At 54.6% G+C, this 56,117-nt stretch carries 59 protein-coding genes (2 of these 59 only partly in view); 22 read left to right on the forward strand and 37 right to left on the reverse strand.

Annotated features, from left to right (window positions below; genetic code table 11):
• The 4 genes from SIB88_RS09840 to dctP form a co-directional block, all read right to left on the reverse strand.
• Positions 1-3 carry the 5' portion of a malonyl-CoA decarboxylase gene (locus SIB88_RS09840; protein WP_114112649.1) on the reverse strand. It extends 1,314 nt beyond the left edge of the window, so 3 of the gene's 1,317 nt are visible here — the first part of the coding sequence; its start codon is at positions 1-3; its stop codon lies beyond the left edge, outside the window.
• Positions 3-1,319 carry a TRAP transporter large permease gene (locus SIB88_RS09845; protein ID WP_068518190.1) on the reverse strand — a complete coding sequence of 439 codons (1,317 nt, stop codon included), beginning with the start codon at positions 1,317-1,319 and terminating at the stop codon, positions 3-5. The genes SIB88_RS09840 and SIB88_RS09845 overlap by 1 nt, the downstream gene beginning before the upstream one ends.
• Before the next feature lie 12 nt (positions 1,320-1,331).
• Positions 1,332-2,021 (reverse strand): TRAP transporter small permease, encoded by a 690-nt coding sequence (locus tag SIB88_RS09850; RefSeq protein WP_101248011.1) that lies wholly within the window; start codon positions 2,019-2,021, stop codon positions 1,332-1,334.
• A gap of 103 nt (positions 2,022-2,124) precedes the next feature.
• The gene (dctP, locus tag SIB88_RS09855; protein WP_068518292.1) at positions 2,125-3,132 is read right to left on the reverse strand and encodes a TRAP transporter substrate-binding protein DctP; all 1,008 of its coding nucleotides are present in this window, start codon (positions 3,130-3,132) and stop codon (positions 2,125-2,127) included.
• A 39-nt stretch (positions 3,133-3,171) separates the two neighbouring features.
• Between dctP and SIB88_RS09860 the strand changes: the two genes are divergently transcribed.
• The 4 genes from SIB88_RS09860 (at position 3,172) to SIB88_RS09875 (ending at position 6,248) form a co-directional block, all read left to right on the forward strand.
• Positions 3,172-3,396: a hypothetical protein gene (locus SIB88_RS09860; RefSeq protein ID WP_147250602.1), complete on the forward strand. Its 225-nt coding sequence runs from the start codon at positions 3,172-3,174 to the stop codon at positions 3,394-3,396.
• 54 nt (positions 3,397-3,450) lie between these two features.
• Positions 3,451-4,128, forward strand: coding sequence for a GntR family transcriptional regulator (locus SIB88_RS09865; RefSeq protein WP_068518189.1), 678 nt, complete (start codon positions 3,451-3,453; stop codon positions 4,126-4,128).
• A 96-nt stretch (positions 4,129-4,224) separates the two neighbouring features.
• Positions 4,225-4,965 (forward strand): TlyA family RNA methyltransferase, encoded by a 741-nt coding sequence (locus SIB88_RS09870; protein ID WP_412557960.1) that lies wholly within the window; start codon positions 4,225-4,227, stop codon positions 4,963-4,965.
• Positions 4,965-6,248: a hypothetical protein gene (locus SIB88_RS09875; RefSeq protein WP_412557961.1), complete on the forward strand. Its 1,284-nt coding sequence runs from the start codon at positions 4,965-4,967 to the stop codon at positions 6,246-6,248. The genes SIB88_RS09870 and SIB88_RS09875 overlap by 1 nt, the downstream gene beginning before the upstream one ends.
• 256 nt (positions 6,249-6,504) lie before the next feature.
• Here SIB88_RS09875 and SIB88_RS09880 read toward each other — a convergent pair whose 3' ends face one another.
• From SIB88_RS09880 to fabI, 7 genes are all read right to left on the reverse strand, one after another.
• Positions 6,505-6,933 carry a GlcG/HbpS family heme-binding protein gene (locus tag SIB88_RS09880; protein ID WP_008891292.1) on the reverse strand — a complete coding sequence of 143 codons (429 nt, stop codon included), beginning with the start codon at positions 6,931-6,933 and terminating at the stop codon, positions 6,505-6,507.
• Positions 6,934-7,041: 108 nt separating this feature from the next.
• A complete protein-coding gene (locus SIB88_RS09885; RefSeq protein ID WP_412557962.1) occupies positions 7,042-7,218 on the reverse strand; it encodes a hypothetical protein in 177 nt (58 codons plus the stop codon).
• A 124-nt stretch (positions 7,219-7,342) separates the two neighbouring features.
• The gene (locus SIB88_RS09890) at positions 7,343-7,810 is read right to left on the reverse strand and encodes a DUF2269 family protein (RefSeq protein WP_412557963.1); all 468 of its coding nucleotides are present in this window, start codon (positions 7,808-7,810) and stop codon (positions 7,343-7,345) included.
• A 38-nt stretch (positions 7,811-7,848) separates the two neighbouring features.
• Entirely contained in the window at positions 7,849-8,454 is a 606-nt protein-coding gene (locus SIB88_RS09895) for a TetR/AcrR family transcriptional regulator (protein WP_101248015.1), read from the reverse strand.
• Positions 8,455-8,644: 190 nt separating this feature from the next.
• The gene (locus SIB88_RS09900; protein ID WP_412557964.1) at positions 8,645-9,937 is read right to left on the reverse strand and encodes a hypothetical protein; all 1,293 of its coding nucleotides are present in this window, start codon (positions 9,935-9,937) and stop codon (positions 8,645-8,647) included.
• Between the two features lie 43 nt (positions 9,938-9,980).
• On the reverse strand, positions 9,981-11,084 hold the full coding sequence (gene aroC / locus SIB88_RS09905; RefSeq protein ID WP_068518184.1) for a chorismate synthase: 1,104 nt from the start codon (positions 11,082-11,084) through the stop codon (positions 9,981-9,983).
• A 92-nt stretch (positions 11,085-11,176) separates the two neighbouring features.
• Positions 11,177-12,007, reverse strand: coding sequence for an enoyl-ACP reductase FabI (gene fabI, locus SIB88_RS09910; RefSeq protein WP_068518183.1), 831 nt, complete (start codon positions 12,005-12,007; stop codon positions 11,177-11,179).
• A 202-nt stretch (positions 12,008-12,209) separates the two neighbouring features.
• Between fabI and SIB88_RS09915 the strand changes: the two genes are divergently transcribed.
• On the forward strand, positions 12,210-13,568 hold the full coding sequence (locus SIB88_RS09915; RefSeq protein ID WP_068518182.1) for a YihY family inner membrane protein: 1,359 nt from the start codon (positions 12,210-12,212) through the stop codon (positions 13,566-13,568).
• A 31-nt stretch (positions 13,569-13,599) separates the two neighbouring features.
• On the opposite strand, the gene SIB88_RS09920 is transcribed toward SIB88_RS09915, so the two are convergent.
• Positions 13,600-14,397, reverse strand: coding sequence for an SDR family NAD(P)-dependent oxidoreductase (locus tag SIB88_RS09920; protein ID WP_412557965.1), 798 nt, complete (start codon positions 14,395-14,397; stop codon positions 13,600-13,602).
• 49 nt (positions 14,398-14,446) lie between these two features.
• On the opposite strand from SIB88_RS09920, the gene SIB88_RS09925 reads away from it, so the two are divergent.
• Positions 14,447-14,572, forward strand: a complete 126-nt coding sequence (locus tag SIB88_RS09925) for a hypothetical protein (protein WP_277988235.1) — start codon at positions 14,447-14,449, stop codon at positions 14,570-14,572.
• A gap of 9 nt (positions 14,573-14,581) precedes the next feature.
• Here SIB88_RS09925 and SIB88_RS09930 read toward each other — a convergent pair whose 3' ends face one another.
• The 3 genes from SIB88_RS09930 to SIB88_RS09940 all read right to left on the reverse strand — a co-directional run bounded on the left by SIB88_RS09930 (position 14,582) and on the right by SIB88_RS09940 (position 17,725).
• Positions 14,582-15,955, reverse strand: coding sequence for a mechanosensitive ion channel family protein (locus SIB88_RS09930; RefSeq protein ID WP_412557966.1), 1,374 nt, complete (start codon positions 15,953-15,955; stop codon positions 14,582-14,584).
• Between the two features lie 166 nt (positions 15,956-16,121).
• Positions 16,122-17,054 carry a DnaJ C-terminal domain-containing protein gene (locus SIB88_RS09935; protein WP_412557967.1) on the reverse strand — a complete coding sequence of 311 codons (933 nt, stop codon included), beginning with the start codon at positions 17,052-17,054 and terminating at the stop codon, positions 16,122-16,124.
• Positions 17,055-17,248: 194 nt separating this feature from the next.
• Positions 17,249-17,725, reverse strand: a complete 477-nt coding sequence (locus SIB88_RS09940) for an RT0821/Lpp0805 family surface protein (RefSeq protein ID WP_101248070.1) — start codon at positions 17,723-17,725, stop codon at positions 17,249-17,251.
• Positions 17,726-17,871: 146 nt separating this feature from the next.
• Here SIB88_RS09940 and pdxH point away from each other — a divergent pair, with 146 nt between their 5' ends.
• A complete protein-coding gene (gene pdxH, locus SIB88_RS09945; protein WP_068518180.1) occupies positions 17,872-18,492 on the forward strand; it encodes a pyridoxamine 5'-phosphate oxidase in 621 nt (206 codons plus the stop codon).
• Positions 18,493-18,581: 89 nt separating this feature from the next.
• Here pdxH and SIB88_RS09950 read toward each other — a convergent pair whose 3' ends face one another.
• Positions 18,582-18,890, reverse strand: a complete 309-nt coding sequence (locus SIB88_RS09950) for an ArsR/SmtB family transcription factor (protein ID WP_068518179.1) — start codon at positions 18,888-18,890, stop codon at positions 18,582-18,584.
• A 327-nt stretch (positions 18,891-19,217) separates the two neighbouring features.
• Between SIB88_RS09950 and SIB88_RS09955 the strand changes: the two genes are divergently transcribed.
• Both SIB88_RS09955 and SIB88_RS09960 read left to right on the forward strand, forming a co-directional pair.
• The gene (locus SIB88_RS09955) at positions 19,218-20,075 is read left to right on the forward strand and encodes a universal stress protein (protein WP_101248020.1); all 858 of its coding nucleotides are present in this window, start codon (positions 19,218-19,220) and stop codon (positions 20,073-20,075) included.
• Between the two features lie 206 nt (positions 20,076-20,281).
• A complete protein-coding gene (locus SIB88_RS09960; protein WP_101248021.1) occupies positions 20,282-20,467 on the forward strand; it encodes a hypothetical protein in 186 nt (61 codons plus the stop codon).
• A gap of 45 nt (positions 20,468-20,512) precedes the next feature.
• On the opposite strand, the gene SIB88_RS09965 is transcribed toward SIB88_RS09960, so the two are convergent.
• A complete protein-coding gene (locus tag SIB88_RS09965; protein WP_412557968.1) occupies positions 20,513-21,211 on the reverse strand; it encodes an SOS response-associated peptidase in 699 nt (232 codons plus the stop codon).
• A gap of 220 nt (positions 21,212-21,431) precedes the next feature.
• Here SIB88_RS09965 and SIB88_RS09970 point away from each other — a divergent pair, with 220 nt between their 5' ends.
• On the forward strand, positions 21,432-22,175 hold the full coding sequence (locus SIB88_RS09970; protein WP_068518176.1) for an SDR family NAD(P)-dependent oxidoreductase: 744 nt from the start codon (positions 21,432-21,434) through the stop codon (positions 22,173-22,175).
• A gap of 135 nt (positions 22,176-22,310) precedes the next feature.
• On the opposite strand, the gene SIB88_RS09975 is transcribed toward SIB88_RS09970, so the two are convergent.
• From SIB88_RS09975 to SIB88_RS10005, 7 genes are all read right to left on the reverse strand, one after another.
• Positions 22,311-22,817, reverse strand: a complete 507-nt coding sequence (locus tag SIB88_RS09975; protein WP_206927310.1) for a GNAT family N-acetyltransferase — start codon at positions 22,815-22,817, stop codon at positions 22,311-22,313.
• 72 nt (positions 22,818-22,889) lie between these two features.
• Complete coding sequence (locus tag SIB88_RS09980) at positions 22,890-23,411, reverse strand: hypothetical protein (RefSeq protein WP_412557969.1); 522 nt, start codon at positions 23,409-23,411, stop codon at positions 22,890-22,892.
• Between the two features lie 254 nt (positions 23,412-23,665).
• Positions 23,666-24,883, reverse strand: a complete 1,218-nt coding sequence (hemA, locus tag SIB88_RS09985; protein WP_412557970.1) for a 5-aminolevulinate synthase — start codon at positions 24,881-24,883, stop codon at positions 23,666-23,668.
• Between the two features lie 519 nt (positions 24,884-25,402).
• Positions 25,403-26,794, reverse strand: a complete 1,392-nt coding sequence (locus tag SIB88_RS09990; protein ID WP_101248025.1) for an aspartate aminotransferase family protein — start codon at positions 26,792-26,794, stop codon at positions 25,403-25,405.
• Positions 26,795-26,993: 199 nt separating this feature from the next.
• On the reverse strand, positions 26,994-27,836 hold the full coding sequence (locus SIB88_RS09995) for a universal stress protein (RefSeq protein ID WP_068518171.1): 843 nt from the start codon (positions 27,834-27,836) through the stop codon (positions 26,994-26,996).
• A 150-nt stretch (positions 27,837-27,986) separates the two neighbouring features.
• Positions 27,987-28,562, reverse strand: coding sequence for a hypothetical protein (locus tag SIB88_RS10000; protein WP_412557971.1), 576 nt, complete (start codon positions 28,560-28,562; stop codon positions 27,987-27,989).
• Between the two features lie 178 nt (positions 28,563-28,740).
• Positions 28,741-29,670 carry a LysR family transcriptional regulator gene (locus SIB88_RS10005; RefSeq protein WP_412557972.1) on the reverse strand — a complete coding sequence of 310 codons (930 nt, stop codon included), beginning with the start codon at positions 29,668-29,670 and terminating at the stop codon, positions 28,741-28,743.
• A 62-nt stretch (positions 29,671-29,732) separates the two neighbouring features.
• Here SIB88_RS10005 and SIB88_RS10010 point away from each other — a divergent pair, with 62 nt between their 5' ends.
• Positions 29,733-30,104, forward strand: a complete 372-nt coding sequence (locus tag SIB88_RS10010; protein ID WP_101248027.1) for a VOC family protein — start codon at positions 29,733-29,735, stop codon at positions 30,102-30,104.
• On the forward strand, positions 30,031-30,846 hold the full coding sequence (locus SIB88_RS10015) for a glutathione S-transferase family protein (protein ID WP_412557973.1): 816 nt from the start codon (positions 30,031-30,033) through the stop codon (positions 30,844-30,846). The genes SIB88_RS10010 and SIB88_RS10015 overlap by 74 nt, the downstream gene beginning before the upstream one ends.
• 82 nt (positions 30,847-30,928) lie before the next feature.
• Here SIB88_RS10015 and SIB88_RS10020 read toward each other — a convergent pair whose 3' ends face one another.
• Positions 30,929-31,618: an orotate phosphoribosyltransferase gene (locus tag SIB88_RS10020; RefSeq protein ID WP_101248029.1), complete on the reverse strand. Its 690-nt coding sequence runs from the start codon at positions 31,616-31,618 to the stop codon at positions 30,929-30,931.
• A gap of 244 nt (positions 31,619-31,862) precedes the next feature.
• Here SIB88_RS10020 and SIB88_RS10025 point away from each other — a divergent pair, with 244 nt between their 5' ends.
• The 3 genes from SIB88_RS10025 to SIB88_RS10035 all read left to right on the forward strand — a co-directional run bounded on the left by SIB88_RS10025 (position 31,863) and on the right by SIB88_RS10035 (position 34,943).
• Positions 31,863-32,177, forward strand: coding sequence for a helix-turn-helix domain-containing protein (locus SIB88_RS10025; RefSeq protein ID WP_233433177.1), 315 nt, complete (start codon positions 31,863-31,865; stop codon positions 32,175-32,177).
• 108 nt (positions 32,178-32,285) lie between these two features.
• The gene (locus tag SIB88_RS10030) at positions 32,286-34,043 is read left to right on the forward strand and encodes a SulP family inorganic anion transporter (RefSeq protein WP_412557974.1); all 1,758 of its coding nucleotides are present in this window, start codon (positions 32,286-32,288) and stop codon (positions 34,041-34,043) included.
• A 114-nt stretch (positions 34,044-34,157) separates the two neighbouring features.
• A complete protein-coding gene (locus SIB88_RS10035) occupies positions 34,158-34,943 on the forward strand; it encodes an enoyl-CoA hydratase/isomerase family protein (protein WP_412557975.1) in 786 nt (261 codons plus the stop codon).
• 8 nt (positions 34,944-34,951) lie between these two features.
• On the opposite strand, the gene SIB88_RS10040 is transcribed toward SIB88_RS10035, so the two are convergent.
• The 7 genes from SIB88_RS10040 to SIB88_RS10070 form a co-directional block, all read right to left on the reverse strand.
• Complete coding sequence (locus SIB88_RS10040; protein ID WP_114112635.1) at positions 34,952-35,461, reverse strand: DinB family protein; 510 nt, start codon at positions 35,459-35,461, stop codon at positions 34,952-34,954.
• Between the two features lie 26 nt (positions 35,462-35,487).
• Positions 35,488-36,741: a multidrug effflux MFS transporter gene (locus tag SIB88_RS10045; protein ID WP_114112634.1), complete on the reverse strand. Its 1,254-nt coding sequence runs from the start codon at positions 36,739-36,741 to the stop codon at positions 35,488-35,490.
• Between the two features lie 378 nt (positions 36,742-37,119).
• Positions 37,120-38,529, reverse strand: a complete 1,410-nt coding sequence (locus SIB88_RS10050; RefSeq protein ID WP_412557976.1) for a TRAP transporter large permease — start codon at positions 38,527-38,529, stop codon at positions 37,120-37,122.
• A gap of 21 nt (positions 38,530-38,550) precedes the next feature.
• Entirely contained in the window at positions 38,551-39,126 is a 576-nt protein-coding gene (locus SIB88_RS10055) for a TRAP transporter small permease (protein WP_412557977.1), read from the reverse strand.
• Between the two features lie 42 nt (positions 39,127-39,168).
• The gene (locus tag SIB88_RS10060; RefSeq protein WP_068518161.1) at positions 39,169-40,158 is read right to left on the reverse strand and encodes a TRAP transporter substrate-binding protein; all 990 of its coding nucleotides are present in this window, start codon (positions 40,156-40,158) and stop codon (positions 39,169-39,171) included.
• Positions 40,159-40,470: 312 nt separating this feature from the next.
• On the reverse strand, positions 40,471-41,832 hold the full coding sequence (locus SIB88_RS10065) for a sigma-54-dependent transcriptional regulator (RefSeq protein ID WP_412557978.1): 1,362 nt from the start codon (positions 41,830-41,832) through the stop codon (positions 40,471-40,473).
• A 41-nt stretch (positions 41,833-41,873) separates the two neighbouring features.
• On the reverse strand, positions 41,874-43,946 hold the full coding sequence (locus tag SIB88_RS10070) for a sensor histidine kinase (protein ID WP_412557979.1): 2,073 nt from the start codon (positions 43,944-43,946) through the stop codon (positions 41,874-41,876).
• 239 nt (positions 43,947-44,185) lie between these two features.
• On the opposite strand from SIB88_RS10070, the gene SIB88_RS10075 reads away from it, so the two are divergent.
• Together SIB88_RS10075 and SIB88_RS10080 are read left to right on the forward strand one after the other, a co-directional pair.
• Entirely contained in the window at positions 44,186-45,193 is a 1,008-nt protein-coding gene (locus tag SIB88_RS10075; protein ID WP_114112631.1) for a mitochondrial fission ELM1 family protein, read from the forward strand.
• 65 nt (positions 45,194-45,258) lie between these two features.
• A complete protein-coding gene (locus SIB88_RS10080) occupies positions 45,259-46,209 on the forward strand; it encodes an EamA family transporter (protein ID WP_412557980.1) in 951 nt (316 codons plus the stop codon).
• On the opposite strand, the gene SIB88_RS10085 is transcribed toward SIB88_RS10080, so the two are convergent.
• On the reverse strand, positions 46,201-47,112 hold the full coding sequence (locus SIB88_RS10085) for a LysR family transcriptional regulator (protein ID WP_412557981.1): 912 nt from the start codon (positions 47,110-47,112) through the stop codon (positions 46,201-46,203). The two genes, SIB88_RS10080 and SIB88_RS10085, sit on opposite strands and share 9 nt — an antisense overlap.
• Positions 47,113-47,260: 148 nt before the next feature.
• Here SIB88_RS10085 and SIB88_RS10090 point away from each other — a divergent pair, with 148 nt between their 5' ends.
• Both SIB88_RS10090 and SIB88_RS10095 read left to right on the forward strand, forming a co-directional pair.
• Positions 47,261-48,445, forward strand: a complete 1,185-nt coding sequence (locus SIB88_RS10090; RefSeq protein WP_206927323.1) for an MFS transporter — start codon at positions 47,261-47,263, stop codon at positions 48,443-48,445.
• A 93-nt stretch (positions 48,446-48,538) separates the two neighbouring features.
• Positions 48,539-49,363: an aldo/keto reductase gene (locus tag SIB88_RS10095; RefSeq protein WP_412557982.1), complete on the forward strand. Its 825-nt coding sequence runs from the start codon at positions 48,539-48,541 to the stop codon at positions 49,361-49,363.
• Positions 49,364-49,425: 62 nt separating this feature from the next.
• On the opposite strand, the gene hemN is transcribed toward SIB88_RS10095, so the two are convergent.
• Positions 49,426-50,781 carry an oxygen-independent coproporphyrinogen III oxidase gene (hemN, locus tag SIB88_RS10100; RefSeq protein ID WP_412557983.1) on the reverse strand — a complete coding sequence of 452 codons (1,356 nt, stop codon included), beginning with the start codon at positions 50,779-50,781 and terminating at the stop codon, positions 49,426-49,428.
• 91 nt (positions 50,782-50,872) lie between these two features.
• On the reverse strand, positions 50,873-51,301 hold the full coding sequence (locus tag SIB88_RS10105; protein WP_068518152.1) for an HIT family protein: 429 nt from the start codon (positions 51,299-51,301) through the stop codon (positions 50,873-50,875).
• Between the two features lie 191 nt (positions 51,302-51,492).
• On the opposite strand from SIB88_RS10105, the gene SIB88_RS10110 reads away from it, so the two are divergent.
• Positions 51,493-52,785: an NAD(P)/FAD-dependent oxidoreductase gene (locus SIB88_RS10110; protein WP_101248074.1), complete on the forward strand. Its 1,293-nt coding sequence runs from the start codon at positions 51,493-51,495 to the stop codon at positions 52,783-52,785.
• Positions 52,786-52,848: 63 nt separating this feature from the next.
• On the opposite strand, the gene SIB88_RS10115 is transcribed toward SIB88_RS10110, so the two are convergent.
• Positions 52,849-53,538 carry an FMN-dependent NADH-azoreductase gene (locus SIB88_RS10115; RefSeq protein ID WP_412557984.1) on the reverse strand — a complete coding sequence of 230 codons (690 nt, stop codon included), beginning with the start codon at positions 53,536-53,538 and terminating at the stop codon, positions 52,849-52,851.
• Between the two features lie 123 nt (positions 53,539-53,661).
• On the opposite strand from SIB88_RS10115, the gene gcvA reads away from it, so the two are divergent.
• Both gcvA and otnI read left to right on the forward strand, forming a co-directional pair.
• On the forward strand, positions 53,662-54,555 hold the full coding sequence (gene gcvA, locus SIB88_RS10120) for a transcriptional regulator GcvA (RefSeq protein WP_412557985.1): 894 nt from the start codon (positions 53,662-53,664) through the stop codon (positions 54,553-54,555).
• 81 nt (positions 54,556-54,636) lie between these two features.
• Positions 54,637-55,428: a 2-oxo-tetronate isomerase gene (gene otnI, locus SIB88_RS10125; protein ID WP_412557986.1), complete on the forward strand. Its 792-nt coding sequence runs from the start codon at positions 54,637-54,639 to the stop codon at positions 55,426-55,428.
• Between the two features lie 19 nt (positions 55,429-55,447).
• On the opposite strand, the gene SIB88_RS10130 is transcribed toward otnI, so the two are convergent.
• On the reverse strand, positions 55,448-56,117 hold the 3' portion of the coding sequence (locus SIB88_RS10130; protein WP_412557987.1) for a glycerate kinase. The gene runs 593 nt beyond the window's last position; 670 of the gene's 1,263 nt are visible here — the last part of the coding sequence; its start codon lies off the right edge, out of view; its stop codon occupies positions 55,448-55,450.

The raw sequence follows: 56,117 nt of genomic DNA on the forward strand, positions 1-56,117 counted from the left end.
CATTAGCGTCCTCCGATTATCGTTTCTGGAAGCCAGGTGGCGATTTCAGGGAAGAAGCAAAGAATGATAATGGCCACGATCATGCACATGACATAAGGGAAGGCGCCCTTAAGAATGCTTTGCAGGCGGATGTCGGGTGCAATGCCGTTGATGACATACAGGTTCAGTCCGACCGGCGGGGTGATCAGGCCGATTTCCATGTTGATCGTAAGAATGACGGCGAACCAGTACGGGTCAAAACCGGCATTGATGATCACAGGCAGCAGGATCGGGGCGCTCATCAGGATCACGGCAACCGGCGGCAGGAAGAAACCGCTGATCAGAAGGAACAGGTTGATGAAGCCCATCAGAACCCAACGGTTGACCTCAAGTGCGGAAATCCACTGTGCAATCGACTGGGTAATGAACAGGGATGACAGCATATAGCTGAACAGACCCGCCGCCCCGATGATCAGAAGGATCATGACCGATTCTTTGGTGGTGTCGCGGAAGACATTCCAAAGCTGGCCGGGTTTCCACATCTTATAAATGATCATCGCGGTGATCAGGCAGAACAATGCCCCGACACCAGCCGTCTCGGACGGGGTCGCAACACCGCCATACAGCGCAAACAGAACCGCACCGATGATCACAAGGAAGGGCAGAACACGCGGAAGGATTTCAAACTTTTCCTTCCAGCTGTATTTGACGACACCAAGTGCCGCCTGGGCATTGCCCTGACGCCAGGTCGAATAAAGCGACCATGCCATGAACAGGGCGGTGACCAGAAGACCCGGCAAAAGACCGGCAAGGAAAAGACGACCAATCGAGGTTTCGGTCGAAATACCATACACGATCATGGTGACACTTGGCGGGATCAGAATGCCAAGCGTACCACCCGCAGCAATCGATCCGGCGGCAACCGTGTCAGGAAAACCGCGTTCGCGCATTGCCGGAATGCCCATTTTGCCGATCGCAGCACAGGTTGCCGGGGAAGACCCCGACAGTGCAGAGAAAATCGCACATGCCCCCAGGTTGGAAATAACCAAACCCCCCGGCACACGCGTCAACCAGCGATCAAGAACGGAATAAAGGTCACCCCCGGCGCGTGAGGACGCAACAACCGCCCCCATCAGGATGAACATCGGGATGGCAAGAACTTCAAAGCTTTCAAGTTTGCCAAACAGGATTTCCGGCAAAAGCGGCAGCGAACCGGTGCCATCAAAGATGATGATGAAGCCGACACTGACCAGAAGCAGGCCGATACCAACCGGAATACCGGAGAAAAGAACAACTGTGGTTGCGATGCCAACGATGGCCGCAAGAAGCAACGGATCCATGATGCGGCCTCCTTAAAGGGCGTCGTCACGCAGGTCGAACGGCGTCGACCGGCGGGTGATAAGGGTCAGGAAGTCGGCCAGGAACTGCAGGAACAGAAGACCGAAACCGATCGGCAATGCCGAATAGGGTTTCCACAGCGGAACCGCCCAGATGGTTTCAGACAGCCAGCCGCCATCATAGGCTTCAAGCACGAGCTCAAGGCCATAGAAGCCAAACAGCGCACTGATCGCCATGCCACACAACAAGGTCAAAACTGCAAGCGTCATGCGCGCGCCGCTTTTAAGATAGAGCGGCAGCAAATCCACATTCACGTGCCCGCGCAGCAACTGCACATAAGGCAGGCCGATCAGGGTTGCGCCAATCATCAGGAAAATGACCGCCTCGGTCTGCCAGACAGTGGAGTCATTAAGCGCATAACGAATGAACACCAGCTGGCAAATGATCAGCATGGCAACCCCGAACATGGTTGCCGATGCGATGCCGCAGATCCGAGATGCGGTGTGAATCACGGCAACAAAGGCATCAAGCGGCCCCTTGGGCGGCATCGGGTGGCGGGCTGCCTTTGCGTGGTGGTCGTCGATTGGCTCGACATCAGGCGGGGGCGGCATATCGGACTTAACGGAATGCGACGCACTTTGGGTCTGCGCGAAATCATCGGGCAGATCAATCGGAAGTGGGTGCGGGGACATGGCGTTGGACACGCGCGTACTCCTCTGACGGAACCGTATTGTTCTGTTTATTTGTATTCTTTGGGAAATGGGGTGGTGCCGAACTTGTCGGCACCACCAGCACATCAGCTATGGATCACTTTACAGCAAGTGCCATATCCAGAAGTTCCTGACCATTCGGGGTCTCTTCGACGAACTTCTTGTAGGAAGTTTCCATGGCCAGTTTCTGCCATGCTGCGAAATCTTCATCGCTGAGTTCGGCGATTTCAACACCGGCATCCTTGAAGACCTGGATGCTGTCCGAATCCTGCTTGCGGCCTTCGGTGGTGTAGTATTCTTCTGCTTTCTTCGCAGCAGCAGCCAGGGCTGCTTTCTGCGCGTCATTCAGCTTGTCATAGCTTTTCTTCGACATCAGAACCGGCTGATACATGAACCACAGCGCATTGCCGGCAGCCGGGGTGTAGCATTTGACCTGTTCGTAGATACGATAGGAAACGAAGCTCGACGAGCTGGTGTTGGTTGCGTCAAGAACGCCGGTCTGCATGGCCGGATAGATTTCCGAGCTCGGCATTGCAGCGATCGAGGCACCAGCACCTTCAAGCATCTGCTCGAACGATTTACCGGCAGCGCGGATCTGAAGGCCTTTTACGTCTTCAGGCTTGTGAATGCAGCCCTTGGTCGATGCAAAGCCGCCAGCAAGCCAGCCCTTGGCAACGGTGACAACACCGTCCTCGTTCAGGAGCTCTTCGATTTTAGCCATGAACGGGGATTCGTTGATGCGGTTTGCATGGTCATGGTTTTTGACCAGTGCCGGCATCAGGGTAAGGTTGGTTGCCGGAACACGACCACCGGCATACGCCAGCGGGTAAACGATCATGTCAAGCTGCCCGCGGGTCATCGGGGTCCACTGTTCCTTCGCCTTGAACAGGGAGCCGGACGGGAAGATCTGGATTTCCAGATCGACATTGGCCGCTTTGACTTCGTCGGCAACAATCTGCGCAACCTTGTGACGGATGTCGCTGGTCGACCACTGGTGCGACAGTTTCAGGGTTTCCGCATCAGCAGATGCGGACATGCCAAAAGCGGCAACAGACATGGTGATGGCGGCGACAGACGCCGAAAGGGTCTTTTTAAAAATCTTCATCTTTTCCTCCCGGATGAAGCATGCGTTTTTGGATGCATTGTGACGGCTTTTGCGCGTCTTTTTATTGATGCGGTTTTCGCATTGGAGGAAAGCGTTACAGATTTCTGGCATCCTGTCTATGCAATTTTGTATACCAGAGATGCGTTTTGCAGTGCCACAAACCCGCCTGTGAGTGTTTGCTTGAAAATCGCGGAAATTTCCCATTCAACTTTTGCAATGCAATATGAAAACCCTGCGCAGCAGCACAGAAAAGGCTTTGATTAGTACCATTTTATGTGTTCTGGTATACCAGTGGCCGATTGTAGAAAAGGGCGTTTTATGGCGCAAAACGGTAAGCTTGCCACCGATCTGGTGCAGAAACTTGAACGCGATATTGTGACCGGTGTTCTTAAACCCGGTGACAAGCTTGACGAACGTTCCCTGAGCGAACGGTTCGGTGTTTCACGCACCCCGGTTCGCGAAGCGCTCCAGACTTTGGCCGGATCCGGGCTTGTTGCCACCATGCCCCGTCGCGGAACCATTGTTGCCTCGATCACGGTTGCCGAACTGATTGAAATGTTCGAAGTCATGGCAGAACTCGAAGCCATGTGTGCCCGCCTTGCCGCGCGTCGTATGCCACGTGTCGATATCGATAACCTGATCGCACTGGCCGATGAATGCAGCGCGCTTCAGGAACATGCCGATGCTGATGCCTATTACGAGGCCAATGTGCGTTTCCACGAAGCGATCTATGCCGGGTGCCGCAACAGTTTCCTGGAACGCCAGACCAAGAATGTCCGCAACCGGCTGGCGCCGTATCGCCGTTTACAGCTTCACCGCCCGGGGCGCGTTAAAAAATCCAACAACGAACATGCCGATATCCTGAGCGCCATTTCAAATGGCGAGGCCGATATTGCCGGCAAGCTGATGCAACAGCATGTTGCAGTTCAGGGCGAGGCCCTGAACGATCTTCTGGCGATCGTCCCGCGCGGATATCTTGAACCGCTGGCGAGCTGACGTCTCATTCACGACTTTCAAAAACTGCTGGTCCGGCGGGCAAACTTGCCTGTGATTGGGCGTGACCTTTTTGTCCGGTTGCGCTAAAACGCAGCCATGGCAAAGAAACGTTTAGATCAGTTGCTTGTGGAACGCGGATTGGTGGAAAGCCGGTCCAAGGCGCAGGCATTTATCATGGCAGGCAATGTCTTTAGTGGCGAGCAGCGGCTTGATAAGCCAGGCATGCAGTGCAAGGAAGACATGGCGATCACGCTGCGCGGGCAACCTCATCCGTGGGTTTCACGCGGCGGGCTCAAGCTTGAAAAAGGCTTGGCCGAATTCGGGATTGATGTGACCGGTTTTATCGGCATTGATGTCGGGGCATCAACTGGTGGCTTTACCGATGTCTTGCTGCAAAACGGTGCGGCAAAGGTTTATGCTGTCGATGTCGGGCAGGGGCAGCTTGACTGGAAACTGCGCAATGACGAACGCGTCGTGGTCATGGAAAAGACCAATGCCCGTCATCTAACCGATGAACAAATTCCCGATCTTGTTGATATCGTGGTGTGTGATGCCAGCTTCATCGGGTTGCGAACCGTGCTTCCGGCAAGTATGGAACGCCTTAAACCCGGCGGACATCTGATTGCGCTGATCAAGCCGCAATTTGAAGTCGGCAAGGAACGCGTCGGCAAAAAAGGCGTCGTCCGCGAACCCGAACTGCATCAGGAAGTCTGTGACACCATTTCCGACTGGCTGTCAAACTTGCCCGGCTGGGAAGTGCTGGGCATCACCAAAAGCCCGATCACCGGGCCGGAAGGCAATGTCGAATTTTTGATTTGCGGGCGGAGAGATCGATAATGTCATCAAATAAAGCTTATAGAAATCTTGGCGCTTTCGGACTCTTAGTAATTGTTTTTTTGGGTGGAGTTTTCTTTTGGCTAGTCCCACCGCGAGAGCTGATTTTATCAGGTGAGTTTACTCATGAGGAAGGATTCGCATGGAGTGTCGAGTTGCCTCGTTACGCATGGTTTTCAGACAGCATGACGCACCTGCAGATGTCGCCCCTGCGCCTGTTTGAAGATGGTTCGCCTCTTACTAAGTCGCATTGCAAGCACAAGACGATACAGATCGAAGGTATGGGATGCTACTCGCACTGGGGGAAGAAAGTATATTTTTCAACATCCGACAATTCGAGTCCTAATGAAAATTTTCGCGATTATAAGATTGAATTTAGCTATTTTGATTTGGTAGAGACAAACCTATTCATATTTTCGGTAGTTTTTACTTTGGTTGTATTTTTTGGTTCGTTGTTTGCTTTTTGTTTAATTGTTGATTTTTCTTTGTTGATTAGGAATGTTGGCAGAGGGTTTTTATTTTTATCTGTGTCTCTTTTTTCTATTAATTTATATGGTGTTATTTTGGGAGCTGCCGTATATCCGCATAATTCGTCAACATTCGGAGAGATAGCGAGCAAAGAAAATCAGGTGCAACGTGTGGATAGTCTTTTGAAAACACGAGCGGAAAATGATGAGGAGTATTTCGCTAGGCTGAGTCAGTCTGTTCATGATCACATGGTATTTGCTTGGAGGAATGAATTTACAAGAATTCCCTTAGGGGAAAATTACATTCTTTCTATGTTGGCTTATTGGGCTCCCGATAGATTTTCATCTATGGAGTTTGTCGATCCTGAACTGGCTTTGGAGCGTCGATCCGGCATCTGTTCTCAGAATGCTTTAGTTGTTTATCGGATTTTGGATGAACAAAACATCTCCGCGAAAATGGTTGGCTTGAATGGGCATGTAGTTGCTTCCGCAAAAGGTAGCTCTGGCGATGAATATATACTCGACCCAGATGTTGGAATCGTAATTCCATACGGTATTAATGAAATTGAGAACAATCCCTTATTGGTCGAAGCTTATTACGATCCGCTTTCAGAAATTGGTTCTGGATATGCTGAGTTTATGGCAAGCTATTACGGTCCCGAAGGCAATAATATCTATGATATGTCAAATGAATACTTGCGTCAGTCATTGTACATAGAGCGTGTTGCGTATTTGTTGAAATGGCTGATTCCGGCAGCTTTCGCAGTATTTGGTGTGCTCCTAATAGGCGTTCATCGTTTTCGTAAGGTTGGAAAATAAAAGCATTTTTATTGCACTATAGAGTTTGCATCAGTAAAGAAAATGTATGCTTAACAAACTCTCTGTTTACAGGTTGACTCTATGTGTCACTGTGACATTGGATTCTGCTCGCAGCCTAAAACGTTTTGCTGATATTGCGAAATTGGCAAAGTACCGAGTAGGTTTCGCTTTCTTTAGGTGGTCAGTAATACGGTTTTTGATTTGCGGGCGGAAATCGGCCTGAAGTCAGGCCAATTTCCAACCTGCGACCGTATCGTTATTTGCCGATTTTCTTCATGAAGAAATCGATGCCGGCCTGGGCGCAATCCTGATCCTGGGGCGGGGTGCCGGAACTTACCCCGATGCCGCCAACGCATTCCCCATCAACAAAGACCGGAAGACCACCGGCGACAATCGACAGGCGGCCGCCAATTTCACTGTCAATGCCATAGGCCGGTTTGCCCGGCTGTGCGGCGGCGGCATATTCATGCGTGCCCTTGCGTGCGCCCGATGCGGTGAATGATTTGTCCTGAGCGATGGTAGTGCTGGTGACCTTGCCGCCATCCATGCGCTCAAAAGCGATAAGGACGCCGGATTCATCGGTGATGGCAATGCACATCGGAACGCCGATTTCGTTGGCGCGATTACGTGCACCTTCAATCAGGATATAGGCGTCTTCGATTGACAGGCGTTTGATGGTCAGCATGGAACGTCTCCGGGGATTTGAAATAAGCTGGCGCATCTTATGTGGTGGCGCAAAAGCCGATCAATCACATAAAACGTCTTTTCACATGGTGGAAGATTGCCCGGCCAATCAGGCCGGAACCGTTTCAATCGCAACGTCATCAGGCAACGAGGCCGCAGTCGCACCAAGGGCCAGTTCGCGTAGCACCGGATTGGCGCGGTCGCGCCCCATCAGGCAGATGTCAACCGATGGCGGGGGCGGTAATGCCGTGTCGGGCAGGTGATGAAGCCCGGGATGTGGCGCCATACAACGGGGCACAGCGCAAATGGCGGGGCCCCGACGGTGATGACGGTAACAATCATGGTGTTGGCATCACCGCTGAGACTGACGCGATCGGCAATACCCGCAAATGCCGGCGTCTTGGCTCTGCCTAGCGGTAAATCATGAAATACAGGGTTGCCAGCGGCAAGATAGCGGCAATCAGCCCGATGACATTCCAAAGTTTGCGGCATTTTTCATAGGCCGGTGGCATGGTTTGATCGCCCGCCTGTGCGGTCCGGCTGGCGATCTTTGACATATAGATTTGCAAGGGGACCAACCCCGTCACCCACAGCATTGCGGCCATGCCAAACAGGCTGATGCCGATTGTCAGATGGGGCTCATCCGAAATCGCAATTCCGGTCGCATGAAAAAGCCCGATCCCGCCAATGGTTATCAAGGCACCGCCCAATGCAGTAAAGGCCAGATCCGTCATATTCACCAGCCGACAGGCAAAGGCAATGATCACAGGATTGCCGGTTTTGTCGGCCTGTGTCTTCCACAGTGCCGATACAATGATGTTGCCAAGAAACAGCACAACGCCAAGAACATGAATGAATTTAACGGTGAAATATTCCATCGGTTGATCCGGTTTGATGGCGGTTGAAAAAGGCAGGGTTACAGATCGCTTGGGGCGGTGAGGTCTTCTGCAAGAAGGCCAAGGACAAAATCGCCAAGTTCCTGATCGGCGGGCGGCACGATCATGCCGTCAATCACCAGCATGGCAATGCCATGCGCACGGCTCCAAGCGGCAAGCGCACGGTTATAGGCCGTTGCGGCCTCGGTCAGGGTCATTTCGGCCTTGCGATCGACCGAGGTCACCGCGCGTTGCAATACATCAAAGGCATTATCCGCGGCATCACGCAATTCGGGATACTGATCAAGTGGCGGGCGTTCGCGGCCAAAGATCAGTCGGAAATGTTGCGGATTTTCCACGGCAAAGCCGACATAGGCCGCGCCAAGCTTCATGATGCGTTCTTCGTGATGCGCAACATTTGCCGCCACAGATTCAAGCTGTTCGGCAAAGCGTTCAAACGCGGCAATTGCAACTGCCGCCAAAATGCCATCCTTTCCGTCAAAATGACGATAGGGCGCGGCTTCTGATACACCGGTCATGCGGGCCAGGCGGCGCAATGACAGCCCGGTCGGGCCTTCTTCTGTCAGGATGGTTTCGGCTTTTTGCAAAAGAACATTACGGACGTCACCGTGATGGTATTTCCCCATTAGCTCGTATCTCGATTTTCTTATGTTAACTAAGTTAACATTAACGAGTGGAGGCCCGCTTTTCAAGGAAAATCGACCTTTGATCGCGGAAAAAGGTGGCGGATTTCCGGGTTTTCCAGATCGCTGCCAAAACAAAAGCACCGTCCAAATCGGGACGGTGCAGTTTATACAGGGATATGTCGCAGGAACGTCAGACGGGGTTGGGCGTTTGTTCCGTGCTGTCCGCCGTTGGGGCGGCTTTGGGATCGGGGGATACATCGGGATTGGTGGATCCATCTTGTGATGTATCGGGGGTATCTGTTGCAGGTTGCGGGGGGACTTCCGGGGTGCTCGTTGTGTCCGATGTTGCTGGTGTATCCGTGCCAGTTTGTGTGTTGTTGCTGTCGGCGCTGGTCACTGTGTCGGCCGACCGGGGTTCCTGGCTTTGTTCGTTGGTGCCGGGTGTGGCGGGTGCGCTGGATGCACCGGATGCATCAGGTATGCCGTCGGCTTGTGCGGCCGGGGGCTGCTGTGTTTCTGGTGCCGCTGCCGTATCTGGTGTCGGCGTTACGGATGCTGGCTGAGTATCGGGCGTGGTCGTCGCCGTCGTCGGGGACGCTGCCGTAGTCGAGGTCGGGGTTGCATCACCCGTTGTGCCTGGCGTTGCCGGCTGCTGCGGTGCGTCGGGGGCCGGTTGGGGCGTCGTCGTGCTGTCGGTGCTGTCGGTGCTGTCGCTTGATGGAGCAGGTACCGCAGGCGTAGCAGGTGTCGCCGGTGTGGTTGGCGCTGAACCATCCTTGGCCGCGGGTGCGGGGCTGTCGACCGGCTTTTGCGGATTGAGATCGACGGACGGGGTTGCGACTTTCCTGTCTTTTTCGGTTCTGTCCGGACGGATCAGGAATTTGTCAGCCAGGGTGTCCTGTCCGATCAGCAGTGGCTGTTCAAGGCCACCCATCTCCAACAGGCCCATTTCAACATCGCGCATGATGCCGCCAATTTTCATCCGGGTGTGAATGACCGGGGCGCGTACACTTGCGCTGTTGCTGCTGGTCTGAATGTCGCGATATCCGGCAACCGGAAGGGCAAGCTTCCAGACAATGGTACAGGATTTCAGATTGCTTTCAGGTGCAGGATTGCATTTGAGCGTAAGGCTGAAAGAAACGATTTCGCCGGCGTCCTTGTCCTGATCATCGCTGCTGTCGTTTGTCGTTGATGCGCTGTCGGCAGATGCCGTGTCGCTGCTATGGGCATCGTCACTGGCGCCTGATATATGCAGATCACTGACGAACAGACAGGTCTGCGGTGCTGCGCCAAGGACCATGCCGGGCATTCCGGCAATTCCCCATTCGGGCAGGTCCAATGCCTCGTCCGGATAGAGGATCGTGCGGCCACGCAGTTGTGCATCATCACCAAGGGATCCGCTCTTGGCGGGCTTGTTGTTGGATGCAGCAAGTGAGATCAGGGTTTTGAGCAATACTGGGTTCATGCCATCAAGACGTGGCATCAACCCGGTTGTGACAGGAAACCTTGGGCAAAGACCCTAATTATCAGCTTGGGAAATGTTTGTTGGTGTTCCAGCCTTCGCATTGCGCGCGGTGGCGCAGAAGGTGGTCGGCAAGCACGATGGCGGCCATGGCTTCGCCAACCGGAACGCCGCGAATGCCAACACACGGGTCATGGCGACCCTTGGTGACGACATCGACTTCCTTGCCATAGATGTCGATGCTTTTGCGCGGGGTCAGGATCGAGCTGGTCGGTTTGACCGCAAAACGCACCACAATGTCCTGTCCGGATGAAATCCCGCCCAGAATGCCGCCTGCATGGTTGGAGCCGAAAACCGGTTTGCCATCATTGCCAAGACGCATTTCATCGGCATTTTCAATGCCGGTCAGTTCGGCGGCTTCAAAACCGTTGCCGATTTCGACACCCTTGACCGCATTGATCGTCATCATCGCCTTGGCCAGATCGGCATCAAGTTTGTCATAAACCGGATCCCCAAGCCCGACCGGAACGCCGGAACAAACGACTTCAATCACCGCACCAACCGATGAGCCATCCTTGCGCAGGCCATCAAGATATTCTTCGAATACCGGTACCGCTTCGGGATCGGGACAGAAGAACGGGTTGTTATCAACTTCGTTCCAGTTCCAGTTGTCGCGATTGATTTCCTTGGTACCCATTTTGACAAGTGCAGCGCGGATCTGGATGTCATCGCCAAGAACCTTGCGGGCAATGGCACCGGCGGCAACACGCATCGCCGTTTCGCGGGCCGAAGAACGACCGCCGCCACGATAATCACGTGTGCCGTATTTTTCCCAATAGGTGTAATCGGCATGGCCCGGGCGGAACTGGTTTTTGATTTCGCCGTAATCCTTGGAGCGCTGATCAACGTTTTCAATCAGAAGCCCGATCGGGGTTCCGGTGGTTTTGCCTTCGAACACACCCGAAAGGATTTTGACCTGATCAGGTTCGCGACGCTGTGTGGTAAAACGCGACTGACCGGGTTTGCGTTTTTCAAGGAATTCCTGAATGTCGGCTTCGGAAAGTTCCAGAAGGGGGGGCACACCATCAACGACACAGCCAATCGCCGGGCCGTGGCTTTCGCCAAAGGTGGTGAACCGAAAAAGAGTTCCAAAACTGTTGCCAGCCATATCCGAATTCCAGAATGCAAGGGTCAGAGACAAATCGGGCCGCCCGATCTTTAAAGGATTTTGGGCGGCCCGGAAATAAGCGTTTTTGCTGATCAGCCTTTAACAACCGAGATGTCAGGCGCATCAACCTGTTTCATGCCGACCGTGTGATAACCACAATCGACATGATGGGTTTCGCCGGTAACACCGGTCGACAGATCAGACAGGAAGTACAGGCCGGACCCGCCAACATCATCAAGGGTGACGTTGCGACGCATCGGAGAATTGTATTCATTCCATTTCAGGATATAGCGGAAATCACCAATGCCCGAAGCCGCAAGGGTCTTCATCGGGCCGGCCGAAATCGCATTCACACGAATGCCATCCGGACCCAGGTCATTGGCAAGATATTTTACGCTGGCTTCAAGGGCTGCCTTGGCAACGCCCATGACGTTGTAATGCGGCATGACTTTTTCTGCCCCGTAATAGGACAGGGTCAGAAGCGACCCACCCGCAGACATCAGTTTTTCGGCACGCTGGGCAACAGCAGTGAACGAATAAACCGAGATATTCATCGACATGGCGAAGTTTTCAGGCGAGGTGTCGACATAGCGACCACGCAATTCGTTCTTGTCGGAATAGCCGATGGCGTGGACGACGAAGTCCAGCTTGCCCCATTTTTCCTTGAGCGTGTCAAAAACAGCGTCAATGCTGGCCGCGTCCGACACGTCACATGGCAAGACGATGTCGCTGCCGACAGATTCAGCAAGCGGACGAACACGTTTTTCGAGGGCCTCACCCTGGAAGGTAAAAGCAATTTCGGCACCGGCGGCGGCAGCGGCACGTGCAATGCCCCAAGCGATGGATTTATCGTTGGCGACGCCCATAATCAGGCCACGCTTACCGGCCATCAGGCCCGAAATGTTTTCGGTGGACAGGCTCATTTTTCCTCTCGTTCCCACGATCTCTCTCTGGCAGGTGGAGGCATTCAATCACAGCCGCGACCGGCACAGGAGGCATTAGACATTCGGCGCATCCTACACAAAGCTGGCTCAAGGTCAATCTGGCCTGTCCTAACGTGTGCGGGCACGCTATCTTGTTGATCACGTGCAGTATAACCGGAAAATGCGTAGGGATAAGCGTTTAATGGTCGAAATTCAGAAAATGATCGCGGATCGGACCGCATTCTGGCGCTATGCCGCCATGCGTTTTGTCCATGACAAATCGGTGCAGCGCGCAGCGGGCCTGTCTTACACGACGCTTCTGGCAATGGTTCCGTTTCTTGCCGTGGCGCTGACGGTTCTTTCGGCATTTCCGGTTTTTGATCAGTTCAAAGATCAGATCATGGACGTTGTTCTGAATAACTTTCTGCCTGAAACCGGCGAACAGGTCAGCGGGTATCTGGGAAGTTTCCTTCAGAATACCGGTCAGATGACCGCTGTTGGCACCATTGTGCTTGGCCTGACGGCGGTGATGTTGCTGGGCGCGATCGAAGGGGCGATGAATGACGTCTTCCGCGTGACCAGCCCGCGCAAATTGCTGTCGCGGCTTGTGGTTTTCTGGACCTTGTTGACGGTAGGGCCGATGCTGCTGGGGCTTAGCCTGTCACTGGCGTCCTATATCTTTGCCATGCGCCATCTGGTTGGCGGCGAGGCACTGGGCCAGCAGATCGGACAACTGACCTTTATTGCGCCGTTCTTTTTGTCGGCAGCGGCCTTTTCATTGCTGTTTATCGGCATGCCAAACCGGTCTGTGGAAATCCGCGACGGGGCTGTCGGGGGCATGGTTGCCGCATTGCTGTTCGAGGCCCTTAAAAAGGGGTTCGGATTTTACGTCACCAATTTTCCGACCTATCAGACGATCTACGGGGCGGTGGCGGTGGTGCCGATCTTCCTGTTGTGGATGTATCTGACATGGATCGTCATTTTGCTCGGCGCACAGGTGGCCGCCGCACAATCGGAATGGCGTGCAGCACGCGCAGCCGGACTAATCCCCGATCCGCGCGGGGCGGTGCCGGGACATATGGAACGGATTATTGCGGTCTTGCGTGTGCTGGAATATCTGCAACACCGTTTCCACGAAGCCGGGAAACCGCCGACCTATCGTCGCATGATGCGGGAATTGAAGCTTGGCGGGCGTGACCTTAACTGGGCGCTGGCCGCCCTGCGACGTGAAAAGCTGATTGACCGATCAGAAAGCCATCGCTGGCTGTTATCCGGGGATTTGTCGCGGATCAGCCTGATGCAATTGATGACGCGGCTTGGGCTGTTTCTTGATTATGACCGGTTGTTGCTGGTGCAGACCGATGGCGGCTGGCCGGTGGTGATGCGCGAACGGCTGGTCGAGTTGGAAAAGAAACGCCAGTCTGTTCTTGATATCAGTGTTGGTGAGTTGCTCGATACTCCGCGACCCGAAGACAAGGTTCCCGAACCGGTCGAAGCCGACCCGCATCAACAAAAGTCCCGCGAAATCGATCAAAAGGACATGACCGATACCATCGGCTGATCTGGGGATCGCCCGGATTTGGGCGTTGGCCTTAGAAAATGGTTTTGCGGGTAACTGTGCCTGACGGTGCGGGGCCTGTATCCGCGATATCCGCAATCCTGGAATTTTGTTGATCGGAAAGCAGAATATTCAAACCGGTTCGGGTATTGCCGTGCAGGATTTTATCCATGATGGCGGGGCACAGGGCATTGATCTGTGCCAACAGCCGTTCGGGCCAACCGATGCGCAGGTCGATCCGGTTGCGTTCAATGGCGTTGGCGATCCGGATTGCGACATCACGCGGGCGATCTTCGGATGTTGCGGTTTGCCGATGAAGCAGTCCAAGTTTCGCACTATTCATGCTTGTGTGAGTAGCGCGCGGTGCGATGTGGCATACCTTGATGCCATTGCGGGCAACTTCACGCCGCAAGGCATCACTAAATCCCTTAAGCCCGGCCTTGGCCGCGACATATCCGCTTTGATGTGCCGGCGCGATAAGGCCGGCCATTGATCCGATATTGACGATCTGACCATGGCCGCGATTGCGCATGGCGGGCAAGACCGCCTGACACAGGCGCATCGGCACCAGCAGATCCAGTGTCAGCAACGCGTCGTAATTCTGATGTTCGGCAAGATCAAACGCGTTGATCGCCGCCAGATTGACAAGAATATCAGGGGTGTTTTCGCGCAGTGACTTGCAGACCGTATCGATCTGTTCCATCAGATCACCCTGTTCGGCATGGTCATGGGTCGTAACAATTGCCCCACGTGATCGCAGAGCCGCAGAAAGCGGACGGCCAATACCGCCGGTCGCCCCGGTCAGAAAGACGCGTTTGCCATCAACCCGCATGGCGATGCCCGATCGGTTGCGCCAGAGTCATAGACAAGGGAATAAACAGATGGCCAAAATCGTTCACGGTGGCTCCGCACAGGTTGCGTTGGATGCTTTTGCATTGGATGGTTCAGCTTACGAACACATTTTGTCCGATCGAGCTGACAGCAACCTGAAGGCAAACCAACCGTGACGATTATGGTTATGCGTCCTGCGACGCGCCATCGGGTTTTGGCGTTTGCGGCGGGGATTGAGGGGAACTCATTTCGATCTTGATCGGGGCGTCGCCGCTGCGCAAATGCAGGTCGCGTTGCGGGAACGGGATTTCGATATCGTGTTCCTTAAAGGCATCCCAGACATTCAGCAGGATTTCACTGATGATGTTGCCCCGGCCATTTTGCGGATCATCGATCCAGAACCGGATTTCCAGATCAACCGAATTATCGCCAAACCCGCGGAAAAGGGTGTTGGGCCCCGGGTTTTCCAGAACGCGCTGGCACTTCGCGGCGGCTTCGTTGCACAGCTTGATTGCGAAATGCGGATCGCAGTTATAGGAAATGCCAACCGGGATTTTCAGACGCAGTTTGACGTCGGAATGGCTCCAGTTTTCGACCTGGGTGGTGATCAGGTCTTCGTTCGGGATCAGAAATTCGGTGCCGTCACGGGTGCGAACGGCGGTGTATCTGGCACCCAGCGACTGGATCCAGCCAAAAGTTTCGCCAATCGCAATGACATCGCCGGGTTTGATCGACCGGTCCAGAAGCAGGATCACACCACTGATCAGGTTGGCAACAATCCGTTGCAGGCCAAGCCCGATCCCGACACCAACCGCACCGCCAAACACGGCAAGTGCGGTTAAATCGACCCCGATGGTCGACAACGCAAACAACACCGCAACCGAAAGCAAAACAAGTTTCAGAAGCTTTGCCATCAGGACCTGAACCGAAGGGGTCAGGCGGTGGACTTTCTGAATGCGCTGTTCAAACAGGCGTGATGCAAATGATGCAACCCAAAGCAATACCGCAAGTGACAACACAGCCTTGATAATTCCGTAAACCGATACCCGGAATTCGCCGACCTGCATGGCCAGCCCGTCAAGGATTTCAATCGTCGGATCCAGCCATCCGACAATGTTCAATGCCGCCAGCCCCCAGGCAACCGCGGCAATGGTGCGCGACCACACCGGATCATTGACAATGGCAGCAGCCAGTCGAATGACGATCCAGGCATTCAGCAGGCTTGCAATCAGTCGAATGACATTGTGACGATATCCGGCCTGAACCGCGATGGCATCAAGCAGCCAGACAAACACCACCAGCAACAAGGGAAAGGCCAGATCGGGCAGAACATTGGCGAACCGCCGAAAGCCGGCATATTGCAAAAACGGTTTCCATTTTTGCAGCCGCGCCAACAGCTTTTCCAGACGCGAACGCAACAGCAATGCCGGAATGATCACCGCGACACAGGCGACAATCTGTATCAGGATCGGGATCAGCAATACATTGGCCGAAAGCCAGTTGATAGCCTGTTCAAGCCACTTTGCGTATTGGTCCGGATTGGTGAATTGTTCCATCATGCCCTGATTGCTGTTTGGTCTTTTGCCAACTGAACGGGGATCCAAAATCCTTTGATTCCATATGGTAACACGAAACCATATTTACAGTCAGATGATTGCGGTCCAGGGCCGGCGGTTGTTCAGGAACAAGAAAAAAGCCGGCAAATGCCGGCTTTTGAAATGATGTTCAGCGTGTCTTGTAGGGATGCTTTTCTGACCATTCCCGGATGAAATCGATCAGTTCATCATCGCGTTCATCGGGAAGTTTCACCGTCAGATGCACATATTGATCACCGCGCTTGTTACCACGGTCATAGGGCGCACCCTTGCCGCGCAATCGCAATTTGGTGCCGCTATTGGCGTTGGCGGGAAGCTTCATATTGACCTTGCCGTCAATGATCGGCACTTCGATCGAGCCGCCAAGAATGGCTTCGGACAGGCTGATTGCCAGATCACAATGAATGTCATTGCCTTCGCGACGGAATGTCTTGTCCGGATGGACATGCAGCTTGATCAATGCATCACCCGGTTCGCCTCCATTCATGCCGGCCATGCCCTGACCCTTGAGGCGCAAGGTCTGTTCATCTTCGCTTCCGGGCGGGATGCGGACTTCAAGACTTTTGCCACTGGCAAGATTGATGCGTTTGGTCGTTCCCAGAATGGCTTCGGCAAAATCAAGGCTCAGCTCATAGGAAATATTCGGGCCTTTGACTTTCTGGGGTTTGCGTTCCCCGCCAAAGCCGCCGAAACCGCCACCACTGCGCCCGCGTCCCTTGCCGAATATCTCGTCAAAGATATCCTCGGCATTGGCGCCGGAAAAGCCGAACGGATCACCATTGCCGCCGCCGCCGCCAAAACCGCCGGAACGTCCGGCGCCACGTGCGAACGGGCTTGTTTCGCGGCCTTCGGCATCGATTTCGCCATTGTCGAACTTCTTGCGGCGTTCGGCGTCACCCAAAAGGTGATAGGCGCTTGATACCTTTTTGAAGCGTTCCTCGATTTTAGCGTCGCCGGGATTTACATCGGGATGGAGTTCGCGCGCCAGCTTGCGATAGGCTTTCTTGATTTCTTCCTGACTGGCGTTTTTTGAAACGCCAAGCGTCTTGTAGGGATCTTGCATGTCCAGACCGGTTGTAAAAACAAAAAGCACGTTGGTTCATTATTAGATCATGATCGGTGAAATATGAACCTTATTCGCGATCAGCAAGTCCTGTTTGCATGTGTCTTTTCAGATGTCGGAATGCGAAAAGGCGACGCCAATCAGACTGATTGCGCCGCCTTGTTCGGTGTTTTGGCCAGACGGCCAGATATTGATCAGTTCACAACTTGCCAACTGCCATCCGGTTTGCGGCAAGCGGTGCCATAGGCGGTTTCTTCCTGGCCGCCGATCATGACAGTCTGTTGATATTCGCGGCAATATTCCTGGGTCTTGGGTTCCTGATAGGTGCGGGTCGGGGTGACCGTGCCCTGAACACCGGTATCGGGGTTCTGCCAGGTGGAAGTCTGACCTGTCGGGGTCGCTTCAAGCGTCCGCTGCGTGCTTTGCGCCATGATGGCCCGGTCCGCGTTATCAAGCGAACGGCCGACCTCGCTACCGATGAAGGCACCGGCAAGCGTACCAAGTGCGACACCGACCAGCTGGCCTTTGCCTTTACCAAACTGCGATCCGGCAACCGCACCGCCAACAGCCCCAAGAAGGGTGCCAGCCGTCTGCTTCTGGCCCTGGTCCTGGGCGCAGCCAGCGATAAAGGCGGTCATGACGACCGGAATTACGATATGACGGAATTTCATGTTTGTTTTGCCCATCTTGTCTTTACGGTCCCAACCGATATGCTTTGCGTATATATGTTAATCAAACGATGCGTCTGCCACCGATGTTCCGAATAAGTTGCGCAGAAAGGCAACTAATTCACTCAGCCGAAGGAATTCTTTTCCCAATGGACGAAAAAAATACGCCAAAATTTGGGCACGAACCCCATGAAGCGCCCTTTGAACAGTTTCAGTCATGGTTTGACGAGGCCAAATCTGCGGAAAAGGCCTATCCGGATGCCATGACGCTGGCGACTGCCGATGCACAGGGGCGGCCATCAGCACGGATTGTCCTGCTTAAGGGGTTTGATCCACGCGGGTTCGTTTTCTACACCAACTATGAAAGCCGCAAGGGCAGTCAGCTTGCCGAAAACAGCTATGCCGCGCTGTGTTTCCACTGGAAGACACTGGAAAAATGCGTCCGCATCGAGGGCAAGGTATCGAAGGTTGATGGTGCTGAATCGGATGAATATTTTGCATCCCGCCCCCGCGGCAGTCAGCTTGGCGCCTGGGCATCGATCCAGTCGCGCCCGATGAGTGGCCGCTTTGATCTGGAAAAACGGGTGGCGGAATTCACCGCCAAATTCGGCCTTGGCAAAGTGCCGCGCCCGGATCACTGGGGCGGTTTCCGTCTTGTCCCGGATCGCATTGAATTCTGGTCCGAAGGAAAATTCCGTCTGCATGATCGCAAACTTTATACCCGTGATGCCAACGATGCGGGCTGGGACATCGACAAGCTGTTCCCATAAGCCAGGCGGGCCGTAACGGATAAAACAAAACGCACAAGGTCAGATGACTTTGTGCGTTTTTCTTTGGCAAGCATGTGCGTCCCGACAGGTCAGGCTTTGTCTTCGGGCGGGCAGAAGATTTCCTGTAAAATCACGATCACCTTCATGATGTCGGGGTTGGCCAGCGAATAATAGATCGTTTGGGCTTCGCGACGGGTTTTCACCAGTCCTTCGCGGCGCAAACGTGCCAGATGCTGTGACAGGGCCGATTGTTTGATGCCCAGTTCGTTTTCCAGCGTGCCGACCGACTTTTCCTGATCCCCGAGTGAGCACAGGATCATCAGGCGCCACTCATTGCCAAGGGTTTTGAGAAATTCCGCTGCTTCGCGGACATTCTCCTGGAGTGCTTCATAATCCATTCGCCAGATGACCCATTCAAAGTTCTGTGTGTGTGTTCGTCCGATGTTGTGCTTTTGCGATTTTTAAAGGACGAAATTTTTGGTTCGATATTGAAACCGCCATCGTAATCACAACCATAGATGATACAATCATTTTATGTGTTAGGCTTAATGAAAAACGGGATCGGGCCTTTGATATGTGTAACAATGGCAATCACATAGACCGAAGTTTGATCTTGAACAAAGAAATGGGCGGCCAAAAGCTGCAAACTTGACACAGACCTGAAAAAGGCCGGGCTCGGCTTTCGGGTCGCTCGGTTATCAAACTGACTGGCGGGAGTGTGTACTATGGCAATACGAACAATTCTGGCACCGGTAGCAGGGACTGCCATTGATGAACGGGTGATGGAAACGGCCTTTCGGATGGCCAAGCGATTTGACGCCCATCTTGAGGCGCTGTTCGTTGCCGCCGAACCGCAGGACGCCATCCCGATCGTTGGCGAAGGCATGTCGGGTCTGATCATCGAAGAAATGATCCGCGCTGCTGAAAACGAAACCGAAAAACGCGAAGTCAGCGGCAAGGCATCGTTCGAGGCCGCAGTTAAGGCATCGGGTGTCGAAACATCCGATACACCATCCCGGGAAACCAAGCCGACCTGCGCCTGGCGCAAGGATAGCGGCCGCGAAGATGAAACCGTTGCCCGCCGCGGGCGGCTGTTTGATCTTGTGGTGATCGGTCGGGATCCCAAGGAAGCATCGGCGTCGCTGACCTTTGATGCCGCGCTGATGGAAACCGGGCGCCCGATCTTGGTCGCGCCGGAAACAGCCCCGGCAACGGTTGGCGAAAAAGTCATGATCGCCTGGAATGGCGGGGTCGAAGCCGCACGTGCCGTGACTTCGGCCATGCCGCTTTTGCGCAGTGCCAAGGAAGTGACAATCGTCAGTATCGGCGATGTCCCGTATGGCCGGGCCTGTGGCAAAGCATTGGCCGAGCAGTTCCGCTGGCACGGAGTCGAAGCCAGGGTCGTTGACAATACCGAAACGTCAAATGTGGCTAATGCCTTGATTTCCGAGGCGGAAAAATGCGGTGCGGATACGATTGTTCTGGGCGCTTACAGCCATTCGCGCTTCAAGGAGATGATCCTTGGCGGTGTGACCCAGGATATGCTGGCGAAATGCACCTTGCCGCTTTGGATTATGCACTGACGCAACGGTCATCTTAACCATATGATTTCGCGGCGCTAACCGGCAGTTTCGCGTTCGAGAAGGAAGAAAGGCGCATCTTGATGCGCCTTTTTTTGTTGCACTCGCGAACAATTCGCGACAGGGTTACGGAAATCTTACAAAGACGAAACCCCGATAAACGAGGCGTTTCGCATTGAGGAAGAGAAACGTCTGGCAGGGGAATTCCCATGTTATCATTGCGCGATGTCATTGATTTCGCAGCCATGTCCGAGGATCTGGCACATGAACTCAACAACCCGAAGGTCGGTCTTCCCGATCTTGGCGCCGTTGTTGCGGGCAAGGCCGGTCTCGCTTCGGATATGTGTGGATGCGGTGCAGCGCCCTGTGCGGCAAATGATGTTGATCTCGACTAGTCCTGCCGGGATGTAAGCGTTGATCGAACCCGTTTGCGGGTGATCCTATTTCGAAAACAAATCAATCTGATTGCGATCCGGGCCGGATGTTTGGGGCCCCGGTGTTTCTTCGTGCCGGGCCAGTATGTGGTCGGGCAACGGGCCCAGCATGTGACCAAGATCTTCAAAACCGATCATCGGGTCCAGCCACGGTGCGATATGATTGGGGCCGATAATCGCGGGCATGCGGTTATGAATATGGGCAATGGCGGGTGACGGTGCGCAGGTAATGATGGTGGCTTCGCGTCCATTTTCGAGTCCTGCGAACAGAAACGGCAGATGATCGGGCAGGGTGATCCGGTTTTTGTGTTTGGCCGTGCCATCCTTGCGCCATTCATACCAGCCCGTTGCCGGGATCAGACAGCGGCGTTCAAGCAGCGGGCGAAAGGTCGGCTTTTCCCGAAGGGTTTCGGCGCGCGCATTGATCATCGGACTGTTCAGGCCGGGCACGGTCAATCCCCAGGATCGTATCACAACTTTTTGACCGGGCAGGATGACGGCAATCGGGTCTGTCGGGCGGCGTGTGCCCGTCAGCCCTTCAAACGCGGCATCAAGATCATCTGAAACGTCATCTCGGAGCTCATCATTGGCATTGGCTGTGCGGTTTTCATCCTGCATTGCCATACGCCGGATATCTTCCATATTCAGCCCAAGCTGAACCTGAAAAGCCCGAATGTCGCTATTAAGATCAAATCGACTGCACATATCTTTTCACCGATGCCGTGGCCCGATAATAACGGCTATTGCATGCCATGCCAAACAGCGTGACGCTGTGAAATGTGCGATGTGCTGTTAAAAAATTGATCTTTTCCGGGCTTTTGCTTCAATGGTTTGCTGTGGCAATGCTATAAGAAGGCAATCACCCGTCAGGCCCGATCAGGGCCGGGCCGGTGAAGATGCCCCAGTCGCGAAGTGAGCAGAATAAATGACCAGTAGCGCCCCGAAAACAGTTGTCCTGACAGGTGCCAGCCGAGGCATCGGTCATGTCACGGTTGGATATTTTGCCCGGCGTGGCTGGCGCGTGATTTGCTGTTCACGTGAAGCGCCGCCGCCAAGCTGTCCGCGCGATCCGGCACAGGGGATCCACATTCGTGCCGACCTTTCCAAACCCGAAGATGTCGAATCCTTTATCGCACAGGCCAACGAAGTTCTGGGCGATGATCCGCTGCATGCGCTGGTCAATAATGCCGGGGTGTCACCAAAGACCCCCTATAAGGAACGATTGGGCTGCCTGAACGGGGATATCGGTGCCTGGCGCGATGTGTTCGAGCTTAATTTCTTTACGCCGCTGACACTGGCGCGCGGTTTTGCCGCTGCTTTGCACCGTGGCAAGGGGGCGATTTGCAACATCACCTCGATCGCCGGGCATTATGTGCATCCGTTTGCCGGATCGGCCTATTCAACGTCAAAGGCGGCCCTGTCCGGGCTGACCCGTGAAATGGCGGTGGAATTTGCCGAACTGGGCGTGCGGGTCAATGCGGTGGCACCGGGCGAAATCAAGACCGACATGATTTCCCCGGAATATGAGGCACTGGTGCCGCGTATCCCGATGAACCGCATGGGAACCCCCGAAGACGTGGCCGCAGCAGTACATTATCTGGTCGGCGATGACAGCAGTTATGTCACGGGAACCGAAATCTTTGTCACTGGCGGTCAGCACCTTTATTAGGTGCTGACATGACGGTGCGCGAAGAAGGTCAAGTCATTCAGATCATGTCATAATGTCTGAACGGGCCGGGGCACGACCCATCTGCGTTGGCTGTGTCAAACAGCGCGCGCAAGTCCTGGTACTTGTCGTCGGTGTCTAGGCAGACGGTTTGATATCGAATGCCGGATCGTAATCGACATTGCCGGTCGGGACGTCGTTGATCAGTGGCCGGGCCATGAAATATTCGTCAGGCACCCCGTCAAGCTTCAACCCGGGCAGGGGGGCAAAGCCAAACCGGCTGTAATAATTGGGTTCCCCCAATACCACACAGCCGCGCGCGTCATTGGCACGCAGATGACGAATGCCGCTTTGGACAAGTTCGGAACCGATTCCCATGCCTTGCCGGTCCGGGGTAACGGCCACCGGTCCCAAACCGTACCAATCGCAATGCACCCCGTTGATGCGAACAGGCGAAAAGGCAATGCAGCCGACCAGTTCGTCGTCTTCTTCGGCAATCAGTGAAAGTGTCAGATTGCCGCTTTTTCTGAGTGCATCAACAATCAGATGTTCGGTTTGTTGGCTATGAGGGGCCGTTTCAAAAGCACTGGCCAAAAGCGCATTAATTGCCGCGAAGTCTTTTTCGGTTTCTTCACGTATCAACATTTTCCGTCCCTGCCTGTGACGTTTGACCGGCTTCCTGCTGGTCTTCAGTCACGACTATAACGGGAAAATGTCTCAGGCCAACAGGCTTTTCAGCCAGTCGCGCTTTTGTTCAAGTCGTTTGACTTCCATTTCAAGCCAGCCGGTGAAATTTCCGGCCTCGTTGGAATGCTCTTCGCGAAGGGCAAGAACACGGTCAAGATCAAGCTCGCAGACATCCTGAAGAATCTCGATCTGTTCGGCGCGGACATCGTCATCAAGAAGATGCAGAAAACGCATTTTGAGCGCCATGATCAGACGGGAAAGTTCGCCCGATGTATCGCGCAGGTTGCCCTGCATCAGTTCGACGAATTTTTCATGGCCCGCTGTCGTCAGGCTCAGTTGCGCGTCGGAAAATGATCCGTTCGCGGTGTCTTCCTTGACCAAACCTTCAAGTTTCAGAAGCTGAAGCGAGCTTCCCATCATATCAAGCGACGGCCCCATGATGTGGGACATGAAATGGCGCACGGAATTGGCCAGATCGGCATAGCTGATCGGTTTGTCCGAAAGGGCAAGGGTGCCAAGCGCGCAAAGTCGCAGACATTCTTTGGGAAGCAAGGTTCTATCCGAATACATGATGCGGTCCCTGTGTGATAACGGGCCCGACGTTAACGCGAACGGTTCTTAATTGCAAGTTGGATTTTCCGTATCGAAACGGGCAACCCGCATGCAGACCTCAATATAGAACGCACGCGTGCGAAAGCAAATGTCGGACATCAATCACATAGCGGTACGGGCCTGCATTTTGACCGGATCACGAAAAAGGCCGGGGCAAATGCCACCGGCCTTTGTCATCTGGTCTGTCTGGTGTCTCAGGCAGCCTTGGAGATACCGAGCTGTCCCCAGACCGTCAGAAGCGAGTCGATCAAATGATCAATCAGCTCGTCATCATGAAGCGGGCCGGGGGTAAAGCGCAGGCGTTCGGTGCCGCGCGGAACGGTCGGGTAATTGATCGGCTGAACATAGATGTCATGTTCAAACAACAGGCGGTCGCTGGCTTCCTTGCACATGGCGGCATCGCCAACCATCAGCGGCACGATGTGGCTTGGCGCGTCCATGACCGGAAGGCCTGCTGCACGCATCCGCTGACGCAGGGTTTCTGCACGTTCTTTCTGGGCCTGGCGTTCCGCATCGCTTTCCTTGAGATGACGGACGGAAGCAAGCGCACCTGCCGCAATGCTTGGCGGATGGGAACTGGTAAAGATAAAGCCGTTGCCGAAGCTTCGCACGAAATCAACGATTTCGGGTTTGGCCGCGATATAGCCGCCAATCACGCCAAAGGCCTTGGCAAGTGTGCCCTGGATGATGTCGACACGGTCCATGACGCCATCGCGTTCGGCAACACCGCCGCCGCGCGGGCCATACATGCCAACCGCGTGGACTTCATCCAGATAGGAAATGGCGTTGTATTTTTCACAAAGATCAAGGATCTGCCCGATCGGGGCAATATCGCCATCCATCGAATAGACCGATTCAAAGGCAACGATCTTGGCACGTTCGGGGCCGATATCCTTCAGGATCGCTTCAAGATTTTCGACATTGTTATGTTCCCAGATCCGGCGTTCGGCCTTGGAATGGCGCATGCCTTCGATCATCGAATTGTGGTTTTGCGAATCCGAAATGATCACGCAATCAGGCAGCTTCGAACCAAGTGTCGACAGCGTCGTCCAGTTCGCAACATAGCCCGACGTCATCAAAAGTGCGGCTTCCTTGCCATGCAAATCGGCGAGCTCCTGCTCAAGCGCGACATGAAGATGGTTGGAGCCGGAAATGTTTCGGGTACCGCCCGCACCGCCGCCCTGGCCGGTGATGGCATCCTGCATGGCGGCAAGCACCTTGGGGTGCTGTCCCATGCCAAGGTAATCGTTGGAACACCAAACAGTAATTTCACGCGGGGCGTCACCATTGCCCGGATGGTACAGGGCCTTGGGGAATTTGCCGACAATACGTTCAAGGTTGGCGAACACGCGATAGCGGCCTTCTGCTTTCAGGCCTGACAACGCGTCTTTGAAGAAGTTGTTATAATTCATCTTTGGTTCTTTCGCCTGTCTCTGTGTGACCAAGGTGGCTGGTCACAAAGCTCTGTCAGCGCCCCGACCTGATCATGAATCCGGACGATCCGTCTTTTGACCGGGGCTTGATTGTTCCCTTATCGGACATGGCAACCGATCGGGCATTGACCCTTGTCAAAAATTAAAGCGATTCCAGTTTTGTTTGGAACCGTCCGAGCAGAGAAGGTGTTTCGTCTCTCGTTTGTCGATCTTGCCCAAGAGGCGTCCCGTATCGTCAAATGCGGACGCGCCCCGTCTCAATACAGTTCCCAATTTGGGCCTATTGTCTTCATTTGGCAAGGATTTGAACGTATTTGGCCGCACAATTATATTGATTTTAGATATAGATAAAATCGATCAAATGTCCGGGTGTGTTTGATGGGATTCTATTTATCGCCGTGACGCCAAAATTGTCACTTGCAGTCGTGGAACAAAAAATCCCGCGCAACCATACGTGTCGCGCGGGATTTGAATGTCATTCTGGCGGGATCAGCCCGCTTAACGGGACGCGTGCCAGGCAGTCAGGCCGGCCTCGACCGCGTCAAACATTTCGTGGATCTGCTGTTCGGTGATGATCAGTGGCGGGCAGAAGGCAACGGTATCGCCCAAGGCACGCAGGATCACACCCTGTGCAAGGCAGGCCTCGGCAACCGCCTTGCCCGCCGCGCCATAGGGCTCGAACGGCGTTTTCGCGCATTTGTCCGCAACCAGTTCAAACGCCCCGATCAGGCCGCGCCCACGGGTTTCGCCAACATGTTCGAACTTGTTAAGGTCTTTAAGCCGTTTCTGGAACGGTGACATGACCGTGCGCACATGTTCGATGATGCCGTCTTCTTCATAGATCCTGAGCGTTTCAAGCGCGACTGCTGCCGCCACCGGATGACCGGAATAGGTAAATCCGTGGCCGAATGTTCCGACCTCGTTCGAACCCTTTTTGACCGCCTGATAAATCTTGTCATTAATGAACAGGGCCGAAATCGGCTGATAGGCCGATGACAGCTGTTTGGCGACCGTGATCATGTCGGGTTTGAGGTTGAAGGTTTCAGTCGCGAACATGCGACCGGTACGGCCAAACCCGCAGATCACTTCATCGGCAATGAACAGGATGTCGTATTTTTTCAGGACGTCCTGGATCTTTTCGAAATAGGTGCGCGGCGGCACGATGACACCGCCGGCCCCCATGATCGGTTCGGCGATAAAGGCACCGACGGTTTCGGGGCCTTCGGCCTGAATAAGATCTTCGAGCTGTTCGGCAAGGCGGGTTGCGAAATCTTCTTCCTCTTCGCCGGGCTGTGCTTCGCGCCAGTAATGCGGCGTTTCGGTGTGAAGAATCCGGTCAATCGGAAGATCAAACAGTTTGTGGTTGCCCGGAAGACCGGTCATCGACGCCGCGGCAACCGTGACGCCGTGGTAACCTTTCTTGCGCGAGATGATCTTTTTCTTTTCGGGCTGGCCGATGGCGTTGTGATAGTACCAGACCATCTTGACCGCAGAATCCGTTGCCTCCGAGCCGCTATTGGCAAAGAAGACCTTGGACATCGGCACCGGGACGATTTCCAGAAGCTTCTCGGCCAGATCAATCGCCGGGTTGGTGCTTTTGGACGCAAAGGTGTGATAGTAGGGCAGGGTGTTCAGCTGCTTGGTGGCGGCTTCGACCAGGCGCTTTTCACTAAAGCCGAGCGACGCACACCAAAGGCCAGCCATGCCTTCGATGATCTTGCGGCCGCTGTCATCGATGACATAAATACCGTCGCCGCCGGTAATGATATGCGGGCCGGTTTTTTCATGCGTGACCAGATTGGTATAGGGATGCAGATAGCTTGCGACATCGCGGCTTGCATCCGAATTCCCCGGGACGGTCGGATTGACGTTGGTGGCGTCGATGGTCATTTCGAACCTCTTAATTCTTGATGTGGGACCCTGAAACCCGAAAGCTGTTCATCGCACTTTAAGCTTACCGGTGTGCGGCGCAACTCTTTCCTGATCAGACCGGTCTGTTCGTGTTCGGTTCGGGTCACAAAACAACAAAACCGGTCAGATCGACTGACCGGTTTTGTGTGGTTTCTGTGTCAAACGTGATGATGGAAGATCAATGCGACATCAGAACCGGAACCGTCATGTGGCGCAGAAGATGCTGGGTTACACCGCCCATCATCAGTTCACGCAGGCGCGGGCGGCCATAGGCCCCGCAAATCAGCAGATCGATGCTCTCATCTGCCGCACGTGACAGCACCAGATCGCCAACACTGATACCCGATGCATTCATGGTTTCATGGCGCACCTTGATGCCGTGGCGTTCAAGACGCGCGGTCACATTCACACCGGGTACCGGCATGGTATCGCGTGCACCCTTGTTCGGGTCGGCACACAGGATAAGCGCGGATTTCGCACCTTCGAGGATCGGCATGCTGTCATTCACGGCACGGACGGCCTCGCGATAGGGTTTCCAGGCCACCATCACACGTTCGCCGATCGTATCGAAACGCCCGACATAGGGTACGACCAGAACCGGTGCGCCCGATGTCAGAATGACCTTGTCGGGCATGTCCGATGCCGAACACGGATCGGAACTTTCAGGATCATGCTGACCCATGATCGTCAAATCATGGTGACGGGCATACATGGCAGCGGTATCGGCAATTTCCGATGCCGCACAGGCTGTCTGCTGCCAGCTAAAGGCAATACCGGCTTCCTTGCAGGTATTTTCGAATTCCTTGCGCGCATCATTGGCGGTTTCGGCCATGGCTGCGCGCTGCTGGGAGATAATTTCCTCGGTGATCTGAACTTCCATGAAGCGCGGAATTTCGGCATAGGGCAAAAGAAACAGACCCGTAAGGTGGGCGTTCTGTGCCTTTGCAATTTTCAATGCGACCGAAAGACGTTCCTTGCACGCTGGCGAGGTGTCGATATGAACAAGAATATCCCGATACATTGGGCGATCTCCGTTGGGTGAAAGACGTGGCGCAGACCAGAACGGTGCCAAGCCCGACAGGCCATAACGTCATGCCAACCAAGATATCGGGGTAATCGGAAGTTTTCTTTGTTCTATCTCAAATTGCAGGTCATTGAGGATAAAAGATCTTCAACCATCAACTCCGGGCTGGGTCATCGGGATGACCTTTTCCATCGAAGGGGCGGTGTTGTTGGCGGGCGGGGTGTCCATAACCGGTTTCATCGGTTCGCTGTCCTCGATCGCCGGCATGGCAGACGATCCGGACGGGCCGGGCGAGGGCATCTGCATATTGTTGCCCGACATCATCGACAAAGTTTTGTGCAACTGCTGGGACAGTGTTCCCCAATTGGTCTGAAGCGTTGCACAGGCTGCACTATCGCCTTCCTGAACGCAGCGTTGCGCCATGCGGTCAAGGATGCCAAGTGCTATGCGTGCTTCGTCGATCTGTTTTTGCTGAATCTGGTCAAGTGCCTTGCGATTGGCGTCTTCCATCATCACCAGATTGTCCTGGCCCTGCGGTTTCGCCGCCATGCCAGACGGGGCCGCCGGGGTACGAGATATACCGGATGGTGCGCCCCACGGCGTGACAAGGGTTTGGGAATCGTTGGTGACAGTGACCGGTTCCTTGGCCTCAAGCAAACACCCGGACAAGGCAAGACCCATTGCAATCATGGTCAGGCATTTGGCCGTCTTGTGCGTCGACATGCGTTGCTCCTTTGACCGTCGGGCGATCGCCCGCATCGCGTCATCTGTTGTCCCAAGGCCGTCACAGTTGGTGCTATGACTTTGCTTTTGCTTGGGAGCATATTGAACGTGGTTGTTAACGCTGTCCAGTCTGCGAGGATGAACAATCCATCATTGCGATGTTTGGTGCGCCGAACACCTAAGTCTGAGCAAGATTCAGCCGAGGATCATTTTTCAAGGACTTGCTGATCCAGCGCATGGTTTCGCGGATGCGCGAAATATGGCGCAGATCAGGATGGGTCAAAACCCAAAGCCTGTTTGCAGGAACATCAGGCAGCTTTGCCAGCAATTGCAAACCGGGCCGGGCAAGATCAGCAGGCAAACAGGCAAGGCCACATCCCGCATGTGCAAGTTGCGCCATGGCAATCAGATCATCTGTTCGATGTTTGTATGGTTTGCGAATATGTTGATCAAGCCACTTGAACGTCGCGTGACCCACAAGGTTTCCTGCACCACCGATGAACCTGTGATCGAACATCGTGTCTAGCCCGCCCGGTGTGTATTTTCCTGATGCGCCGTATATGCCCCATTCAATTGTTCGGACTTCGGTACCAACGAGATGGTCTGGCGGGTTTGCCGCAACGCGAATGGCGATATCTGCATATCGCTGTGTCATATTGAATTCCAGATTGCTGGCAAGCAATTCCACCTGAATTTCGGGCCAGCGTTGATGAAGTTTGGCGATGCAATCTGGCAAGAGAAAATATGAAAAACTGGTCGGGGCGGTTAATCGGACCAACCCGCCAAGGTCAGTATCGGCACCGGCAACATGAGTGCTGATGGTATCGAAACTATTCATGATCTGACGGGCGGGAACGAGCATTTCATTTCCCGTGTCAGTCAAGTGATATTGACCGCGTATTCGATCAAACAACCGGCTTCCTGTTTGCTCCTCCAGGGCGTGGATATGGCGAAATACCGTAGTGGTGCTTACCCGGATTTTCTGTGCTGCCTGTTCGAGATTTCCCGTTTCGACAATGGCAAGAAATGACTTGATGTAGTTCCAATCCACCGAATACTCCATTTCAAATTTGCAATTAAACACTACAAAATTGCCTATGTATTGCAAAATTGAAATTATCTACATTGGTCGACATACGGATTTCACCTTCATATGTCAGGAAAGAAAACATGATCGGATACACATCACTCGGCACCAATGACTTATCCCGTTCGGGCGCGTTCTATGACGCATTGCTTGCCGGCTTTGGTGCGCAGCGGGTCTTTGAGCAGCCGGACTTTATCGTTTGGAGTGCTAGCGAAAACGTCCCTGCGTTTTCGGTGCATGTTCCGTTTGACGGGAATGCGGCGACGGTTGGAAATGGCACGATGATCGCACTTTCAACAGCGTCGCGTGATCAGGTCGATGCGCTTTATAAAAAGGCGATCTCGCTTGGTGCGACGTCGGAAGGTGAGCCGGGTCAACGACATGAAAGCGGGTTTTACGCGGCCTACTTCCGCGATCCGGATGGTAACAAACTCAACATCCATCATATGGGCTAGGGCGATGATTGGTTGTGATGCTAAGGGCGATGAACTGATGACATCGTATCATTTGATCGGTCACCGGCTATGCCCCTATGTCCAGCGTGTCGCGATGGTTCTGGCGCAAAATGGCATTACCCACAAACGCACAGACATTGTCCTTGATGCCAAGCCGGACTGGTTTCTGGGGCTAAGCCCAACCGGAAATGTTCCTGTTTTGGTGGTTGATGATGGGCGGACCTTGTTTGAGGCCGCCGCCATCTGCCAATACCTTGAGGCAATAGCGGGTAAAAGCCCGTATGGGACGGATGCCTACGACCTTGCCTTTGCGCAGGGGACGGTTGCGATCGGGGATAAGTTATTATCCCTCACGGCAGATATTATTTATCGCGATCTGTCTGAAAACAGCTTCGATGCAACGATGCATCAGATCCACAAACAGATGTCGATTGTGTCCGGTCTTGTGTTGCCACAGGCCTTAGGCGCGGGCAAAGAGCTTTCGATGCTCGATATCGTTTTTGCGACGGTTTTTCGGCCTTTCGCCCTGATCGCGGTCGCGCTAAACCGGGATCTGTTTGCCGGTTTTCCCGGGTTGCGTGGTTGGGCAAGCGATTTGGCCAAGCACGAGACGGTCCGAAACGCAGTGCCCGCCACCTATTATCGGGAACTGCACGAGTTCATCGCGTGCAAGGGTGGATATCTGGCAAACCGTTTACGCATGATACCGCAAGACAACATTGTGCTTGCGCCACCAAGCTGATGACGTGATGCGCAATAAAGGCAATAAAAAACGCCCGCTTGGTTGAACCTGCGGGCGTTTTGTCTTTTGGGCTTGTTGCAGTTTAGTCGTGCTTGCCGCCATTGGCCTTGGACCAGCCGATCGGGTCGTTCAGGAAGGAACGAACACCTTCGATGGCTTCCTTGCTGAAATATTCGCCTTCTTCGGCAACGGCCAGAACATCGGCCCAGGTTGCCAGATAATGCATTTCGATGTCGTCTTTGCGCAGTTCATCAAGTGCGCCTTCGAAAATGTCATAGAAGAAAACGACAAAGGCATGTTTGCACTCGGCACCGGCTTCGCGGATCGCATTGACGAAATTGACTTTCGATGCGCCATCGGTTGCCAGATCTTCGACCAGAAGAACACGCTGACCTTCGTGAATGTCCCCTTCGATGCGGGCCTTGCGACCGAAACCTTTGGGTTTTTTGCGGACATACTGCATCGGAAGATCAAGGGCATCTGCCAGCCAAGCCGAATAGGGGATGCCAGCCGTTTCACCACCGGCAACCGCGTCGAATGCTTCGTAACCGGCGGCATCAGAAACCTGACGGGCAGCAAGTTCGATGACCTTGCGGCGCGCACGCGGGAATGAAATCAGCTTGCGGCAATCGATATAGACCGGGCTGGCCCAGCCGGATGTCAGGATATAGGCTTCTTCCGGGCGGAAATTCACCGCTCCGATATCAAGCAAAATCTTGGCAACGGTTTTCGCGGCATATGTGCAATGCGCGGTCGGATTGGCGTTGGTCATGACGAATGTACCCTTCTCGGATCGTATATTTGCCGACCTCTTAACGCTTTCTGCCAAAAAGCGCAAAGAAAAGCCGCTGACCATTTGGTCAGGTTTGCCGGTGTCACCGGCCGATCGGGTGTCTATGCCGGTGCTGATTTCTGCATGTCGTGCGTAATCTGGTATCACAAGCAGCAAGATTGATATTTCAAACATCAATATTATGGTTTAGTATCGGAATTATGCGCATTGAGTCCTTTGGGGCGTGTGCAAGGACGACGAAGACAAAGGTGCCGATATGATTACAGCCGGACAAATGCGGGCTGCGCGTGCCCTTTTGGGGATTGATCAAAAAACACTTGCCGAAATGGCGGGGGTATCGGTGCCGACCATCCAACGCATGGAAGCCAGTCAGGGCAACGTTCGCGGAGTGGTCGATACATTGTCAAAGGTGGTCACGGCCCTTGATCGTGCCGGTATCGAACTTATCGGTGAACAGGCACCCAGCACAGCCACGGGGCGCGGTGTTCGGTTAAAGGACCCGGTGTCACAGCCTGCCCGCGACGATAACGCGGTTTAAGAATGACGCCCTTGTTCAGGGCAAAGTCCATTGACGAATATTGCGGTTGCCCGGTTTTCTGAACGGGGAACCTTTTGTGCAATCACTGTCACGAGGTTGCCAGACACCATGAAGACAGCAACACCAAACAACGGCCGCGCAACCGGTCCGGGATTTGTGGAGCTTTTCACCCCGAAACTCATCACGGTTTTACGGGAAGGCTATGGTCTTGCGCAGTTGCGCGCCGACGCGATTGCCGGATTGACGGTGGCAATCGTGGCCTTGCCCTTGTCGATGGCCATTGCCATCGCATCGGGGGCAAGCCCGGCCCAGGGGCTTTATACCGCGATCATCGGCGGTATTCTGGTATCACTTCTTGGTGGAAGCCGTTTTCAGATTGGCGGGCCTGCGGGGGCATTTATTGTGCTTGTCGCGGCAACGGTTCAGCAACACGGGATGGATGGATTGTTGCTGGCAACAATCCTTGCTGGCGGGATGCTGGTTCTGATCGGTTTTCTGCGTCTGGGAACCTATATCAAGTTCATTCCATATCCGGTTACGGTCGGTTTTACGGCCGGTATTGCTGTTATTATCTTTGCAAGCCAGATCAAGGATCTTTTGGGATTGAAGCTGTCGGGGGCGGAGCCCGGACCGCTTCTTGAAAAATTGCCGGTCATCTGGGATGCCTTGCCCGGAACCGATGTGACCACCGTGGTCCTGTCGGGGCTTACAATCCTGATAATTGTCGGTCTCAAACATCTGCGGCCACATTGGCCCGGAATGCTGATTGCGGTGGCCTGTGCGGCAACGGCGACCGCCATGCTTGATTTGCCGGTTTCAACGATCGGCAGTGTCTTTGGGGGCATTCCCGGTTCATTGCCGGTGCCGTCGCTTCCGGAAATCTCGGTAACCAAAATACAGGCCGTTTTGCCCAACGCCATTGCATTTGCGCTGCTGGGCGCGATTGAATCTTTGCTTTCGGCCGTAGTTGCGGACGGGATGACAGGGCGGCGGCATCGTTCAAATTGTGAACTGGTAGCACAAGGTGTCGCCAATGTTGCATCGGGTCTGTTTGGCGGCATCTGCGTGACCGGCACCATTGCGCGGACCGCAACCAATGTGCGTTCCAAGGCACACGGGCCGGTTGCCGGGATTTTGCACGGGGTTTTCCTGTTGCTGTTCATCCTGATTGCTGCACCGTTGGCCAGCTTCATTCCGCTTGCATGTCTTGCCGGTGTGTTGGCGGTGGTTGCCTGGAACATGATTGAAAGACATGCGATCATCACATTGTTGCGGTCTTCGCGTGGTGATGCGGCTGTTTTGCTGACGACATTGTTGCTGACGGTGTTTCGCGACCTGCTTGAGGCGATTGTGGTCGGATTTGCTCTGGGATCGGTTTTGTTTATCCGCCGGATGTCCAATATCGCCGATGTCGAAAGCGACACGCCATTTGTTGCTGAAGACCGCGCAGACAGTCAGGTTTCAGTGCCCCAGGATGGAACCGCCTTGGCAGGCGATCCCGATATTGTTGTCTTTCGTATTTCAGGGGTATTTTTCTTTGGTGCGACGGCGGCGTTCGGATCGGTCCTGGATCGTATTGGTGATACGCGCCGGGCGCTTGTGATCGATTTTTCCGCTGTTCCATTTCTGGATTCAACAGCGGCCAATACGCTGGCCGGGTTGGTACAGAAGGTGCGCGGGCGCGGCGGGAATATCGTCTTTTGCGGGACAAAACACGATATCCGGCGTGACCTTTTTGTCCACGGGATGAAGCCGCCAATGGTACATTATGAAGCCGATATTGATCAGGCGGTCGCCTGGCTGAACAAACGGCTTGATCCCGTGGTCACGGCAAAAACCGAACTGACCGGCAAGCATCACGCCTGACGCCGACTGCGATGAAGTTGTTGTCTTATATTGGCAAATCGGTTGTTTCGGTTTATTCGGTATAGTTATACCGATTTAAGCTGTGCCAAAACAGCAAGCCCCAAAGGAAATGTCATGACCGACCAGACCGGATTGAATGTTGCCATTGCAGATGGCATCGCGACTGTCACCATTTGCCAGCCTGAACGCAAGAATGCGCTGACAAAGCCGATGTGGGGCATGCTTGCCAATATTACACAGGAACTTTCCGACGATCTTGATCTGCGCTGCATTGTCATTCGCGGCGGCGACGGGGTCGGGTTCGGCGCAGGGGCCGATATTCATGAATTTGTCCGCGAACGGGCCGGTTTCGAAAAAGCCCGCGATTACGGGTTGCTTCATGCCGAGGCCCTGCAAGCAATCCAGAATTGCACCCATTCGGTCATTGCGGCAATCGATGGCCCGTGCATGGGGGCATCGTTTGTGCTGGCGTCGGCCTGTGATCTGCGCGTTTCAGCGGATAACGCCAAATTTGCCGTACCGCCGATGAAACTTGGCGCGACACTTGGCTATCCGGAGCTTGAAATCATGCTTGATCTTCTGGGGGAGGCCGCTTTGTTTGAAATTCTTCTTGAAGGACAGGTGTTTGGTGCCGAACGCGCCCGCGAGATCGGCTTTGTGGCCCGTCACGTGCCGATTGCCGATTTTGATGCCGAAATCGACAAAACCGCCCGTCGTATCGCCGCTGGAGCACCGATCACCCAGCGCCTGCACAAGAAAATGATCAATCGCCTGCGTCAGGGCGGGGCAATTGACGCGCGCGAGTTTGACGAAGGCTATCGCGCCTTTGACAGCGCGGACTTCAAGGAAGGCTACACCGCCTTCCTCGAAAAGCGCAAAGCTGTTTTTACCGGCAAATAGGCCCGGCTTTACAGCGGCAGATCGGGCGTTAACGGAACGTCCGTGATACCGTAATCAATGCCCATCTTGTGCAATTCACTGGTGATTTGCGATCTGTGATGGGTTTGATGGTTAAACAGCTGCATGAGGAAAAGCTGGCGGGGCAGTTTGCGCTTGATCCCGTCCAGCCCCTGCAATTCGCGAATACCGTCCTGCCAGGCATGGTCATTGGCATCGACAAAGGCGCCGATTTCACGGTCGATCCGGATGCGCTGTTCTTTCAGATCGTCAAAATCATCAGCAACAATGGTGCGTGCATCATACGGGCCGGCCTGACCTGTCTTGAGGATGTCGAGAATACGCAGATCGATATAAAGAATATGGTTCAGCGTATTGTGGATTGATGCGAAAAACATGTTGCGATCACGGCGGCGTTCCTCGTCGCCAATCTGTTCACACAGATCAAACAGAACCGCATTCTGCCAACTGTTATAGGTCGCCATGCAGCGCCCGTAATCGTTGAAATTCATCTTTGCCATGGTTGATGGTGCTCCTTGGAAAGGTCTTAACCCGCTGCTTCGGTCGAGCGCGTTTCATGTAAATTCGCCGTGATTTCCGATGGTCGAGCCTCTGCGATGAAATGGACCATCACATTGGCAAAAATCCCGAAACCCAGCATGGACAAGGTCACCGGCAACAGGGTTCCGTCGTGGAAATGGCCGATCACCATGCCCGCCACCGCACCGGTTGCAAACTGGATGGTGCCCATCAATGCGGTCGCGGTTCCGCCAATATGGGGGAAAAACTGCATGAAGGATGCGGTCGCACTGGGCGCGGTCAGGCCGATCATCCCGACCGAAATCATCACCATGGGCACGACGCTATAAAGGCTTGGCTCAAAGACATTGATCGCCAGAAACAGTCCGATGACGGCTGCCAGCTGAATGGCGGTTGCGATCTTAAGGATCTGATGGAGTTCCAGACGTTTGAGCAACGGCGTGTTCAAGCGGTTGCACACCACAATCACCAGAACATTGGCACCAAACAGGTAGGGAAACTGGGCCGGGCTGACGCCAAAGAAATCGATATACATGAACGGGCTGTCGGTCAGAAAGCTGAACATCACCGCACTTGCCCCGGTATGGGTCAGCATGAAACCGACGGCACGCCGGGTGCGCAAGACTTCCAGATAGGTCCACCAGACGCGCCGGGTCGGGCCGGCATAATGCGGGCGGAACCGGGTGGTTTCAGGCATTCTGAACCAGACAACCCCCAGCATCAGGCTGCCATATACAATCAACAGAACAAAGATCGCCTGCCAGTTAAACCAGACCAGCAGCACCGAACCGACCGTCGGGGCGGCGAGCGGGGCGATCATCATGATCACTGCAATCAGGGCAAACATCTTGGCCGCTTCCTTGCCCTCGTAAAGATCACGGACAGATGCCCCGACTACGACAAGCGCAAAGCCACCCCCAATCGCCTGAACGAACCGCATGACATTCAGCGTTGCCGCACTGTCGACACCGGTAATGATCGCACTGGTCACGATATAGATCACAAGACCGCCAAGGGCGACCGGTCTGCGTCCGACACGATCGGAAAGCGGCCCGCCAATCAGCTGACCCAGTGCAAAGCCGATCAAAAAGGTGCTGATTGAAACTTCAACCGCATGGGTGGCGGTACCGAAATCGGCTGCCATGGCCGGGATCGCAGGCAAATAGGTGTCGATTGCAAACGGCGCGGTTGCAATCAGGGCTGCAAGAAGCAGGGCCAGACGTTTGGGATCGGGCCGGGTATCGGGCATGGACTTTGCCATATGTCTGCATTCCGTTTCATTAGGGGCGCTTAGGGCGCATATCCCTGATTGCCGGCGCAAGTCGCCATTGATTTGCCAATGCGTGGGGCGCAAAAGGCCGCGCACAAATGTGAACGCGGGTCACGGTCGGAACCAGGACAGGAAAAGGCAAATAAACGGCGCAACTTTGCGTCCGGGCTTGCGCGATTGTCGATCACGCCATCAGGGACAGCAACCTGAAACGATTGAAGAAAGATCATTATCCACAAGATCGCTGTTTTTTCCAAGCGCGACAGTTTGCCAGGTGCGGAATGGCAGCCATGCATGCGCATGCAAAAAGGGCGACACCGGTTTGCGGTGTCGCCCTTTGGAAGATCGGTTTCCGTGAAACGGGAATGACTAGTGGGTCATGATCCGTTCCGGTCCCATAAGGGTTGTCGGAAGCCAGGTCGATATGGCCGGGACATAGGTAATCAGGATAAGGAAGCCCAGCAGGATCATCAGCCAGGGCAGGGCTGCCTTGACAACCTTGAGCAACGGCATGCCCGTGATCCCGGATGTCACAAACAGGTTCAGACCCACCGGCGGCGTGATCATGCCGATTTCCATATTGACCACCATGATGATGCCCAGATGGATCGGATCAATGCCAAGCTGCATGGCAATCGGGAACAGGATCGGTGCCATGATCAGAAGAATGGCGCTCGGTTCCATGAAGTTACCGGCCAGCAACAGGACGATGTTGACCACAATCAGGAAGCCCCATGCCGGAAGTCCCCATCCGATGATGGTTTCGGCAATGGTGTGCGGGATCCGTTCAGACGTCAGGACATGGGCAAACAACATCGCATTGGCGATGATGAACATCAGCATGATGGTGACTTTGCCAGCATCCAGAAGAACGTGACGCACATCCTTGTCAAATGGAAGCAACGCCAGTGCCTTGCCCATTTGGGGAACGTTGTGGGCGATCAGGCTGCCGATGCTTTTATTGCCGTTTTCCGGGACCCAGGACATTTCCTTGATCGGGCCCATGTCACGGTAAAACAGCACGGCGACACACATGGCATAAAAGGCGGCAACTGCCGCGGCCTCGGTCGGGGTGAAGACCCCGCCATAAATGCCGCCCATGATCAGCAGCACAAGCAACAGCCCACCAGACGCCGAGAACAGGGCACCACCCCATTCGGCAAGTGACGGACGCGGCTGGCTTGGCAGTTTCTTGATGCGTGCAACGATGTAAATCGCAATCATCAACATCAGGCCGACCATGATGCCCGGAATGACCCCGCCCAGGAACATGCGCCCGACCGAAACTTCGGTCGCGGCCGCATAGACCACCATAACGATGGATGGCGGGATCAGGATGCCAAGTGTCCCGGCGTTACAGATCACACCGGCGGCGAAACTTTGCGGATAACCTGCGCGCACCATGCCGGCAATCACGATCGAGCCGATGGCGACCACGGTTGCCGGGCTTGATCCCGACACAGCAGCAAACAGCATGCAGGCCAGAACCGATGCCATGGCCAGACCACCGGGGAACCAGCCCACGGTATCAATGGCAAACCGGATCAGACGGCGGGCAACCCCGCCGGTCGAAAGGAATGCCGATGCCAGAATGAAGTAGGGGATGGCAAGAAGGGTGTAATGTTCCATCCCGCCAAACAGCTTTTCGGCCAGCGTGGCAAGGCTGTCATCGCCAAACATCAGAATGGTCGCAAGCGAAGAAACACCAAGCGAAATGGCGATCGGTGCGCCCAGTGCCATCAAGCCGAACAGCAGGATAAACAGAAATGCGATAGTCATGAAAAATGTCCCCCGCGCGGCTTATGCGTTTGGCTTTGACGGTGTGGCGGCTTTGTCGCCATCTGCGGCATTGCCAGCATGATTAAGCTGGTCAATGGCTTCGCGTGCTTCGTCTGCCAGGTTAAAGCCGACCTGTTTGCCGGTAATGATGCGCCAGCCCACCTGTGCCAGACGGAACGCCAGCAAAGCAGCGCCAACCGGCATGATCAGATAGACGAACCACAGCATGATCGGGCTGTCTTCGGCTTCCATTTCAAGCATGTGGTTGAAGCTGACCAGTTCCCAGCCACCAATGATCAACCAGCTTGAATACAGGATGCCCGTGGCAACAACGAACAGGCCAATGACGCGCTGAACCCGGTCCGGGAACAGGCGCACAAGCGCGTCGACACCAATGTGCGAGCCGACCTTGACCCCGTATGACATGCCAAACAGGATCAGCCAGGCAAACAGGAACTCGGTAATTTCCAGGGCCCAGGTCAGGCCGGAATTGAAGACGTAACGCATGACAACGTTAACAAAGGTCAGCGAAGTCATGGAGGCAAGCAGGAGGGCAATAATGCCCTCCTCCAGCCGGTTAACGACCGTTGAGATCATCGTAAACGGCCCTTTTCCGATAATGTTGGGAAAAAGTAAGGATCAGTTACACGCAGCAGCGGCGTCGATGATGTCCTGACCGATATCGCCAGAGAACTCATCCCAGACCGGCTTCATTGCGGTCTGCCACTTTGCGAAATCGTCTGCCGACAGCTGAAGGATTTCGGTTTCACCCGAATCAATCACTGCCTGACGCTGTTCTGCGGTCAGTTCAGCCGACAGGCCGTTTGCGTAATCGGATGCTTCGTTCATTGCCTGGGTCAGGCCGTCACGAATTTCCGGATCCAGACCTTCCCACCATTTGGTCGAGGTCACGACCATATAGTCGAGAAGACCGTGGTTGGATTCAGTGATGTAATCCTGAACTTCGAAGAATTTCTTCGAATAGATGTTCGACCAGGTGTTTTCCTGACCATCAACAACGCCGGTCTGAAGCGCGGAATAGGTTTCCGAGAACGCCATTTTCTGCGGGACGGCATCAACAGCTTCGAACTGGGCTGCGATCACGTCAGACGACTGGATACGGAATTTCTGGCCAGCGGCATCTTCGGGAACGCGCAGCGGCTTGTTCGCCGAAAGCTGTTTCAGGCCATTGTGCCAGTAACCGACACCGGTCAGACCTTTGCCAGACATGGCATTCAGCAGTTCCTGGCCTTTTTCGCCATCCTGGAAGCACGAAACAGCATCCATGTCCTTGAACAGGAACGGCAGATCGAAGACCTGAAGTTTCTTGGTCCATTTGCCGAATTTGGCAAGCGACGGTGCGCCGAACTGAACATCACCACGCAGGATGGCCGGCAGAACCTTGTCGTCATCAAACAGCTGGGAGTTCGGGTAAATTTCGATTTTTACCTTGTCGCCAAGGATTTCTTCCGCACGTTTTTTGAAATATTCCGCACCCTGACCTTTCGGGGTGTTCGGTGCGACAACGTGTGCGAACTTGATGACTTCCTGTGCAGAAGCGGCATTAACACCCATCAGGGCTGCGGCGGCAACGCCTGCTGCGAGGATATGCTTGGTAATAGGACGCATTAAAGTGTCTCCCTTTACTAACTTATGCGTTTTCCCGTAAGCGCGCCTTTTGTGGCGTCGTTTTAAAACGCCTTTTGGCGCTGTGCCGTAATCAGCAAGGTACGGGCCAGTTTTGAGGGATGCTGGATAACAACGTAAAATCATACACTTGTGCGGTATTCGTCGCTGTTGCGTTGCAGCATGATCGGCTGTTTTGTTGTCGATTTCACACATGAAATCTTGTCAGATGTGTGGATGTCCGCACATTGTGGCTGCGCTGGTCTTGCGGGCAAAAGGGCAAAGAAAAAGCCCGCCGGAAGGGCGGGCTTCGGATTATTCCGATGCGCTGCGTGCGCGCCTGAATTCGGCGGGGGTTATGTCATATTTGGTCAGCTTGTCGTAAAAGGTTTTGCGCGGTACGCCAAGGGCGCTGACCGTGGCGGTGACATTGCCGCCATGTTCGCGAAGGGCCTCGGTAATCAGGCTTCGTTCAAAGGCTTCGACCTGTTGGGGCAGGGTCATGCCGTTCTGGCTGGCCATGTCATTGCCGGTCGCCAGCGGATCAAGGCCAAGAACGCGCCGTTCGGCGGCGTTGCGCAATTCGCGCACATTGCCCGGCCAGTCATAGGCGGTGAATTGTGCCATTTCTGCCGGGGTGACCAGCTTGACCGGGCGGTCGAACCGTTTGGCGGCATCGCGGGTGAAATGTTCGAACAACAGCGGAATGTCGTCTTTGCGTTCGCGCAATGGCGGAATATGGAGCTGCACGACATTAAGCCGGTAATAAAGATCTTCGCGGAATTCGCCGCGTGAAGATGCTTCTCTGAGGTCGGTTTTGGTTGCCGCGACAACGCGCAGGTCAATCGGCTGTACCCGGTTTGAGCCAAGCCGTTCAAGGGCGCGTTCCTGCAAGACACGCAAAAGCTTGATCTGAAGGGCAAGCGGCATGCTTTCGATTTCATCAAGGAAGATCGTGCCCTTGTCGGCAAATTCGAATTTGCCGATGCGTTTGTGGTCCGCCCCGGTAAAGGCCCCGGCTTCATGGCCAAACAGTTCCGATTCAATCAGGTTTTCGGGCATGCCCCCGCAATTGACCGCAACAAACGGTCCGGGACGCCCCGACATTTCATGCAGATTGCGCGCAATCACTTCCTTGCCTGATCCGGTTTCACCATTGATCAGGACATGGGCATTGGTACTGGCGACATTGCTGATCAGGGTGCGGAGCTTTTCCATCGCCGGATTGCGTCCGATAAAGTCGGATGCATTTTTGGTATGGCGGGCCAACTCGATACGCAGCGTCCGATTTTCCAGGATCAGCTTGCGGTGGGCCATCGCACGTTTGGTAATGTCGATGAACAGATCCGGGGAATATGGTTTTTCGATAAAATCGAACGCGCCGTTTTGCATCGCCTTGACCGCGGTCGCGACATCGCCATGACCGGTGATCATGATGACGGGCATGTCATTATCGATCTTTTTGATTTCGCCCAGAAATTCCAGACCATCCATCTTGGGCATGCGGATGTCGGAAACAACCACCCCGGGCCAGCCTTTGCGCAATCGGGCAAGTGCGGATCCGGCATCGGCAAAGACTTCGACATGAATGTCGGCAAGTTCAAGTGTTTGCTGTGCGGCTTCACGCACATCGGCATCATCGTCAACAAACAGAACGCAATCGGCGGTGGTTGGCACTGGCGTATCCTTCGGCCCGGATCAAGGATCAGGACACCCGGTCAAAGGTCGGCCTGATCGCTGTGCATATTAAGCACGGTCGTGGTTTGGGCGAAGTTTCTATCAGGCCCGGCGATTGCCGTCGAGAGGCTGTTTTCCGCCGTATCCTCGCCAATGCCCTCGTGGCGCAACTCGATGATAAAGGAGGATCCACCATTTGGGCGGTTTTCCGCACGGATGGTCCCGCCAAAGCTTCGGATGATGCCATAACAGATCGAAAGTCCCAGCCCCAGGCCGTCACCAAACGGCTTGGTGGTAAAGAACGGGTCAAACAGTTTTGGCAGGTTTTCGGGCAGAATGCCGTGGCCATTATCATTGACCTTTACCAGAACGCGGTCTTCGCGTTCGGTGATTGAAATTTCGATTTTCGGGTCACTGATATTCTGGCAGGCATCGGCAGCATTGTTGATCAGGTTGATGAAAACCTGTGTCAGCTGATTGGCCTCGGCAATGACTGGGCGCACATGTTCATCATGGTTCAGGGCAATGTCGGTAACACCGGCCCGACCGGTTTCAAGCACCAGATCAATCGCCGTCTGCACCTGTTTGGGAACATCAACCGGGTGGTTGTCCTGTTCCGGACGTCTGGAAAACGTTTTAAGGTTGTTGGTAATCCGCCCCATGCGGTCGGTCAGTTCGGAAATACGTTGCAGGTTGCGGGTCGCTGTTTCCTCGTTGCCGCGTGCAATGAATTTAAGGGCGTTTTCCGCATAGCTGCGAATGGCGGTCAGCGGCTGGTTTATTTCATGCGCGATCCCGGCCGACATCTGGCCAAGGGCGGCAAGTTTACTGGTCTGGACCAGTTCGGCCTGTGCTGATCGCAGGGCATCTTCGGTGCGTGAACGTTCGGTAATTTCCTGGGCCAGGCGCAAATTGGTGCTCATCAGGTCGGCCGTGCGCAGGCGAACTTGCCGTTCCAGTTCGCGTTGCGACCAGTCCCGAATTTCAAGCTGTTCCAGCATCGCGCGCCGGCGCTGCAAAATGATAAAGACAAGGCCGGTGAAAATGATATGCGCAGCCCCGCCCATCAACCCTGCACTGATCACGGAACGATCAAGCGATGACTTGTCGGTCAACAGATACATTCGCCAGCCCTGAACAGGAAGCGTGCTTCCTGTCACCAGATAGGTCGTCCTGGCCGGTTCGGGTTTTCCCGATGCGCTATCACCTGATGGCGTGTTTGCGACGCCGCGTGCACGCGGGGCAGGGGCATTTTGGTCTGCATTCCAGTCGGCACCACGGTCGGTATTGCGATCCCCGGCGCTGCGTGGTGTTCCCCCCAGTGACAACACGCCAAGATCATCATCGGACGGCCAATGGCCCGAAAGCAACGGCATCGGCGCAAGCGGGTAATCCCCATATTTGCGCGACGCGATAATTCGCGGGCGATCCTTGGCCGCAAGACCACCAAGATCGCGAAAACGCCATTCGGGATGGGATGCAATGATCACGATGCCGTTTTCATCGGTGACCAGCACGCTTTCACTGCCGCGCGCCCAGCGCTGGACAAGTGTTTCAAGGTGGGTTTTTACCACCACGGCACCTTCGAACGTGGTCCCGTCCGGACGCACAGGATGCGAAATGTAATAGCCCGGCACGTTTGATGTGATGCCAAATGCGAAATAATGGCCGGTCAGCCCGGCCTGGGCTTGTTGGAAATAGGGACGGAATGAAAAGTTGCGCCCGATAAAGGATGCCTGACTGTTCCAGTTGCTTGCCGCAATGGTCGTGCCGTTCTGATCCATGAAATAGATGTCGGACGCGCCGCTGTCGGCTGCCAGCTTTTCAAGATAGATATTGACCGCCGCCGCATTGGCCGGGTCGGCAAACAAAGCAAGATCAAGAATGCGTTTGTCAGATGCCAGCGTGATCGGCAGATATTCGTGTTCCTTGATCGCACCCTGAAGGTTCGACCGGTACAGTTCCAGTTTGTTACGGCCGTCTTCGGTGATGTCGATAAGCTTGGTCTCGCGCCAGAATTCCGTGACCATCCAGACCGTAATGGGCAACAAGGCAAGCAAGACGCACAGGACAATGCGCGATGTTCTTTTGACGGAAACGGATGTCCCTAGCATTCTGTCCACACTTCACTGAAGGTTAAAACCCACCCTAAAGAATAGGTGGGTGGGCGCAGATTAAATTACAAAACTGTTTCGAAGCCCAGAGCCAATTTCATAACCCGGCGTCCATGCTTGATAAAGCCGTGATCTGACGCTACCAATCATGCCAGACCATCGACGCATGCAGGATTAGCGACTATGATCTTCGGGACCGCAATCCAATAACAATAATCAAATCAGGAAAGTCTCCCTGAATGTCCGAACAAGATACGCATCTGATCTGGGTTCTGGCCGATGACCGTGCGGGAAACATCAATCAGGCAATCGGTGTGGCCGAAGCACTGGCGCAACCCTTCAAACGTGTTGATATCGGATATACAAAACTGGCGCGCCTGCCCAATATCATTCGCGGGGCGAGTTTGATCGGGGTTGATGTACCCTCGCGCATGCGTCTGGTGGCACCCTGGCCTGATCTGGTGATTTCGGCCGGACGGCGCACCGCGCCGGTGGCAAGATGGATCAAAAAACAAAGCCGCGGCCACACCCGCATTTGTCAGATCATGCGCCCCGATAGTGGTGAAAGTGCATTTGATCTGATTGCTGTCCCGGCCCATGACCGGATGGCGCTTCGCGAAAACATCCTTGAAATTCCGGGCGCGCCGCACCGCGTTACGGAAACGCGTCTTCTGATCGAAGCTGATACCTGGCGTCCTCATTTCAAAGGATTGCCGGCCCCGCGTTTTGCCGTGATCGTGGGCGGCAGCACAAAAAAAACCACCTTTACCCGAGATATGGCCGATGAACTGATTTCGGCTGCGATTGACGCAGCCCGCGCGGTGGATGGCAGTTTGCTGGTGACGACCAGTCGGCGTACCGGGCCGGAGAACGAAGAACTGATCGCCGAACGTCTCGCTGCGTCGGGGCTTGGCTATCATCTCCATGACTGGACGTCGCAGGATGAAAATCCCTATTTCGGGTATCTGGCCCTTGCCGATGTGCTGATTGTTACCGGGGATTCCGTTTCCATGTGTTGCGAGGCCGCGGCCGCGCCGGGCGGTGTGTATATCTATGCCCCTGATGGACTGGCATCCGAGCGACATCAACGATTGCATCAGTCACTTTATGACGGCGATTATGCCCGGCCGATGCAAACCGGGACCGAGCTTGTGCCGTTCCGTCATCCGTCCTTGCAGCCCGCCCGTCTGGTTGCGCAAAGATGTCTGGAACTTCTTCGCGCAACAGAACATCAGGATTCCATATAACGCCTTGATTCTTCTATGGCCATAAGGTCTATTCGTGGTGCCCCGAACAGTCAGGATGTCTGCGAATGCCCGCCGCCAACGCCAATTCGTCCCCGACACGCCAGAATGGTGCGCCCGCACTTTTTCCCCGCCACGTTGCGGTGATGGTGCTTGCGCTTGTGGCATGCAGCTTTGCCGGAAATCATGTTGCCGCCCGACTGGCATTTGAAAACGGCACGGGGCTTTTGCTGGCGGTTTTGTGCCGGTCCGGCGTTGCCTTGCTGATCCTGATTTCGATCGTGACTTTCCAGCATCATTCCATTCGCCTGCCCAAGCGGCTCGGGCGCTGGCAAGTATTGCTGGGGGTGATGATCACGGTGCAAAGCCTGTGTCTTTATTCCGCGGTTGCCCGCGTGCCGGTGGCACTGGCGTTGCTGACGGCCAACACATTTCCGATCATTCTGGCTCTTTTGACCTGGGGGTTGGGCGGGGCACGCCCGACATTGAAGTCGGCAGCATTGATGCTTTTCATACTTTCGGGGCTTGTTCTGGCGCTTGATCTTCCGGGGATTCTCGGCGGCGGGGTGACGGTTACCGATGAATGGTGGCTTGGCATTGCCTTTGCACTGACGGCGGCAACGGCGCTGTCGGTTGCGTTTTGGGTGACCGATCACAAGCTGGCGGCACTGAACGGTTCAGTGCGTTCAATGTTCACCATGCTTGTGGTGTTTGTCGCCATGATCTTTGCCGGATTGGGCGATGTGTTGCCCGGCGGAATGGCCTTGCCACAGGCAGGACAAGGCTGGATCGGGCTTGCCGTTCTGGTGGCCCTTTATGGCAGTGCATTTTCGGTTCTGTTCATCACTGTGCCGCGTCTGGATATGGCGCGCAATGCGTCGGTCATGAATGTTGAACCGATTGCCACATTGTTGTTTGGCTGGGTGATCCTTGATCAGATGATCAGCCCGATCCAGATGGTGGGCGGGTTGATCGTGGTCAGCGGGATTGTGATCCTGACCCTGCGCAAATCATCGTGACAGGCTTTTGCGCACACAATCGACAACAAAGTCGATAAAGGCCCGGATGCGTGTCGCCAGATGGTCGTGACCGGCCCAAACGGCATGAACGGTTTCAATGTCGTCTTTGGTCCAGTCGGCCAGGATTTCCACCAGATCCCCTTTTTCAAGCGCCTGATGGACGTGGAAATTGCCAATGCGCGCAATGCCGATACCGGCCAGACACATTGATTTGACCAATGGGCCATTATTGCCAAGAAAGTCACCGGTGATCGTCTGATCGAACTGGCGTCCGGTTTGCGGATCGGTAAACGGCCAGAAATTGCGTCCCTTGATAAAATTGAAACGCAGGCAATTGTGATCGGCAAGGTCGGCAGGCGTTTGCGGGACCCCGAACTGTTCGAGATAGGCCGGGGATGCGACGATCTTGCGTTTGGTTTCAAGAAGCTTGCGCGCCATCAAACTGGAATCCGGAAGCCCGCCGGAACGAATGGCGATATCGGCCCGTTCTTCAAGCAGATCAACAATGCCGTCTGTCTGGGTCAGTTCCAGTTCGATATCGGGATATTGCCGCAAAAAGCCGGGCAGGTGGGGGATGATAAACACCTGGGCAAAGGCCACGGATGCATTGATGCTCAGTTTGCCGCGCGGGGCTGCCTGACCGCCACCACCAATCAGGCGTTCGGTTTCATCAATCTGGTCAAGGATGGTACGGGCGCGGCGCAAATACATCTCGCCTTCGGGGGTAAGCTGCAATTGCCGTGTCGAACGGACAAGAAGTCTGGTGCCAAGCCGGTCTTCGATCCGTGTGACCAGCTTGCTGACAGCGGATGGCGACATGTGCAGATCCCGCCCGGCTTGTGAAAAGCTGCCATGTTCGATGACCTTGATGAAGGTCTCCATTTCGCCCGCACGGTTGTCCAATGCATCCTCGTCTTTGAATTGAATTCAAATATGGTTGTCGCGCAATCCGGATTATCGCGCAAGGTTTTGATTGGCATAGTCATACCAAATTCCGGGGAAACCCCGATGAAACCTGTTTATCCGCGCTAAGTGCGGAAGGAGAATTTGAATGCCACTTGCCTTGTTTGCGTTGACCATCGCGGCCTATGCGATCGGAACAACGGAGTTTGTGGTTGTCGGCCTGTTGCCGACAGTTGCAAGCGATCTTGATGTGACCCTGCCGATGGCGGGGCTGATTGTCAGTGTTTATGCCCTTGGCGTGACTTTTGGTGCCCCGGTCCTGACGGCTTTGACCGGTCGCATGAACCGTAAATCCCTGATGTTGGGGCTTATGGGCCTGTTCATCATTGGCAACGGTGTTGCCGCGCTAAGCCCGAGTTATGAATTGCTTCTGGTTGCGCGGGTGATTTCGGCCTTTGCCCATGGTGTATTCTTCTCGGTCGGGGCAACCATTGCTGCCGATCTGGTTCCGGAAGACCGTCGGGCATCGGCGATTGCCATGATGTTCATGGGGCTGACCGTTGCTATTGTGACCGGTGTGCCGCTTGGCACCTTTATCGGGCAGATGTTTGGCTGGCGCGCGACCTTCTGGGGTGTTGCGCTGCTTGGTGTGATTTCCTTTGCCGGGATTGCGTTGCTGTTGCCGGGCAACCTCAAACGCGGTGAAACGGCCGGGCTTGGTGATCAGGTGCGGGTGCTTGGCAGTTCGCGGTTGCTGATTGTGTATGGCATGACAGCCCTGGGCTATGGGGGCACGTTCGTGGCCTTTACCTATCTGTCCGCGATCTTGCAGGAAATTACCGGTTTTACCGAATCATCGGTCAGTCTGATCCTGATCTTTTACGGTGTGGCGATTGCGATCGGTAATATTGCCGGTGGCAAGCTTGCCAATCGAAACCCGGTGCGCGCCCTGACCGTTCTGTTCGTGCTTCAGGCTGCGGTACTGGTGCTGTTCAGCTTTACCGCAATTTCACCGGTTGCGACCATTGTGACCCTCGGTGCGCTTGGCTTCCTGCAATTTGCCAATGTTCCGGGTTTGCAGCTTTATGTCGTGAAACTTGCCAAACAACACCGGCCTGGCGGGGTTGATGTTGCATCCGCGCTCAATATCGCGGCCTTCAATCTTGGCATTGCGCTGGGCGCATGGATTGGCGGGCATGTTGTGGCATCCGGACTTGGACTGGCGGCAACGCCGTGGATCGGGGCGATTCTTGTGGTTCTTGCCCTTGGCCTGACCGTGCTGAGCGGGTCGCTTGACCGTCGCGACGTTGCCCGTCTGCAACCGGCCGAATGATCGGCCTTTCCCAAAGAATTTTCATCGGGTCCGGAACGAAACCATCCGCCGGATGTTTCGCAGACAGACCCATAATCAACGAGGTTTGAAAACATGTTTGATGTAACGACAAATGGTGCCACCATCCCGGCACTGGGATTTGGGACATTTCGCATTTCCGAAGATGATGTGAAACGGATTGTGCCCAAGGCACTGGAAACCGGTTTTCGCCATATCGATACCGCCCAGATCTATGAGAACGAAGCAGCCGTTGGCGAAGCCATCGAACTGTCATCCGTCCCGCGTCAGGATATTTTCCTGACGACCAAGGTCTGGGTGTCGAATTACCGCCATGATGATTTCATCGCATCGGTTGATGAAAGCCTGAAAAAGCTGCGCACCGACTATGTCGATCTGTTGTTGCTGCATTGGCCAAACAAGGACGTGCCGCTTGCCGAACAGATTGGTGCACTGAACGAAGTGCGCAAAGCCGGCAAGGTGCGTCATATCGGTGTCAGCAACTTTAACACCGCCCTGATGAACGAAGCAGTGGCCCTGTCCGATGCGCCGATTGTCACCAACCAGATCGAATATCATCCCTTCATTGATCAGTCGGTGGTCATGGAAACCGCGAACAAGCTTGGCATGTCTTTGACAAGCTATTTCGCGATGGCCGATGGCAAGGTGTTTGAAAACGATACCCTTAAGGCGATTGCCGCAGACCAGGGAAAATCCGTGGCCCAGATCGTGTTGCGCTGGGTGATTGAACAAAACAACGTCATCGCCCTGTCAAAAACCGTCGGGGAACAGCGCCTGCTTGAGAATTTCGATATCTTTGATTTCGAACTGACCGGTGAACAGATGCAGGCCATCCATGATCTTGCCGATGAAAACGGCCGGATCGTAAGCCCGGATGGGCTGGCCCCGGACTGGGATTGATCACAAGGCACCATTCAACGAAAAAGGGGCCAAATGGCCCCTTTTTTACGCGATATGTTCGCTCAGACAGCCTGTGAATGGCGCCCATGCGCAGGATCAAGATAGGTATCAAAGGCCGCACAGATTGCACGCACCAACGGGCGCCCGGTTTCGGTCAAAGTAATGTTATGACCGTTAACTTTGACGATGTTGTCCGCACTCATTGCGTCGATGCGATCAAGTTCCGGGCGGAACCGGTCAGCTGATGTCTGAAAGCGGGCGCATATATCATCAAGATCGACCGAAAGATTGCACATCAATTCGTTGATGATTTCGCGGCGCAGCTTGTCTTCGCGGCTTAATGCCACGCCTTTTTCAATCGCGCACATTCCGGCCTCGACACTGCGTTGCCAGCGCGCCAGTGCCGGATCGTTTTGCGCATATCCTTGTGGCAGCGACGAAATCGCCGATGGACCAAACCCGATCAGGGCTTCGGCCCGATCAGTTGTGTAACCCTGAAAATTGCGATGCAATTCACCATTGCGAAGTGCAACAGCCATGCTGTCGGCTTCATGGGCGAAATGATCAAGCCCGATGGCGATATATCCATGGGCCGATAACCTGTTCTGGATTTCTTCATACTGTGCCCAGCGTTCCTGTGTGTCGGGCAGAACTTCGGTCGGGATCAGTTGCTGGTGCTTTTTCATCCATGGCACATGGGCATATCCGAAAACCGACAGCCGGTCAGGGCGCAGCGATACGGTCTGATCAACCGTGTCACGCAATGTATCAATCGTCTGATGGGGCAGGCCATACATCAGATCAACATTGATGCCAGTAATCCCGCGATCCCCCAGTCCGTCAATCACATCACGGACCAGATCAATGCTTTGAATGCGGTTGACAGCCCGTTGGACGTCGTCATGAAAATCCTGAATACCGATGCTTGCACGGTTAAAGCCGCATTCGACCATGGCATCCATGAAGTCGGCCGTTGCGGTGCGCGGATCCATTTCAATGGCAATTTCGGCATCAGGCAACAGATCCAGACGATTGCTGATTGCAGCCATGATCGTGCGCAGGTCGTCGGCCTTTAAAATGGTGGGGCTGCCGCCGCCGAAATGGATATGGGAAACGACAAATCGCTGACCCTTTGGCAGCTTGCCAAGCGTGCTTTCAATTTCACCAAGCAGGGCCCCGACATAGCTGGTGACCGGCTTGTAATGTTTGGTGATCTTGGTGTTGCATCCGCAGAACCAGCACATTTCTTCGCAATAGGGAACATGCAGATACAGCGACAGCGGCTGTGCGGGATCAAGTTCCCCAAGCCAGCCTTCAAACACGGTGCCGTTGATCCCGGCATGGAAATGGGGGGCTGTCGGATAGCTGGTGTAACGCGGCAGTCGCAGATCGTATTTTTCGTAAAGAGCCAGCTGCATGACGGATATCCCGATTAATTCGTTCTATCCGTCTTTTGCATTATTCCAATCTGCGCTGCCTTGATGTGCGTCAAGCAAAGAGCATCGATGATCAAAGATGCTTGAAGGCCGAAATCAGATCGGCGCGCAATGCCGCAAGCCGGTCACGCCCGGCTTCCTCGTCATAGGGTTCGGCCGTGCCAACGCCCCAGATCGGGCCGGGCCATGCCGGATCATCCTTGAACCGTCCGACAACATGACAATGAAGTTGCGGCACCATATTGCCCAGCATCGCGACATTTGTTTTATGCGCATCAAACCGGCGCTTGATCACCTGTGAAACGGCGGCGGCTTCATTGCCCAGCGTGATGCGGTCCTCTGGGCTCAGATCATCGTAATCAACAAGATCAGGGCGCTTGGGCACAAGGATCAACCAGGGATAACGCGCATCATTCATCAACAACACATGCGAAAGCGGGCCGTCGGTAACCAGCGTTGTATCGGCGGCAAGTTGGGGATGAAGCGAAAAGGCGTTGTTCATGTGGGCCTCTATCTTGATGACAACAGACCGTTCTTATAACGGCAAGGTGCCTGCTTGTCTTGGGTTGCGTGTGCCGTTGATCACATTGGATTTCTTGCGCTTTCCCGATATTGTCACTAGGTCCTGATCCAGGCTTTCGCCTGGGACCGGGACATGCCCGGCCGGTTATGGACAAAACGGAGTATGCCAGCATGTCCGATCAGAAACGTGTGGTCATTGTCGGGGCCGGATTTGGCGGAATGAGTGCCGCCAAAAAACTGGCGGGCAAGAATGTCGAAGTCGTTCTGATTGACAAGCGCAATCATCACCTGTTTCAGCCGCTGTTATATCAGGTCGCCACAGCCGACCTTTCGCCTGCTGAAATCGCCTGGCCAACCCGAAGCATCTTCAGCCACGCACCGAATGTTTCGGTTTTCATGGGCGAGGTCACCGGGATCGATTTGGCCGGGCAACGTGTTTTGTCCGGGGATCATCATCTTGAATATGATTATCTGATCCTGGCGACCGGTGCGGTCACATCCTATTTCGGCAATGACCATTGGGCGTCTTTGGCGCCGGGGCTTAAAAACATTACCGAGGCCACCGACATCCGTAAAAACCTGCTTTTGGCGTTTGAACGCGCCGAAAACAGCGAGGATGAAGAACAGAAACGCCGTCTTCTCAATTTCGTTGTCGTGGGCGGTGGCCCGACCGGGGTCGAAATGGCCGGTGCAATTGCCGAACTGGCGAAAAAGGCCCTGACCGACGATTTCCGCCGGATTGATCCGCGTGATGCCCGTATCATTCTGGTTGAAGGCAGTGACCGGCTTCTTGGCGCATTTCCGCGCAGCCTGTCGGAATATACCCATCAATCCCTTGAAAGTCTCGGCGTTGAAGTCCGTCTTGGCAGTCCGGTTTCCGACATCACCGAACAGGGGGTTAAGATCGGTGACGAATTTATCCCCGCAGCCAATGTGATCTGGGGTGCGGGGGTTCAGGTGCCCGATCTTAAGGACTGGGTACAGAAACCCGCTGATCGTGGCGGGCGAATTATTGTTGAACCCGATCTTTCCGTGCCGGGCCATCAGAATGTTTTTGTCATCGGTGATGCGGCCCATGTGCCCTGGCGGGATGGTTTGACGGTTCCGGGAATTGCCCCGGCGGCCAAGCAACAGGGCAAATATGTTGCGCGTCGTATTCTCGATCTGATGGATGGGCGATCAACACCGGCATTCAAATACAGCCATGCCGGTAATCTGGCGACGATTGGACGCCACCGTGCGGTGATTGACCTTAACGGGTTTAAGCTGAAAGGCTGGCTTGCCTGGTGGTTCTGGGGGCTTGCGCATATTTACTTCCTGATCGGTATTCGGGCCCCGGCACTGGTCATGGTGCAATGGGTCTGGAGCTACCTTTTCCGCAAAAAAGGCGCGCGTCTGATTACCGGGTTGGACAAGGACAATGCCCGTGCGGTCGTGCCACCCGCCAAACAGAAAGCCGGATGATCTGGCACAGCGCTGCTTGTGAACGGACCGGGCAGGGCGATCAACCGTGCCTGGTCACGGGTTTCAGGCGGCATTTTTGGTCGCGTGTATTCGGATCAGTTTTTCGGCAATTGCGATTGTTTCGGCCTCGGCCAGTGCGATTGACTTTTGGGTGCGGTCATCACCGAACTCGTCATATTCAATCGCGGTCCCGTATTGATCCGTGATGCCGATATATTCAAGCGGGGTGAAAATCCCGCCTTCGACAAAGTTCAGATGCGCGACCCGACCACCTGCGTCATAACCGTAATCGCCACGCGATGACAAAACGACAATCGATTTGCCGTCCGTCACCATCGGCCAATAGGGAACGCCTTCGCGGGACCGGTCAAAGCCGAATGTCTTGCCGACCCGGACAATGTTGTCGACCCATGCCTTCATCTGGGCGGGCATGCCGAAATTATACATCGGAACGCCCGCGACAATAATGTCAGCACCCAAAAGTTCATCGACCAAAAGGTCACTTTCACGAAGAACGTTATGCATCCAGTCTTCGCGATCATCGGGTTTGGTAAATGCTGCATGGACCCAGTCGCCTGTGACCGGTGCGGGCGGATTTGCACCGACATCACGATAAATGATCTCGTCATTGGGTCGCGCGGAACGCCAATGTTCGATGAATTTGGCGGTCAGCCGGCGGCTGTGGGACCCGTGCGGTTTCTGATCGGATCGGCCGGGGCGGGCGCTGCTGTCGATATGAAGAATTCTGGTCATCGCGGTCTCCATCTTTGATGAAATCACTTCATCTGCGATCATGTGATGACCAAGACTTGCCTTGTTTTTCTGCCTCGGGCAAAATCGAATTCATCATGTTATAGATGAGTTGAATTCATTCATATGTCTTTACCGCCCCTTGCTGCCTTGCGTGCGTTCGAAGCCGCTGCGCGTCATCAAAGCTTTAAAAAAGCTGCTGGCGAGATTGCCGTGACCCCAACGGCAATCAGCCATCAGATACGCCTTCTTGAAGAAACGCTGGGTGTGCGTCTGTTTGATCGCAAACCACGCCAGGTCGTGTTGACCCAGGCCGGTCAGGAACTGTACCCGGTGCTGCGCGACGGCTTTGTATCCTTTGCCAATGCGGTTGATGCCATTCGTCGTCGCAAGACATCGCGTGGTTTGACGGTTTCGGTTCTTCCGTCTTTTGCTGCCAAATGGCTGTTGCCCCGTTTGCCGGATTTTCAGAAACGCCATCCTGATATTCATCTGCGTCTTCATACCTCGGCTGCGGCGGTTGATCTTGCCAGCGGGGCGGTCGATGCCGCGATCAGATACGGGCGTGGCCCATATCCGGGGCTTGTTGCCCAAACGATGTTTCGTGAAACCTTTACCCCGCTTTGCAGCCCGATGTTGGGCCTTCAAAGCGGTGATGATCTTTGCAATGCGACCTTGCTGCATCTTGATTGGCTTAGTCCCGATGACGTGACGCCGACTTGGGAACGCTGGGCTGCGGCAAACGGGATCAAGGGGCTTAAAACGTCGGGGGGCATCAGCTTTTCCGATGATACCCACGCCATTCAGGCCGCAATTGCCGGGCAGGGTGTGGTTCTTGCCAGTCCGGCAATGGCGCGCGATGAACTTGATGCCGGCCTTTTGACCATGCCCTTTGATCAACATCTGGACGGTCATCAGTATCATTTTCTGCATACCGGACGTGGCACCAACCGGGCCGAGGTCGATGCATTCGCCGACTGGATTTCAAACCAGGTTGCCCAATTGCCAACCGCATCCTGAAAATCCGCTGATTGATCATTGACCTGATCAGGCAGTTGGGAAACCATACGTGCCCGTTTCCATTCACCCGTCAGGTGCGATATGCCACGTTTTGCCGCCAATCTTTCGTTTCTGTTTGCCGATCTTCCGTTTGAAAAACGATTTGCGGCGGCGGCCGATGCGGGATTTGTCGGGGTTGAATATATCGGTGCCTATGACATGCCGCTATCGACGGTCAAATCACTGCTGACCGATAACGGCCTTGAACAGGTCTTGTTCAATCTTCCCGCCGGCAACTGGGAAGCCGGCGACCGCGGCCTTGCCTGTCGTCCGGGACGCGAAGACGAATTTCGCGATTCCGTGGTCAAGGCGCTTGATTACGCGGCCGCAACCGGCTGCAAGATGCTTCATTGCATGGCCGGTGTGATGGGGGAAAACGAAAATTCCGGCGAACTGGCGCGTCTTTATTGCGACAACCTGCTTTATGCCGCCGACCTGGCCGATCAGGCCGGTGTCGATATCCTGATCGAACCGATCAATCCGGTTGATATGCCGGGATATCTTTTGAATTCCGTCGAACAGGCCGCCGTGATCCTTGAACAGCTGGATCATCCGCGCCTGAAGCTGCAATTTGATATCTATCACGCGCAAATTGTCGGCGGTAATATCGCAGCCCGCCTGGACAAGCATCTAGATCGCATTGCCCATGTTCAGGTTGCCGGCGCGCCGGGCCGTCATGAACCTGATAGCGGGGAACTGAACTATCCGTTCCTGTTTTATATGCTTGATCGCATTGGCTATGATGGCTGGATCGGTTGCGAATACAAGCCGCATGACAAAACCGAAGACGGGCTTGGCTGGGTTCGGCCATGGATGCCAAAACCCGGTGCCTGAGCCCGTCTTGACAGGTCGGCTATTCGATCAGAATGGCCCGGAAGTCGTTGACATTGGTTAATGTCGGGCCGGTGATGATCAGATCATCAATCCGTGCAAAGGCGCTATAGGCATCGTTGTTGGCAAGATATTGCCGCAAATCAACACCGGCTTTCTGTGCCTTTTGCCAGCTTGTCCCATCTATGATCGCACCGGCATTGTCTTCGCTGCCGTCAATGCCGTCGGTGTCAATGGCGATGGCGCTGAACCCCGGCTGATCGCGCAACTGGATCAGAAGCGACAGCAAAAATTCGCTGTTGCGTCCGCCGCGTCCGCCTTTGCTTCGTACTGTTACCGTTGTTTCCCCACCCGAAAGCAGGACACAGGGCTTGGCGGCCGGTTGCCCGTGATTGGCGACCTGATGGGCGATACCGGCATGCATGATGGCGACCTCGCGCGATTCACCTTCGATTGCATCGCCAAGGATCACCGGGTTCAGACCCATTTTGCGGGCCACTTCTGCGGCGGCTTCAAGGCTGTCTTGCGGGCGTGACAGCATGATGGTCTCATGCCCGTCAAAGCAGGGATCATCGGGTTTGACCGTTTCATCATCGGCACTGCGCAAAAGTTTTTCGGCGGCCTCGGGGATGTCGATCTGGTAATGGCGGATGATATCAAGCGCGTCCTGACCCGATGTCGGGTCGGCAACG

It is taken from the genome of Thalassospira sp. MIT121401, assembly GCF_047125595.1.
In the GTDB taxonomy this organism is placed as follows: domain Bacteria; phylum Pseudomonadota; class Alphaproteobacteria; order Rhodospirillales; family Thalassospiraceae; genus Thalassospira; species Thalassospira povalilytica.

Excerpts from the sequence above, each read along its gene's own strand:
- SIB88_RS09955 (WP_101248020.1), top strand. The coding sequence starts at position 19,218 with ATGGCAATACGAACAATTCTGGCACCGGTAGCAGGGACTGCCATTGAT.
- SIB88_RS10040 (WP_114112635.1), bottom strand. The coding sequence starts at position 35,461 with ATGGCAAAGATGAATTTCAACGATTACGGGCGCTGCATGGCGACCTAT.
- dctP (WP_068518292.1), bottom strand. The coding sequence starts at position 3,132 with ATGAAGATTTTTAAAAAGACCCTTTCGGCGTCTGTCGCCGCCATCACC.
- SIB88_RS10110 (WP_101248074.1), top strand. The coding sequence starts at position 51,493 with ATGTCCGATCAGAAACGTGTGGTCATTGTCGGGGCCGGATTTGGCGGA.
- SIB88_RS10000 (WP_412557971.1), bottom strand. The coding sequence starts at position 28,562 with ATGTCGACGCACAAGACGGCCAAATGCCTGACCATGATTGCAATGGGT.
- SIB88_RS10035 (WP_412557975.1), top strand. The coding sequence starts at position 34,158 with ATGACCGACCAGACCGGATTGAATGTTGCCATTGCAGATGGCATCGCG.
- pdxH (WP_068518180.1), top strand. The coding sequence starts at position 17,872 with ATGGACGAAAAAAATACGCCAAAATTTGGGCACGAACCCCATGAAGCG.
- SIB88_RS10015 (WP_412557973.1), top strand. The coding sequence starts at position 30,031 with ATGAAAGCGGGTTTTACGCGGCCTACTTCCGCGATCCGGATGGTAACA.
- SIB88_RS10010 (WP_101248027.1), top strand. The coding sequence starts at position 29,733 with ATGATCGGATACACATCACTCGGCACCAATGACTTATCCCGTTCGGGC.
- SIB88_RS09890 (WP_412557963.1), bottom strand. The coding sequence starts at position 7,810 with ATGGAATATTTCACCGTTAAATTCATTCATGTTCTTGGCGTTGTGCTG.
- gcvA (WP_412557985.1), top strand. The coding sequence starts at position 53,662 with ATGTCTTTACCGCCCCTTGCTGCCTTGCGTGCGTTCGAAGCCGCTGCG.
- SIB88_RS09870 (WP_412557960.1), top strand. The coding sequence starts at position 4,225 with ATGGCAAAGAAACGTTTAGATCAGTTGCTTGTGGAACGCGGATTGGTG.
- hemA (WP_412557970.1), bottom strand. The coding sequence starts at position 24,883 with ATGAATTATAACAACTTCTTCAAAGACGCGTTGTCAGGCCTGAAAGCA.
- SIB88_RS10060 (WP_068518161.1), bottom strand. The coding sequence starts at position 40,158 with ATGCGTCCTATTACCAAGCATATCCTCGCAGCAGGCGTTGCCGCCGCA.
- SIB88_RS10050 (WP_412557976.1), bottom strand. The coding sequence starts at position 38,529 with ATGACTATCGCATTTCTGTTTATCCTGCTGTTCGGCTTGATGGCACTG.
- SIB88_RS09960 (WP_101248021.1), top strand. The coding sequence starts at position 20,282 with ATGTTATCATTGCGCGATGTCATTGATTTCGCAGCCATGTCCGAGGAT.
- SIB88_RS09900 (WP_412557964.1), bottom strand. The coding sequence starts at position 9,937 with ATGCCACGTCTTGATGGCATGAACCCAGTATTGCTCAAAACCCTGATC.
- SIB88_RS09950 (WP_068518179.1), bottom strand. The coding sequence starts at position 18,890 with ATGGATTATGAAGCACTCCAGGAGAATGTCCGCGAAGCAGCGGAATTT.
- SIB88_RS09935 (WP_412557967.1), bottom strand. The coding sequence starts at position 17,054 with ATGCAAGATCCCTACAAGACGCTTGGCGTTTCAAAAAACGCCAGTCAG.
- SIB88_RS10115 (WP_412557984.1), bottom strand. The coding sequence starts at position 53,538 with ATGACCAGAATTCTTCATATCGACAGCAGCGCCCGCCCCGGCCGATCC.
- SIB88_RS09865 (WP_068518189.1), top strand. The coding sequence starts at position 3,451 with ATGGCGCAAAACGGTAAGCTTGCCACCGATCTGGTGCAGAAACTTGAA.
- SIB88_RS10020 (WP_101248029.1), bottom strand. The coding sequence starts at position 31,618 with ATGACCAACGCCAATCCGACCGCGCATTGCACATATGCCGCGAAAACC.
- SIB88_RS10070 (WP_412557979.1), bottom strand. The coding sequence starts at position 43,946 with ATGCTAGGGACATCCGTTTCCGTCAAAAGAACATCGCGCATTGTCCTG.
- SIB88_RS09895 (WP_101248015.1), bottom strand. The coding sequence starts at position 8,454 with ATGGGGAAATACCATCACGGTGACGTCCGTAATGTTCTTTTGCAAAAA.
- SIB88_RS09940 (WP_101248070.1), bottom strand. The coding sequence starts at position 17,725 with ATGAAATTCCGTCATATCGTAATTCCGGTCGTCATGACCGCCTTTATC.
- SIB88_RS10090 (WP_206927323.1), top strand. The coding sequence starts at position 47,261 with ATGCCACTTGCCTTGTTTGCGTTGACCATCGCGGCCTATGCGATCGGA.
- SIB88_RS09875 (WP_412557961.1), top strand. The coding sequence starts at position 4,965 with ATGTCATCAAATAAAGCTTATAGAAATCTTGGCGCTTTCGGACTCTTA.
- SIB88_RS09880 (WP_008891292.1), bottom strand. The coding sequence starts at position 6,933 with ATGCTGACCATCAAACGCCTGTCAATCGAAGACGCCTATATCCTGATT.
- SIB88_RS09845 (WP_068518190.1), bottom strand. The coding sequence starts at position 1,319 with ATGGATCCGTTGCTTCTTGCGGCCATCGTTGGCATCGCAACCACAGTT.
- aroC (WP_068518184.1), bottom strand. The coding sequence starts at position 11,084 with ATGGCTGGCAACAGTTTTGGAACTCTTTTTCGGTTCACCACCTTTGGC.
- SIB88_RS09885 (WP_412557962.1), bottom strand. The coding sequence starts at position 7,218 with ATGGCGCCACATCCCGGGCTTCATCACCTGCCCGACACGGCATTACCG.
- otnI (WP_412557986.1), top strand. The coding sequence starts at position 54,637 with ATGCCACGTTTTGCCGCCAATCTTTCGTTTCTGTTTGCCGATCTTCCG.
- hemN (WP_412557983.1), bottom strand. The coding sequence starts at position 50,781 with ATGCAGCTGGCTCTTTACGAAAAATACGATCTGCGACTGCCGCGTTAC.
- SIB88_RS10075 (WP_114112631.1), top strand. The coding sequence starts at position 44,186 with ATGTCCGAACAAGATACGCATCTGATCTGGGTTCTGGCCGATGACCGT.
- SIB88_RS09930 (WP_412557966.1), bottom strand. The coding sequence starts at position 15,955 with ATGATGGAACAATTCACCAATCCGGACCAATACGCAAAGTGGCTTGAA.
- SIB88_RS09925 (WP_277988235.1), top strand. The coding sequence starts at position 14,447 with ATGGCCAAAATCGTTCACGGTGGCTCCGCACAGGTTGCGTTGGATGCT.
- SIB88_RS10030 (WP_412557974.1), top strand. The coding sequence starts at position 32,286 with ATGAAGACAGCAACACCAAACAACGGCCGCGCAACCGGTCCGGGATTT.
- SIB88_RS09970 (WP_068518176.1), top strand. The coding sequence starts at position 21,432 with ATGACCAGTAGCGCCCCGAAAACAGTTGTCCTGACAGGTGCCAGCCGA.
- SIB88_RS09920 (WP_412557965.1), bottom strand. The coding sequence starts at position 14,397 with ATGCGGGTTGATGGCAAACGCGTCTTTCTGACCGGGGCGACCGGCGGT.
- SIB88_RS09975 (WP_206927310.1), bottom strand. The coding sequence starts at position 22,817 with ATGTTGATACGTGAAGAAACCGAAAAAGACTTCGCGGCAATTAATGCG.
- fabI (WP_068518183.1), bottom strand. The coding sequence starts at position 12,007 with ATGAGCCTGTCCACCGAAAACATTTCGGGCCTGATGGCCGGTAAGCGT.
- SIB88_RS10095 (WP_412557982.1), top strand. The coding sequence starts at position 48,539 with ATGTTTGATGTAACGACAAATGGTGCCACCATCCCGGCACTGGGATTT.
- SIB88_RS10045 (WP_114112634.1), bottom strand. The coding sequence starts at position 36,741 with ATGGCAAAGTCCATGCCCGATACCCGGCCCGATCCCAAACGTCTGGCC.
- SIB88_RS10105 (WP_068518152.1), bottom strand. The coding sequence starts at position 51,301 with ATGAACAACGCCTTTTCGCTTCATCCCCAACTTGCCGCCGATACAACG.
- SIB88_RS10055 (WP_412557977.1), bottom strand. The coding sequence starts at position 39,126 with ATGATCTCAACGGTCGTTAACCGGCTGGAGGAGGGCATTATTGCCCTC.
- SIB88_RS09995 (WP_068518171.1), bottom strand. The coding sequence starts at position 27,836 with ATGTATCGGGATATTCTTGTTCATATCGACACCTCGCCAGCGTGCAAG.
- SIB88_RS09915 (WP_068518182.1), top strand. The coding sequence starts at position 12,210 with ATGGTCGAAATTCAGAAAATGATCGCGGATCGGACCGCATTCTGGCGC.
- SIB88_RS09990 (WP_101248025.1), bottom strand. The coding sequence starts at position 26,794 with ATGACCATCGACGCCACCAACGTCAATCCGACCGTCCCGGGGAATTCG.
- SIB88_RS10080 (WP_412557980.1), top strand. The coding sequence starts at position 45,259 with ATGCCCGCCGCCAACGCCAATTCGTCCCCGACACGCCAGAATGGTGCG.
- SIB88_RS09965 (WP_412557968.1), bottom strand. The coding sequence starts at position 21,211 with ATGTGCAGTCGATTTGATCTTAATAGCGACATTCGGGCTTTTCAGGTT.